The sequence below is a fragment of the Streptomyces venezuelae genome, from assembly GCF_008642275.1.
GTDB classification, from domain to species: Bacteria; Actinomycetota; Actinomycetes; order Streptomycetales; family Streptomycetaceae; genus Streptomyces; species Streptomyces venezuelae_E.
On sequence record NZ_CP029189.1, the window covers coordinates 3147390 to 3202991 of the forward strand.

The following is a 55602-nucleotide window of genomic DNA, read 5'->3' on the forward strand; positions in this document are numbered from 1 at the left end:
GGGCCACGGCCACGACGAGGCGGAGGTTCGAGCGGATGAAGACTTCCTTGGCCCGCTCGCCCTCGGCGGCCAGCGCCTCCAGCTCCTCGCGGGCCGGGGTGGCCCCGTCGCGTTCTATCGTGCCGTCGAGGAGCTGCTGGGCGTAGACGCCCGCCTCGATGATCTGGGAGAGCTCCACTTCTTTTGCGGCGTCGAGCAGCGGGGTGCGCGCGATCTCGTCCAGGTACATGCCGACCAGGTCACGGTCTGCGATCTCCCCGCCCACAGCGCGCGCGCTGCTCGTGGACTGACGACGGGCGACGGCGCGGGTTGCCATGCGTGCTCCCTTGCGAAGTGTTCGGTCGCGGTGCGGCTGGTGGACGCCACCGGGGCGGCTGCCAACCGGTCCGGTGCGTCACGGACACTCTCCCGAGTGCCCGCTTCCGAAGGAAACAACGACTGGAATCGGGACAGAATTCCCACGCTGCTCCCTATTTTTTGAGATCTTGCAGTATCCTGCCCCGCCACGAGCGGGAAGCGGAGGTCGCAAGATCGCACAGAGGTGCAGGTCAGGCCCGGAACAGCGGCCGATCCGGCGCCCCTCGCGGACTTCCGCAACCACTTCGCCCGTGAGACCGCCGTCACGCCCGACCCGGTCGCTTTCACTCCGGAACGGCGCCGCTGCCGGCTGCACTCCCACCCTGAAGACGGGCCGCGCCGGCTTCTGGTTGCCTGGACATACGATCGAATGCCCGGATAGGCCATGAGCCACGCATTCCACCCTGAAACGGCCGCCGCACGCCCGGGTGAAGGGTCGGCATGCGACTCCCCGCAACGGCTAGCCGAACTGGAGGGAGCGCTTCGAGAGGCCCATCCAGAAGCCGTCCACCGGGGTGCGGGCGGCGGTCAGGTCGGATTCGGCCGCGCCGAGCGTGACGAAGAGCGGCGCGAAGTGCTCCGTACGGGGATGGGCCAGGCGGCCCGCCGGGGACTTGTGCTCGAAGTCCAGCAGCGCGTCCACGTCGGACGCCGCCAGGGCCTCGCGGCCCCACGCGTCGAACTCCGCCGACCAGGCGGGGACGCCCGGGCCCGTGTGGCGCAGTGCCGCCAGGTTGTGCGTGAAGAAGCCGCTGCCCACGATCAGCACGCCCTCGTCGCGCAGCGGTGCCAGCTTGCGGCCGATGTCCATCAGCCGGGCCGGGTCCAGGGTGGGCAGGGAGATCTGGAGGACCGGGATGTCGGCCTCCGGGTACATCTCCACCAGGGGGACGTACGCCCCGTGGTCCAGGCCCCGGTCGTGGATGTCCTGGACCGGGGTGCCGGGGGCACGCAGCAGTTTGCGGACCGAGGCGGCCAGCTCCGGGGCGCCGGGGGCGTCGTAGCGGACCTGGTAGTAGCGCTCCGGGAAGCCCCAGAAGTCGTACACGAGCGGGACGCGCTCGGTGGCGCCGAGGGCGAGCGGGGCCTCCTCCCAGTGGGCGGAGACCATCAGGATCGCCCGGGGGCGGGGCAGGCCGGCCGACCAGGCGGCGAGTTCGCCGGGCCAGATCGGGTCGTCGGCCAGCGGGGGTGCGCCGTGGCTCAGATACAGGGCCGGTATACGGGACACGGGTGCGCTCCTCATTGGCTCGGTGGTTGAAACACGTACGGAAACAGACTAACCCCGTCTCGTTCAAATTTGAACGAGACGGGGTCGTCAGTCATTCCGCGGAGCCCCGGGCCGTGATCAGTGGGCGAGCACCGGCACCTTGAGCTCGGCGTCCTCGCCGGAACCGGAGGCCACCGGGCCGCCGGCGCCCGGACGGCCGGTGTTGATCAGCGTCAGCGCGATGACCGAGCTGGCGACCAGGATGCCGACCGCCCACCAGATGGCGGACGCGTAGCCCTCGACCATGGCCTGCGCCTGGATCAGCTGCCCGGCCGGGCCGCCCGCCGCGGCCTGGGCCGCGTGGTCGGTCAGGTAGGCGGTGGTCGCCGAGGCGGCGATGGTGTTCAGCAGCGCGGTGCCGATGGCGCCGCCGACCTGCTGCGAGGTGTTGACCATGGCGGAGGCGACACCGGCGTCGGCCGGGTTCACCCCGTGGGTGGCCAGGGACATCGCCGGCATGAAGGCCGTACCCATGCCGAGGCCGAGCAGCAGCTGCGCCGGCAGGATCAGCGCCGGGTACGAGGACCCGACCTCCAGCTGGGTCAGCAGCAGCATGCCGAGGCCGGCCACCAGGAAGCCCGGGCCCATCAGCAGGCGCGGCGGGACGCGGGTCATCAGGCGGGCGCCGATCTGGGTGGAGCCCGTGATCATGCCCGCGATCATCGGCAGGAAGGCGAAGCCGGTCTTGACGGGCGAGAAGCCCTTCACGACCTGCAGGTAGTAGGTGAGGAAGAGGAACAGGCCGAACATCGAGATGACGGCGAGACCGAGCGAGAGGTAGACACCTCCGCGGTTGCGCTCCAGCAGGACGCGCAGCGGCAGCAGCGGGGACTTCACCTTCGACTCGACGAGGACGAATGCGGCCAGCAGGACCGCCGAGGCGACGAACATGCCGACCGTCAGCGCGTCCGACCAGCCGGCGGACTCGGCGCGGGTGAAGCCGTACACGAGGGCGACGAGACCGGTGGTGGACAGGATCACGCCCGGGATGTCGAGCGGCGCGCGGTTGCGGGAGCCGGCGGGCTCACGGATGACCATCCAGGCACCCACGGCCGCGACGATCGCGAAGGGGATGTTGACGAAGAAGGTCCAGCGCCAGTTGAGGTACTCGGTCAGGAAGCCGCCGAGGATCAGGCCGACGGCGCCGCCGCCGCCCGCGATGGCTCCGTAGATGCCGAAGGCCTTGGCGCGCTCCTTGGCGTCGGTGAACATGACGGCGAGCAGCGACAGGGCCGCCGGCGCGAGCAGTGCGCCGAAGGCGCCCTGGAGGGCGCGGGCGCCGAGCATCATGGCCTCGCCGTTCGCGGCGCCGCCGAGCGCGGAGGCCAGGGCGAAGCCGACGAGGCCGACGACGAAGGCGTTCTTACGGCCCCACTTGTCGGCGATGCGGCCGCCGAAGAGGAGCAGCCCGCCGAAGGCCAGCGCGTACGCGGTGATGACCCACTGGCGGTTGCCGTCCGAGATGCCGAGATCGGTCTGGGCGGAGGGGAGGGCGATGTTCACGATGGTCGCGTCGAGGACGACCATCAGCTGGGCCAGGGCTATGAAGACGAGTGCCTTCCAGCGGCTGGGATCGGCAGCCGGCGCGAGGCTCGCGGCTGTTTTTGACATGGGGGTACCCACTTCACTGTGCGGAATGACTGAAAAAGGCTATTTCTTTGGCTTTGTACGTGTCACATGGTTTTCTGCCGCAGGTCGTCCAGGGTCGTCGCCGAACCCGGGAGTTCCGAGCGGGCCGGTGCCCTCAACCCGTCGAGGAAGAGCTGGAGATGGCGGTGGGCGAAGCGGTCGGTGTCGGGACACGCGGTGCCGGGGAGGGGGCGGCTGAGCTGGGACAGGGCGACCATCAGGTCGCCGACCCCGATGTCCGTGCGGACCAGCCCGGCTTCCTGGCCCGCGGCCAGCAAGGTCACGACGGCCTCCTCCAGCGCCACGCGTGCCGCGAGGAGTTCGGGGTGTTCGCCGTCGAAGCCGTCGGCGAGCATCGGGCACAGGGCGCCGATCCGCTCGTCCGCGGCCGCGTGCGTGAACCGGCACAGGGCGGCGAAGGCGTCGGGCTCCTCGGCGAGGGAGGCCTCGGCCGAGGCCGTCACCCGGCCCATCGTGAAGAGGACGACGTGGTGGACGAGGGTGGGGCGGTCGGGGAAATGCCGGTAGAGCGTGGCATTGCCGATGCCCGCCCGGCGGGCGACCTCGTCGAAGGGGATCGCGGAGCCGGATTCGACGAAGGCCTCGCGGGCCGCCGCCAGGATCCGCTCGCGGTTGCGGACGGCGTCGGCGCGCGGCCGCGGGACACCGGTCGCGGACGCCCGGGCCGGGTCAGGGGCCTGCACCTGCACCCGGTCCCGGTCCGGGTCCCGGTCCGGGGTGCGCCGGGCCGCCACCGGGGCGGTGCTGGTGGAGCTCTTCATTCCGGGGCCTCCCTGGCGCGGACTCGTGGCTCGTGGCTGGTGACCGGCAGCTCGTGGCTCGCGGATGCGCGCCCTTCGCCGTCGTCGCGATCGTGGTCGTGGTCGTGGTCGTGGTGCGGACTGTGCGACCGCCCCGCCCAAACGGGGAGCCGCTCCCCGCTTGGCGGGACTCACGTACAAACGGGGATCGGGTCCCCGGTTATTTCACTCCCCCGTGTGACCTGAGTCACGGGCGTGTCCACGTTCGGCCTCTCCCGGCGCGCGGGCGCGCCACGCCGGGCGGAGGGTGATCGAACAGAGCGCAGACCGGGCAGGGCCGGCTGCCGCGGACCCGAAGGCGATCTCCATGCCGCAGACCCGCCACCGGATACGCAGACCACGCCGCACCAGCGCGTACATCGGCCTGACCGCGCTGGCCCTCGGCGTCACGGCGACCGCCAGCACGGGCATATCCAGCCGCGGCAACCCGGCGGCCGGAGCGGTGGCCACGACCGTCGAATCGGCTCTCGCACCCTGCAGGATCGCGGGCACCATGGGTGTGCAGATGTCCGAGGGCATGCCGACCCCGCCCGGGTACGCACGCTCGACCGGCGAGATCCGGGCCCTGAACCTGATGATCGACTTCCCTGACGCCAAGGGCGAGGGCACGGCGGCGGACCGGATGGCCGAATTCTTCCCCCAGACGGCCGAATGGTTCCGCACCAGTTCCTACGGCCGGCTGGTCTACCGGGCCGAGGCTCCGATAAAGGGCTGGCTGCGGATGCCGATGCCCTTCGCGGCGTACGGGATCGAACGCGGGTCCGCGTACGAGCCCGGCTACCGGCAGCTCGTCGAGCACATAGCGAAGGCCGCGGACCCCGAGGTGGACTTCACCCGGTACGACCTGATCAACATCCTGGTCACGCCGAACGCCGGTCCGTCCGCCCTGGACACCGTCCTGTCGGTGACCTTCTCGGGCAACGGAGAGGCCCCGGTCGCCGACGGGGTGCCGCTGGCCAACACGTCCTTCGTCTACAGCCGGCAGGACGACGGCTCCGGCACCTACCAGGAGACCGGCTACCGGGTGCTCCCGCACGAGAACGGGCACGTCTTCGGGCTGCCCGACCTCTACACCTCGGACGGCGGCAACACGGTCGGGCACTGGGACATCATGAGCGAGGACTGGGGTGCCAACAACGACCTGATGGGCTGGCACAAGTGGAAGCTGGGCTGGCTGGACAGTACGCAGATCAGCTGTGCGGCCAAGTCGGGCACCAGCGACCACACCCTCTCCCCGCTGGGCATCCGGGGAGGCACCAAGCTGGCCTTCGTCCCGCTGTCGGAGAGCGCCGGGTACGCGGTGGAGGTGCGGACCCGGGCCGGGAACGACGAGGCCGTCTGCAAGCCGGGCGTCCTCATCTACAAAGTGGACTCCGACGTGGACACCGGTCAGGGCCCGATCACCGTGTCGGACAGCGCCACCACGAGCGGCGGCTGCACCCGGCGGCCCAACGTGCACGCGGAGCTCTCGGACGCGCCGTTCCGGCCGGGCGAGACCTTCACCGACGAGAAGGCGGGCATCAGCGTGTCCGTGGTGGGTGAACTGCGCAACGGCAGCTACCAGGTCCGCATCATCCGGCCGTGACGCCGGAGGGCCGGGCGGTCCGGGAAGGCCCGAGTCACGGGGCGCGTGGCGCGTGGCGCGTGGCGTGTGACTCCGGCCCTCCCGGCCGGGCCCCGGGCGGGCCCGTCAGCCTTCGGCGCCCTCGGTGAGCGCCCGGCGCAGCACGTCCACGACCGCGGGGCGGTGCTCGTCGGCCAGCAGGAAGAAGTGGTCGCCGTCGAACCGGAGCACCTCGCACGTCCCGGTCGTATGGGCGGCCCAGCCGTCCAGCGGCTCGTGCGGGACCAGGGGGTCCGCCGTGCCGCCCAGCACGTGCAGGGGCACGTCGAGCCGTACGTCCTCGAATCCCGCCGCGGCCTCCCGGCCCAGTTCGATGTCCGCCCGCAGTACGCGCGTCACGTGCGCCAGCATGTCCGGATCGTTCAGCACCCACTCGGGGGTGCCGCCGCCGTCCCGCAGCAGCCGGACCGCGTCCTCCTCGGTGTTGGTGGCGTGGGCCAGGCGGGGGGTCCGGCCGGGGACCTGCCCGCTGACGACGGCCGCCCGGCAGTGCGGGCCGAGCAGCCGCGCCGCACGGGTGGCCAGGAGAGCGCCGAGGCTGTGCCCGAAGACCACCGTGGGCAGCGGGTCCCGGCCGAGCACCTCGTCGGCGACGGAGTCCAGGACCTGGTCGAGCCGGCAGCCGGGCGGCTCGCCGAACCGGCGCTCCCGCCCGGGCAGCGAGAGCCCGAGCATCTCCACGTCGTCGGGGAGCGGCTCGAACACGGGGAACAGGGTGTTGGGGCCGGACCCGGAATGCGGGAAGACCAGCAGCCGGGCCCGGGGCGTGGTCACCGCCTCCCGCAGCCGCAGCACCGGCCACCACGGCACGCGCGGGGATGTCATCGCCGTCGGTCCTTCGGTGCCGGTCACGGGCAGTTGACGATCTGGCCGGCGTAGGACAGGCCCCCGCCGAACGCGAAGAGCAGCACGGGCGACCCCTTCTCGATCTCACCCCGCTCGATGAGCTTCGACAGGGCCAGCGGGATGCTGGCGGCCGAGGTGTTGCCCGACTCCACGACGTCCTTGGCGATGACGGCGTTGACCGCACCGATCTTGCGCGCCAGGGGCTCGATGATCCGCAGGTTGGCCTGGTGCAGGACGACCCCGCCCAGCTCCTCGGGCTTCACCCCCGCCCGCTCGCAGACCTGGAGGGCGACCTCCGGGAGCTTCGTGGTGGCCCAGCGGTAGACCGACTGCCCTTCCTGGGCGAAGGTGTGGGACGGCGCCTCGATGCGTACGGCCTGGCCCATCTCGGGTACGGAACCCCACACGACCGGGCCGATCTCCGGTTCCTCGGAGGCCACGACCACGGCCGCGCCCGCGCCGTCGCCGACGAGCACGCAGGTGGTGCGGTCGGTCCAGTCGACGAAGTCGGTGAGCTTCTCCACCCCTATGACCAGGGCTTTGGTGGCGGAGCCCGTCCGTATGCTCTGGTCGGCCAGTGCCATGGCGTGCGGGAATCCGGAGCAGGCCGTGTTCACGTCGATGGCGGCGGGAGTCCTGGCCCCGACCGCGGCGGCCACCCGGGCCGCCATGTTGGGGGAGCGGTCGAGCGCCGTGCAGGTGGCCACGATGACGAAGTCGATGTCCGCACCGGTGAGTCCGGCGTTGGCCAGTGCGTGCCGGGCGGCCTTCGTGGCCATGTCCGAAACGGACTCGTCCTCGGCCGCCACACGGCGGGTCCTGATCCCGACCCGGCTCTGGATCCACTCGTCGTCGGTGTCGACCATCTGTTCGAGATCGGCGTTGGTCAAGACTTTCGGCGGCTGATAGTGCCCGAAGGAAAGGACACGCGACCCGACCATCAGTGTTTCTCCTCGCTCCGTGGACCCGATGCGGGTCCTGTTCGACCGATGATCAGACTATGCAGCGGCTCTGCCGGGGCGCCCCCTTCGAACCGGCGGTTTTCCGCCACTGGGCCGTGCCCCGGAGCGGCGCGCCGCAGCCGTTTGTATCCGCCGTGTATCGGTGGGCGCTCGACCGTCGATCGGATCGCGCACCCGGCTCCGGCGGCGGCCGCCGCGCCCGGTGTCTCCCGTATCGTTCCCTCCGGTTCGCCGGCGGCCCGTGGGTGCACGCCGGAACCGTGCTTCGCCCGGCCCTCACGAACAGGAGTCCCGCCCGTGCCCTCACCCGCCCCGGCCCCGGAATCTGCTCCTCCGGTGCGCGTGCTGCTGGTCGAGGACGACGAGCTGATGCGCCGGTCCTTCTCCGTCGCCCTCGAACGCTACGGCTACCAGGTCACGGCCGCGGCCGACGGACTGGCCGGCCTGGAGTCCTTCCGCGACGACCACGGCTTCGACCTGCTGATCCTGGACGTGATGCTGCCCGGCCTCGACGGGATCGGGCTGTGCCGCCGGGTCCGCGAGACCAGCCTGGTGCCGGTGCTGATGATGTCCGCCCGCGGCGACGGCCTCGACGTCGTCGCCGGGCTGGAGGCCGGGGCCGACGACTACGTGGTCAAGCCCGTGGACACCTACGTCCTCGTGGCCCGCATCCGCTCGCTGCTGCGCAGGGCGGCCTACGCCCCCGGCCCGGGCGGCGAGCCCGCCGCCGACGGGCAGGACCTGCTGACCTTCGGGGACCTGACCGTCGACACCGGCGGGATGGAGGTGTGCCTCTCCGGCAGTCCCGTGGCACTCACCCCCACCGAGCTGAAGCTGCTGCTGGAGTTCGCCGCCCACCCGGGCATCGTGCTGGAACGGCACACCCTGCTGCGCAACGTCTGGGAGTACGGCTGGGACGGCGACAGCCGCGTCGTCGACCTGGCCGTGCAGCGGCTGCGCAGGAAACTGGGCCGGGAGCGCATCGAGACGGTCCGCGGCTTCGGCTACAAGCTCCGGCGCTGAGGCCGTGAACCCCCCGCACCGGCCGAAGTGGCCGGCCCGTGCGCCCCTGCGCTGGAAGATCGCCGCGCTGGCGGCGGCCACGGCGTGTCTGGTCGCCCTGGCCGTCGGGGTCCTCGTCCACGTGTGGACCGCGATGGACATCCGCAGCCGGGCCGAGATGGAAGCCACCAACACGGTGTACTCCGCCATGGACGTCTACCGGCGCACCGGAACGCTGGCGGATGGCGCCGAGCTCGATCCGGCCGAACTGCCCACCGCCCTGCGCCACCCGGCCGGCGGCGACCGGCACGTGGCCTACGACGGTCGGGTCGAGGGGAACCTCGGGCCGAGCGTCTGGGGCGCCCAGCGGGTCGCCGGCGCGGGCAGCCCGGTGCTGGCCGTGCGGATCAACATGGGCCCGCGACTCCACGACCTGCGCCGCCTCGACGCGAGCGTGGCGGTGGCCTCGCTCGTCTCGCTCGCCGCGGCCCTGCCCCTGGCGGTCTACGGGGCCGGGCTGGTCGCCCGCCGACTGCGCCGGGTCGCCGAGACCGCGGCCCGGATCTCCGCCGGGGACCTGGACGCGCGTACCGGCCCCGCCCTGGGCCGGGCCCGGGGCCGCGACGAGGTGACCGACATCGCCGCCACCGTCGACCTGATGGCCGACAGCCTGGGCCGACGGCTGCGCACCGAGCGGCAGTTCACCGCGGACGTGGCCCACGAACTGCGCACGCCCGTCGGCGGGCTGCTGGCCGCGGCCGACCTGCTGCCGCCCGGCGAGACGGAGGACCTGCTCCGGGCCCGCGTACGGGACCTGCGCGGTCTGGTCGAGGACCTGCTGGAGATCTCCCGGCTGGACGCGGGCGCGGAGGCGCCGGTACGCGCCCGGGTCCCGCTGGCCGCGGTGGTCGCCGAGGCGGTGGCCCGGACCGGTCTCGACACGGAGGTCGCCGTCACCGAGACACCACAGGGACCGCAGGAACCACAGGGACCACAGGGACCACAGGTGCAGCCCTTGCAGCCCTTGGAGTCGGTGGAGTCGGTGGACACCGTGGCGACCGTGGAGACCGATCCGCGGCGCCTGGAGCGGATCGTCGGCAACCTCGTCGTCAACGCGCACCGGCACGGGCGTACCCCGGTACGGGTCACCGTCGAGGGCCGGACCGTCGTCGTCCGCGACCACGGCCCCGGCTTCCCCGCCGACCTGCTGCTCGACGGCCCGCGCCGGTTCCGTACGGGCGCCACGGAGCGGGGCGCGGGGCACGGACTCGGCCTGACCATCGCCCTGGGCCAGGCCCGGGTGCTCGGCGCCGAGCTGCGTCTGGACAACGCCCCGGACGGCGGCGCGGTCGCCACCCTGCGGCTCCCGCGCTGACCGGCCGGCCCGGTCACCCGGGCCGCCCCCGCGCGATCGCTGCGCAACGGCGCAGGAGCCGATACACGGCGGCCGCGGCCCTGATACGTCCCCCCGACACCCTCGGCGTGCAGCCCTTTCGCACCGCACCCGAAGTGGAGTCCCGCCGTGACCGCCGACCCGTTCTCCCCCCGCCCGACGCCCGGCGTCGCGGCTTCCACCACCGACCTGTCGAAGGTCTACGGCGGTGGCGACACCCGCGTGGTGGCCCTGGACCGGGTCAGCGTCTCCTTCCGGGAGGCCGAGTTCACCGCGATCATGGGTCCTTCCGGCTGCGGCAAATCCACCCTCATGCACTGCGCCGCGGGGCTCGACTCCGTCAGCTCCGGTTCCGTCCGCATCGGCACCACCGAGCTGGGCACGCTGGGCGACCGGCAGCTCACCGAGCTGCGCCGGGACCGGATCGGCTTCATCTTCCAGGCGTTCAACCTGCTGCCCACCCTGACCGCGCTGGAGAACATCACCCTGCCCCTGTCCATCGCCGGACGCCGCCCCGACCCGCAGTGGCTGGACCGCGTGGTGTCCATGGTCGGTCTCGCCCAGCGGCTGGACCACCGGCCCGGACAGCTCTCCGGCGGGCAGCAGCAGCGCGTGGCGGTGGCGCGGGCCCTGGTCACGCGGCCCGCGATCGTCTTCGGCGACGAACCGACCGGCAACCTCGACTCCCGCGCCGGGGCCGAGGTCCTCGGCTTCCTGCGCGATTCCGTGCGCGAACTGGGCCAGACCGTGGTCATGGTGACCCACGATCCGGTCGCCGCCGGATTCGCCGACCGCGTCCTGTTCCTCTCCGACGGCCGGCTGGTCGACGAGATGGTGCAGCCCACCCCGGACCGGGTGCTGGACCGGATGAAGCAGTTCGACACCCGCGCGCGCACGAGCTGACCCGCCCGCTCCCCCGTGCCCGCCCCGCCCCGTTCCGCCCCCGCCCCGGAAGCCACTCACCCATGCTGAAAACAGCCCTGCGCAACGTCCTCGCGCACAAGGCCCGGCTGCTGATGACGGTGCTCGCCGTCACCCTCGGCGTCGCCTTCGTCTCCGGCACCCTCGTCTTCGCGGACTCCTCGACCGCGGCCCACCGGGCCGCCCTGTCGAAGGACTACGCCGACATTGCGGTCACGGTGACCCCGAAGGACCCGCCGCCCGGCGCGGCGGACACGGCCGGGTCACCCGGGTCCACCACGGACGCCGGGCCCAACAAATCCAACGGGTCCAACGGGTCCAACGGGTCCACCGAAGGCGCCGGATCAGGCGCGTCCGGCGGGGACCGGCACGCCACCGTGCTCGACGACGTGCTCGTCCGCAAGCTGGCCGGGCTGCCCGGCGTCGCGGCCGTACGGCCGTCCGCGGACGGCCTGGCCACCCTGAACGCCTCGGACGGCTCCCCACTGCGCACCGACAGGATCTGGGCGCACCGGGCAGCCGCCTACGTCCCCGGCGCCGACGGCAAGGACGGCCGCCACCCGCTGACCGAGGGCCGCGCCCCCCGCGACGGCGGGGAGATCGCCGTGGACAGCGGCACCGCCGCCGCCGGCCGGCTGCGCATCGGCGAGGAGATCACCCTGGCCACGGACGGCCCGGCCATGACGAAGCGGCTCGTCGGCATCGTCACGACCCGGGACACCCGGGTGACCGCCGGCGGCACGCTCGTCCTCTTCGACCAGGCCACCGCACAGCAGCTGTTCGCCTCCCCGGGCCGCTACACCTCGATCGACCTGTCCGCCGTACCCGGCACCGACGCGGCCGAACTCGCCCGCCGCGTCACCGCCCTGCTCCCCGCCGACCGGGCCGAGGCCACCACCGGCGCCGCCCAGGCCGCCCAGCAGGCCGTCCTCGTCGACACGCTCACCCGCGGCAACGAGAAGCTGTCGCTGGTCTTCGCCGGAGTCGCCCTCTTCATCGGGTCGTTCCTGATCGTCAACACGTTCACCATGCTCGTCGCCCGGCGCACCCGCGAGATCGCCCTGCTGCGTGCGATCGGTGCCACGCGCCGCCAGGTCGTACGCTCCCTGCTCTGGGAAGCCGTCCTCCTCGGCCTCACCGCCTCGGCCCTCGGCTTCCTGCTCGGCCTCGCCATCGCCTCCGTCCTGCCGGAGATCCTCAGCACCTCCGGGGAGTCGCTGCCCCGCGGCCCCCTGGTGATCGGCCCGCTCCCCGTGGCGGCCGCGCTCGCCGTCGGGGTGGGCGTCACCGTGCTCGCCGCGTGGCTGCCGTCCCGCAAGGCCGCGCGGATCGCACCGGTCGAGGCCATGCGCGCGGCCGAACAGCCGCCCACCGCCACCTCGTCCCGGGTCCGCGGCGCGGCCGGTACCCTCCTGCTCGCCCTCGGTGCCGGGCTGCTGCTGTCGCTGGCCGGAGCCAAGGACGCCTCCGAGGAGAACCTGCGCAGCGCGATGTCCGGCTGCGCCCTGCTCGTCATCGCCGTGATCGTGCTGGCTCCGCTGCTCGCCGTCCCCGTACTCCGGCTGAGCGGCCGGCTGACCCGCCGCCTGGGAATCGCCGGCCACCTCGCCCACCGCAACGCCCTGCGCGACCCCCGGCGTACGGCCGCCACCGCCTCCGCCCTGATGGTCAGCACGGCACTGGTCGCCGGGCTGTCCGTCATCGGCCACTCCACCGGGCAGGCCCTCGACCGCCAGGCGGCGGCCGGCCTCAGCGCCGACTACGTGATCAGCACCCACACCTCGTCGGCCGGCGTCGACCCGGCCGCCGTACAGCGGGTGACCACCACCCCCGGTGTGCGGACGGCGACCGCCGTCGCCGACTCCACCCTCTTCGTCGGCGGTGGCGTCCGCGAGATCTCCGGGGTCGACCCGGCCGCCGCACCGTCCGTCATGAAGCTCGACTTCGTCAGCGGCTCCCTCAAGGACCTCGGGCCCGGCCGCATCGCCCTCTCCCACACCCTCGCCCGCGCGAACGGCGTACGGACCGGCGACCGGATCGACGCCCGGATCGGCGGCCCCGGCCAGGACCTCGCCCCGTACACGGTCGTCGGCGTCTACGAGGACAACCCCACCGCCCACGACGCGCTGGGCGCCCGCACCGAGGTCCAGCAGAAGAGCCTCGACCCCGGCTCCGTCCAGCGCGTCCTCGTCCGCGCGGACGGCGGCGCCGACGGCCGCGCCACGAAGGACCGCCTGCGTACCGCCACGGGCAACAACCCGCTGCTCCGGGTCCAGGACCGGAGCGAACTCGTCCAGGAGGCCTCCGGTTCCCTGGGCACCCTGCTGACCCTGACGTACGGTCTGCTCGCCATCGGCGGCGTGATCGCCGCCCTCGGCATCATGAACACCCTGGCCATGTCGGTGTCGGACCGCACCCGGGAGATCGGCGTCCTGCGCGCCGTCGGGATGGACCGCGCCGGAATCCGCCGGATGGTCCGCCTCGAATCCCTGGCCGTGGCCGCGTTCGGCACCCTGCTGGGCCTGGCGGCCGGCCTGTTCGGGGCCTGGACCGTCGGCGCCCTGACCAACGGCGCGCTGAAGGGCTACTCCCTGGCCCTTCCCTGGGACACGCTCCTGCTCGTCTGCCTGGTCTCCCTCACCACGGGCGCGGTGGCGGCCGCCCTCCCGGCCCGCCACGCGTCGTCGCTGAGCCCGTTGGAGGCGGTCGCCGAGTCGTAGGCCGTCCCGGCGGCCGGTCTGTCGGCCTCAGCGCCAGTGTGCCGAGGGGGCGCGCAGCGCGAGCGCGGCGGCGTAGCCCTCGGGGGCCGGCAGGTCGGTGAGGGACCAGTGCGGGCGGATGGCATCGGCGGCCGGTCCCGTACCCAGGTAGTTCCGGTGGCCCTCGTGTCCCAGTCCCGCGCCGGTGCCCTTGAGATGGGCCTCCTTGCGCGCCCACAGACGGGCGAACGCCGCTGGGCGCCCGGCCTCGGGGAGCGCGGCCAGTTCGGCGCTCTCGTCGGGGTGGAAGAACTCCCCGCTCTGCGCCACCACCCGCGGCGCGGGCAGGGCCTCCACGTCCACCCCGACCGAGGTGGACGCGCAGGCCACGAAGACCGCGTCGCGGCTGTGCGACAGGGAGAAGTGGGCGCGGCCGCCCACGAGCACCGGCCGCCCGCCAGGCCCGCCGCACTCGGGGCAGGCGTCGCGGCCCATCACCAGATCACGCGGCTCGGTGTCGAGCAGGGCGCCCAGCAGCAGCCGCAGCGCCACGTGCGCGACCAGATAGGACCCCCGGTCCTGGGGGCGCACGAACCGGTCGGCGCGCTGCCGCTCGGCCGCGTCGAGCACGTCGGGGGCGAGGCGCTCCGCGTACGGGGCCTGCGCCGCCGCGTCCACGAACCGCACCAGCGCCTCGCCGAGGACAGGCATCGCCTGCACCCCGACCGGCCGGTCGAGCTGCAGTACGACGGAACCGAGGCCGGCGGGAGTGGTCATCCGGAAATCCTATCCAACGCCTGTTGCGGCCCACGGCGGTTCGAGGCGTGGGCGCCGAGCTGGTTCGGACGCGCACCCGACGCCGCCGGGCCAGGACGTGGGCGCCCGTGCCCAGGCGCCCGATCCGCAGGCCGCGCCGCCTGCCGATCACCCACCGCTCATCCTTGGGTTCGGTGAAGAACAATCTCCCGCACATCCGCCAACCATCGACGCAGCCGCACACCCTTAGGCGGGAGAACGCCAAGCCCCAGCGTCGCCGCCGACTCTTCGAGCATCTGATCCGATTCGTTGAGGATCAGGAATTCACGGATCTCGCCCGCCAACTGTCGGAGGTCAGTCTCCGAAGCATCTGAAAGGTAGTCGTCCAGAGCCTCGGTGTGCGAAGAATACTCCAGCGAGAAATCCTGATGGAAGTATGCCGCCAACAGGTGCCGGAGTCCGGGAAAACGCTCTCTCCATTCCCATGAGGTTTGAGGGGGCGACTGGGAGGGAATTTCCGGCTCTGCGAGGAACTGCCGGAGGTGCCCGCCGATGACGGCAAGACAGCTTTCCACGGTCTTCCCGCGGGGAGGGTGAATGTGAGGCAAGAGGTCGACGTCATCCGCGATCTCATCGTTGAACAGGCCGGTCTCGAGGAGATCGTCGATTTCGGCTGCCGCCTCGGCTGCGCGCGCGGGCTCAATCGCTGCTTGCCTGAGATAGGCACTGAGCGCAACTCCGCGACGGTCCTCCGTATCATCGAAGGCGTAGCCAGTCACTGTATAAGAGCGCAGGAGATCGCGCAGCTCACGGAAACGATCGTTCGACGGTGTCACCTGTTCGCGCCTTACTCTCGAGCTATGGAATGGGATATGAAGTGAGGATTCGGTAGCCGTTCGCAGCGGACGGGTCGCGCTTAAGAACCACTTGCACTCCGTTCACCCATTGCGCAGCGGTTCCGCGTTTAAAGTTCTCCCGAGTCAAACTCAGGCCGGTTGCCTCATCGAATTCCTCAGTAAAGTCCATCTTCTGCCCTTTGGGGCTAGCGAGCCATTCGCTGATTTTTTTCTGGTTTTTCAGCATCGCCTCATCAGTGAATCTCTGAGCCGAAGCCTCATCTATGTATCTGGATGCCGCAGGCATTTTGGGGTTGGCCCGCAGACGCGCACGCAGGTCGCGTGTCGTCATCGTCACGTGCCGCTCGATGGTATGCGAGCCGTTGATTCCTTCGTCCCCCGCGATATCCGCACGGTACTTGGGATTGACGGGTCCCTTGCGCTTGCTGCGAGGCCAGGCGTTCGGCTCTCCGTCGCGGAGGAGCATGCCAAGATCGCCCGCCTCGACGGCAAGTCCGCTGGGAAGCGCGAACTCCGGGGTGTAGCCCGGCAGACGGACACCTCCCAGGAGACTGGTCCATCCACCACCCTCCCGCGCGAGCTGGAACGCCTTCCCCGCTCCGCCGAAGGCTCCGCCGGCTAGGCCTCCGTAGACTCCGGCATCCTGTGCCTCGTCGAGGTTGAAGCCGGTCTGCAGCCCCGCGGCTATCTTGAGCGGTTGTGCGACGGCGAGGTCGACGGTGACGGATTCGATGCCTGCAATGGCAGCGGTCGCGAAGACGGTGCCGGCGATGGTGGCGACCTCGGTGGTGAGGGCCACGCCCACGGTCGCGGCGAGCTCGACGATGGTGGCGGTGGCCGCCGCTGCGGCGACCTCGGTGGCGCCGAGGGTGAAGAACGCCAGGGCTGTACCGGCGACGATGACGGCGCCCGCGATTTCCAGTTCGCGGTCGAGTTTCTTCTTTGCATCAGCCACGGCATCGGCGTACTGGTCGATCCCGGCCGCCAAGGAACGGGGCCCGTCGACGAGGTCCTGGAGCCACCCCTTCTTGTCGCGGTAGTAGCGGGCCCAGAAGGGGTCGGCGAACGCCGAGATGGCCTCACCGGTGTTGTTGTGAATCAGTGTCTGAGCGGCTTTGTTGGCGGCTGCCGCGACGTCTTCCATGTCGTCGGCGAACGTCCGCCAGGCGTTCGCGATGGCGCGAAGCTTGCCGACGTCAGCGGCGGGCCACTCGATTCCGGTGACGTCGGTGACGATCTCCCGGACCTTGTCGCCAGTACTCACCGCTGCTGCCCCGGGCCGTCTGATCCCCCGTGAGGTGCAGGGGCGACCTTGCGGAACATGGCCCCGACCAGGGCATCGTTTTCTATGTGGCCGTCAGCCATGTCGGTCATCGCCGTGTGGATGCTCGCCAGGCCCTCCTTGAGGATGTCGGCAGACTCCTCGATCCGAGCAACGATCGGCCCATACTTGGCGTGGAACTCCTTGCCCGGACCGTCGTCTCCCCAGGCAGCCCCCGCTTTCGCCAGCGACGCACGAAGCGTGCCCAGGGCGGTGCCGAGAGCCTCGCTCTGATCGTGGAACACCGGCGCTGTCGCCTTCAGATCCGCCGTCTTGATGTCAAGGATCTTTCCCTCGTCGCCCACCGCGTCCCCTCCCGTTGCGCTGGCAGCCATACGACCCTAGCTGCGGCCGGTCGTTCGCAACTGCGGACAGCTCAAAGAACAAGCAAAGATCACGTTGTTCTGGCGGCTCATATCCAAACTCGACACGGACTTACCCTCCTCGGAACGGTCGGCTCATCACCGCAACTCAGAGGCTCATCGACGACACCGCCCATGCCTGAGATGGCCCGGTCGGCCCCTCTCAGGCATCCGCCTTTCAGGGCACCAGGGGCAGTGGCCGTCGAGGCTCCGATCCGGGCCGCTGGCCGCCTGGCTCCTGGAGGATCCCCCACAGCACGCCCAGCCTCCGCGCCCGCCACCGCAGACCCTCAGAATCCCCAGGTCACGACCGCGTACTCGTCTCAGCCTGGTTCCTGCCGCAATCCATGCGACCACTCCCAGCACGATCCGCTAGGCTGTCAGCGGTCAGTCGGCTACCAGGCGTGTGCCCGGGGAAGTGTCCGCGAGGACGCTGCCCGATTCGCACTCGCAGCAAGCTGACCAGGACGTTTGTCCGGCCGAGTCGGGTGGCCCCAGCGGGGTTTCCGGCATGGTTCGCGGCAAGCCCCCGCCTTCGTAGCTCAGGGGATAGAGCACGGCTCTCCTAAAGCCGGTGTCGCAGGTTCGAATCCTGCCGAGGGCACGGACGGGCGAGGCCCCGCGGTCGACTTCGATCGCGGGGCCTCTTCGCGTTTGTGGTTAACATGGCGCCTGTGTCGCGTGACGCCGCCTACTGAGATGTGGGCCGGGCGGTGGTTGGGCAGGCACCTGTTGTTGAAGGACCGGGCCCATGGGCATGTACGCCACCGGCTACGGGTGATCTCCCTCGGTTGTTTCGCTGCCGTCGCACGCACACACACCGTGAGGAAACCAACACTCCGTGTCATCTTTCAATCAGACCGTCATCGAAGAGTTCAGGGCGAACGCCGGCCAGGTCGGCGGGCCCTTCGAAGGTTCCGAGCTGATCCTGCTCACCACCACCGGCGCCAGGTCCGGGAAGCCGCACACCGTCCCGCTCGGGTTCGCCCGCGCGGACGGCGCGCGGCAGGAACTGTTCGTCGTCGCGTCCGCCGCCGGGGCCGACCGGCATCCCGCCTGGTACCACAATCTGCTCGCGCGGCCCCTCGTGGAGGTCGAGACCGGGACGGAGACGTACGAGGCCGTCGCCGTCCCCGCCCAAGGGGCGCGGCGGGACGAGCTGTTCGCGTGGATCGTCCGCGCGGAGCCCGGGTACGGGGAGTACCAGGCGGGCACCCGGCGGGTGATCCCCGTCGTGGCGCTCCAGCGCACGCACGAGGTCCCGTCCCAGGAGGGCGGGATCGCCGGGAAGCTGCTCGACGTGCACGGCTGGCTGCGGGCGCAGCTGGCTCTCGTACGGGAACTCGCGCGCGAGGAGCCACAGGCGCCGCAGGGCGCCGCGGCGGCGTCGCTCGGGCTGCAACTGCGCCAGCACTGCCTCGCGTTCTGCCATTCGCTGGAGTTCCACCACCGGAGCGAGGACGCCGGCCTCTTCCCGTACCTGGAGCAACAGCATCCGCACATGCGGGAGTTCTTCCGCCGGATCGGCGCCGAGCACCGTGTCATCGCCCGGCTCCAGGAGGAGCTGGTGCGGGCCCTGGACGCGCCCGGCGCCGGGTTCAGCGAGCGGGTGGAACGGATGAGCCGGGAGCTGGAAGCCCATCTCGACGGCGAGGAGGCACAGTTGCTGCCGGTGCTGCGGGCCCTGGAAGCGTGACGCGGGCCTCGGCGCCGCCCTCCTCCCGGTTGCGGAAGGCAAGGGTGGCGCCGAGGGCCCTGGCCTGGCCGGCCGCGATGGTCAGACCCAGCCCGTGGCCCTTGTTCGTGCCCTCCGTACGGAACCGCTGCGGGCCGGTGGTCAGCAGGTACCCGGGATAGCCGGGACCCGAGTCCGTCACGGTCAGGCTCCGGCCCTCGACCGCGAGGGTGACCGGGGCGGCACCGTGGCGGTGCGCGTTGGCCAGGAGGTTGTCCAGGATCCGCTCCAGGCGCCGCCGGTCCGTCTCCACCCGCAGGGGTCCGCGGGAGCCGCGCACCTCCAGGGCCGTGTCGGTGCCGGAGGCGCGGATCGCGCGCGCCGCCAGGTCGGCCAGGTCGTGCGAGTCCAGCTCCAGGCGCTCGCTGCGCGTCTCCAGCCGCGAGATCTCCAGGAGGTCCTCGGTCAGCGAGCGCATGGCCCGCACCCGGTCCCGTACGAGCTCGGCGGGGCGGCCCGGCGGCAGGAGCTCGGCGGCCGCGTTCAGGCCGGTGAGCGGGGTGCGGAGCTCATGTGCGACGTCCGCCGTGAACCGCTGCTCCGCTTCGAGCTTGCCCTGCAGCGACGAGGCCATGGTGTCCAGGGCCCGGGAGACCGCCGCCACCTCGTCCTTGCCGCGCGTGCTGTCGTCGACGCGCGCGTCGAGGTCGCCGGCGCTGATCCGGCGGGCCACCTGTGCGGTCAGGTGCAGCCGCCGGGTGATCCGGGTGACGACGAACGCGCCGATGAGGAGGGTGCCCGCGATGGCGAGTGCCGAGGAGCCGAGGATGGCCCGGTCCAGTTCGGCGATGGTCCGCTCGCTCGCGCGGAAGTCCACGGAGACGGCGATCGCGGTGCCGTGGGCGGCGGGTCCGGCCGCCCACATCACGGGCCGGCCCCGGTACGTGCCGACGGCCGTGCCGCGCGTGCCGCCGACCGCCAGGGCGCGCAGCTCCGGGGGCAGGCCGGACGGGTCGATGCCTTCGCCGCGCGGTGGGCGTGCGCCGGTCTCGTAGGCCTCGGTGGTCCGGTCCAGGCGGGTCAGCGCCTTCTCGCGGGCCGTGCCGACGGTCTGGCGGGTCATGGCGCCGTGCACGAGGCAGCCCAGCAGTGCCGCGAGTCCGCAGCACATGAGGGTGATGAAGACCGTGGCCTTCCAGGTGAGGGTCGAGGTCCAGGCCGGCAGCCGCGCGTGCGGCCGCAGCCGCTCGTCGCGCTGCGTGTCGTTCATGGTCACGTCACGGTAATGCGCGGGCCCCGGCGGGTGAGCGGCGGGATCCGGCCGGATCGCACCGACTCCGGCCGGATCTCGACTGATACCGACCGATCCTGACGGGTCTCGATGGCTCTTGATGGCTATCGACGGATCTCGATGGATCCCTGGATGGCCTTGTCGGCCTCCGCCGGTCCCGGCCCGCCTCCGCTCGGTTCCCGCCCGAGCCCGCCCGAGACCGCACGAAGCCCTTCCGGCCCGGGGCCGGAAGGGCTGTGCCATCACGGTCAGCTCAGGCCACTGCTGCGTTCGCCGATACGGTCACCCTGCGGAGTGCCGGCCCGCTTCAGCGCGGCCTTCGTGTGCGATCCGCCCTTGACCTTGCTCCGTACCGGACCGCTGAAGCCGTGTCCCGGGGCGCGCGGCGGCTGTGCCGACTCCTGCGCCTTCGCGATGGCCGCCCGGACATCCCGCTTCTGCTCTTTGTTCATCCCGTCGTCAACTCCTTCGGGAAGCACCCAATCGGACTACTCGGATCGTATGCACATATACGGACCAACGCACCCGGACCGGTGGGTAAAGAATTCCGATCAAGAACCTGGGTCAGGGACGCGGCTGAGCCGGACGCTTCGGCTGGTCCAGCGTCTGGCGCACCAGGTCCTCCGGGCAGGGCGTCCCCCGCGGCAGCTGGTACTTCGCCGCCACCCGGTACTCCCCCGGCGCCGGCGCCAGCAGCTCCGTCCACACGTCCGCGCTCTCGTCCGGAGCGGCCTTGAACAGGCACCCCGCCGTGTTCGCGTACTGCTTCCGCGGCGCGCCGCCCTCCCCGCTCCCGCCCCGCGCCTTCGAGGCGGGGGTCTCCTGCGGCGGCGGTACGGGCTTGCCCGCCGCGTCCACCAGCCCCAGCCACGGCGAGTGCGGGATCCGCACCAGCACCCGTCCGGGCTCCTTCACGTCGACGACCAGCTGGTCGGCGCTCGCCCGCACCACGGTCGCCGGTCCGGCCACCAGGTCGGTGGGCTCGTGGACCTTGAAGAGCTGCCAGTTCGCGTCGCCCCACACCTGCTGGAGGTACGGGAGCCCCGCGCGCACCAGCTTCGCCTCGTCCTCCCCGCCCGAGTCGGGTTTGTCGGCGGGCAGCACCACGTAGTGCACGGCCCAGCGCTCCAGCCAGGCCCGGTAGCTGTCGTCGGTGAGGGTGTCGTCGTAGAAGAGCGGGTTGCGCTCCAGGTCGGCCTGCCGGTTCCAGCCGCGCGCGAGGTTCACGTACGAGGGGAAGGCGGAGGACTCGCGGTGGCTGCTGGCCGGGACCACCTCGACCCGGCCCCGGTCGGCACCCGCCTTCTGCAGCTGGTCGACGAGCGGGGCCAGCTCCCGGCTCCAGGCGGCCAGCGGGGTGGTGCGGACGATGTCGGTGACGCTGTTGGTGGTGATCCAGGCGTTGATCCCGAGGCAGGCCAGCAGTACGGCGTACCAGCGCCGCGAGCGCCGAAGCTCGTACGGGAGGGCCGCGAGCAGCACGGCCCCGCCGAACAGCATCACCAGGCGGGTGACGTTCGAGCCGATCTGCGAGTCGATCACCCAGGTCAGGAAGACACCGAGGGTGTAGACGGCCGAGGCGATCCGGACGGTCTTCCACCGCCTCGGTACGAGGAACACGATCAGCAGCCCGAACGCGAACGGCAGCCCGGCCGAGCCGATCTTCATCGGCTGGGTCCCGGAGAACGGGAACAGCCACGCCGACAGCCCCACCACGGCCACCGGGGCCAGCCCCAGCGCGTACGCGCCCGGGCGCCGCCCGCTGAGGAACAGCGCGGCCGCGATCACCCCGAGGAAGAGCCCGGCGACGGGGCTGGCGGCGGTCGCGAGGCCGGCCAGCGGGGCCGCCACGGCGGCCTTGGCCCAGCGCCGCTCGGCCCACTTGCGGGGCCAGCAGAAGACTGCGGCGACGGCGCCGAGCGCGAACATCACGCCGAGACCGAAGGTGACGCGTCCGGAGAGGGCGTTGCAGAGCAGGCCGTAGACCCCGGCCAGGGCGGGCCACAGGGGCTCGCGCACGGCTCCGCGGCAGCGGGTCAGGATCAGCGCGAGCAGCCCCGCCGAGACGGTGCCGGCGATCATCATCGTGGTCCGGACGCCGAGCATGTGCATGAGGTACGGCGAGACCACGCTGTACGAGACGGGGTGCATGCCGCCGTACCAGGCGAGGTTGTACGCCGAGTCGGGATGGCGGCCGACGAACTCGGCCCAGGCGTCCTGCGCGGCCAGGTCGCCGCCGCTGTTGGCGAAGCTGAAGAACCAGACGACGTGCAGCAGCGCGGCCAGGGCGGTGGCGACGGCCACCGGGTGGCGCCGGGCACCGTCGAGAACCGCACCGAGCGGGCCGCGGGGCGGCCGTATGCCACCGGGAGCGGAGGGAGCCGTCGCGGCCGGCCCGGCGAGCACGGCGGTCGCGGCCGGCCCGGCGGTCCTGGAGACTCCGGCTGCGGAGGCGGACCCGGCGGGCGCAGAGGCACCGGCGGCGGGCACAGAGGCCCCGGAGGCGGACCCGGCGGCCCCCGCTGCGGGCGCGGAGGTCCCGGAAGCACCGCCGCCGTCGGCCGACGGGATGGCCTCCTGCCGTCGGCCCTGCTGCTCAGCGGTGGTCACTGCCGCACTCCCCAACCCATGAGTCCACGAACTTCCCGGCAGCCAAGACGCGGCCCGGCGCCCCGGGGTTGCCCGGGGCGCCGGATCCACGCTCTCACCGGATGTCAGCCGACGCGCGTCAGCTTGCTGCCGATGCCCGGCGCTGCGAGGTCGGTCTTGAGCGCCACCGGCACCTTGACCTGGCTGGCGCCCTCGCCGACGGTCAGCAGGCCGACCTCGGTACCGGCCGTCGCGGTCTGCGGCAGCTTGCCGCCGCCGTCCGCGAGCTTGATGTCGACGGTCAGCGAGGCCCAGCCGACCGCCTGTACGTCGGCGGTGGCCACGACCGGCGTGCGGCCGCCGAGCCCGTCGTCGACGTAGCCCACGACATCACCCTTCTTCACGACGGTCGCGCCGTCGAGGGACTTCTGGGTGCCGATCATGAGCTGCTTGCTGGCGGCGATGACGGAGTCGATGATCGGCGGCTTGTGCTGGCCGAGGACCGCCCCGACGATCAGCTGGTTGGTGTTGCCGACCTTCTTCTGCGCGGCGAAGAGGAGGTTTCCGCCGGCCTTGGTCGTCGTACCGGTCTTGATGCCGAGCGAGTCGTTGTAGGGGACCAGCCGGTTCCAGTTGTCCCACTTCTTGCCGGACGGGTCGATCCAGCTGGGCTTCTTCGTGATGTCGAGCAGCGTCTCGATCTCGACGAGCTTCAGCCCCAGCTTCACCTGGTCCTCGGCGGTGCTCACCGTCGTCGCGTCCAGACCCGAGGGGTCCGTGTACGTGGTGTTCTTCATGCCCAGTTCCTTGGCGGTGTCGTTCATCTTCTTGACGAACGCCTCCTGGGAACCGGAGTCCCAGCGTGCGAGCAGCCGGGCGATGTTGTTGGCCGACGGGATCATGAGGGCGGCGATCGCGTCGTACTCCGAGATCTTGTCGCCCTCCTTGACCGTGTCGAGGGTGGACTCGTTGTCGGTCGAGTTGTTCTTCTTGCCCTCGGTCTCGGCCGTCTTGTCGACGTCGATCATCTCGCCCTGCTCACCCTTCTTGACGGGGTGGTCGCGCAGGATGATGTACGCCGTCATCGACTTGGTGACGCTCGCGATCGGCACGGGCTTCTGCTCGCCGGACTGGCCGAGCGTGCCGAGACCGGCGGCCGCCATGTACGCCTGTCCCTCGGTGGGCCACGGCAGCTGGGGCTTTGCGCCCTCGAAGGTGTACGAGGACTTCCCGGTCATGACGAGCTTCGGCTCGGGCAGCGGGCGCACCAGCTGTACGACGGCCAGGATGACGATCAGGAGCGCGACCAGCGGCGCGTAGATCTTGAACCGCCGGATGGCGGTGCGCATCGGGCTCGGCGGCGGGGGCGGGTTGTTCGTGAGGTCCGCCAGCATGTCGAGCGGCGGCTTGGGCGGCAGCGGCTGCTGCGTGGTCCGCTCGGAGTGGTCGAGCCGCGCGGCGGCGGGCGGAACCGGAACCCTCGGCCGCTGCCCGGCGGCGGGCGTCGGCTCGATCCCCTCCGGGCGCAGCGGCACGAAGGTGCTGCCCTTGGGCTGCGCGGCGTCGGGCTTGGCCCCGGCGGGCTTGGGGTCGGCCGGCTTGGGGTCGGCGGGCTTGGGGTCGGCCGGCTTGGGGTCGGCGGGCTTGGGGTCGGCCGGCTTGGGGTCGGCGGGGGCGGGCCGGGCCCCGGCGGGCTTGGCCAGGTTCAGCGGCTTGGCGGGGCCGGGCTCGGCGGGAGCCGGCTTCGGGCCCTCCGCCTTGGCCGCGTCCGCCTTCGGGACACGGAAGACGGCGGTGCGCTCGCTGTCCGCGGGCTCCTCCGCCTTCGGCTTCTCCGCCGCCGGCTTCGCCCCGGCGGCGGGAGCGGAAGCGGAAGCGGGCTTCACGGCGCGGAACACCGCGGTGCGCTCGCTGTCCGCGGGCTCCTCGGCCTTCGGCTTCTCGGCCGCCGGCTTCGGCCGCTCGGCTGCGGGAGCCGAAACGGAATCCGACTTGAAGGCGCGGAAGACGGCGGTGCGGTCGCTGTCCGCGGGCTCGCTGTCCGCGGGCTCTTCGGCCTTCGGCTTCTCGGCCGCGGGCTTCGCCTCGGCGGGCTTGAAGGCTCGGAAGACGGCGGTGCGCTCGCTGTCCGCGGGCTCTTCGGCCTTCGGCTTCTCGACCGCGGGCTTCTTCCCCGCCACGGGAGCGGGAGCAGCAGGGGCAGCAGGGGCTGCGGAGTCGCCGGAACCGGAATCGGAATCGGCACCGGAGACGGGCTCGGGGTCGGAAGCAGAAGCGGAGTCGGAAGCGGAAGCGGAGCCCGGTGCCTTGGTGCGGGCATCCTGCGTGCCGGACCCGACGGCGTCCGGCGTGGCCGGGCTCGCCTCGTCGTCCGTCGAAGCGGAAGCCGCGGAACCGGCTGCCGCGGACACGTCGTCGGCGTCGCCCGCCTCGTCAGCGTCATCGGCGGAGGCGACCCAGGCCGCCACCGCGTCCCGCAGCGGGTCCCGCCCGCCGGAGCCGGAGCCGGACCCGGACCCGGACTCGACCTCGGCCTCGGCCTCCGCTTCGGCCTCCGCTTCGGCCTCCGCCTCGACCGGGACCTCGACGTCGACGTCCACACCGGCACCGGCACCGGCAGTCGCCGCCGGACCGCCACCGGACCCGCCGCTCTCGGGATCCCGCGGCCGGAACACCGAGAGCCTCGGGTCACGTTCCGCGGACGACTCCGCCGCCCCCGGCGCTCCTTCATCTACCGACTTGTCGGGGGACTCGCCCGCCACCGTTCCTCCTCCATCGCCGCCACGTCCGGCTGTCCGAATGTCTAACAGTGTCCCGTCTCGGGAGCATCGCCCCCGTGCTAGACGAGAACGACATAGCTGCGGGTTCCCCCACAAAGCGGCCACGCGCTCTCGACAGATGAATGTGAGAGGCGTCACCCTGTCACTCATCCACGCGGGGAGGCATGGATGGGCAGGAGCCGCAGAACAATTCCGGAGGAGCTTCTGCTGCTCGCCTTGGACCCGGCCACGGGTACCACGGCGCAGCCGCAGTCGCTCGACCTCGGCCTGGCCGGGGCACAGCTAGTGGAGCTGGCTCTGGCAGGACGGATAGCCCCTGATGGGGATCGTATCGCCGTGGTGATGCCACGGCCGACAGGAGATCCGACTCTGGACTCCGCACTGGAACTGCTGCGCAGGCGCGGCAGCCCGGTACGGGCCGTCCACTGGATCGGCGGACCCCGGCTGGGGCTCCGCCAGATTTACCTCGCTCATCTGGAGCGCTGCGGCATGGTTCACGCCGTCGCGGGACAGATGTGCGGGGTGCTTCCGACGACTCGCTACCAGGCGACGGACACGGAGATCAGCCGGGAGATCCGAGCCCGGCTCGACAGTGCGATCCGCACCGGCGTACCGCCGGACCCGCGGACCGCGGCGCTCGCCGCACTGGCCCACGCGGTCGGACTCGGCAAGCACCTGTACCCCGGCAACGAGGGGCGGTCGTCCAGGTCCCGACTGAGGGACCTGATCAGGCACGACCCGATGGGCGGACTCGTGGCGCACGCCGTGATGGACGTCCAGAACGGTGTGGCCGCGCAGCCACGCCGTGACCGCGCACCCGCACCGCCGGCCCGGGCCACGGCGAGCAGCGTTCCGCTGCAGCCGCGCCGGACGGGCGCGATGGCCCGCGCGGCCGCGCACTGATCGACCCCGTTCCACCTGCTTGATCGCACCACATCGCACCACCATCGCAACGCCACCGCCCAGACCGACGTCCGCGAGGACCCGGTCGGTTCGGGAGCCGCCAGCGCGCGGGGTGGCGGGGCCGGTTCGCCGACCCCGCCACCCCGCGCGTCTGTGTTTTCCGGGCCGTTCCCCAGCGGCACCGCCCGCTTCGGTGGCAGTCTGCTCAACACCAGATACGCAGAGAGACAGCTGCAAACGACAGAAGAAGGCGGAGGTGCCGTTCACGTGGCGTCCAATGTCAATCCCACCGTCCGACGCCGCCGACTGGGCATGGAGTTGCGCAAACTCCGCGAAGACAAGGGCATGACGGCCGAACAGGTCGCCGAACGCCTCCTCGTCTCCCAGTCGAAGATCAGCCGCCTGGAGAACGGCCGCCGTTCCATCAGCCAGCGCGATGTCCGTGACCTGTGCGACGTCTACGAGGTCGAGGACCGCCGTCTCATCGACTCGCTGATGCAGATGGCCAAGGACTCCCGCCAGCAGGGCTGGTGGCACGCCTTCGGCGACATCCCGTACAGCGTCTACATCGGCCTGGAGACGGACGCCGCCAGCCTGCGCACGTACGAGCCCCTGGTGGTCCCAGGGCTGCTCCAGACGACCGAGTACGCACAGGCCCTGGTCCGCGGCGCGTGGCCGGAGACCGCCCCGGCCGACGTCGACAAGCGCGTCCAGGTCCGGATGCACCGCCAGAAGCGGCTTTCCGAGACGGAGAACAACAACCCGGACCTCGGCCCGCTGCGCCTGTGGGCGGTGATCGACGAGGCCGCACTGCGCCGGCGCGTGGGCGACGCCCAGCTGATGGTCCGGCAGCTCGAATACTTGATAGAGCAGTCGGAGCAGCCGCACATCACGGTGCAGGTGATGCCCTTCGAGCTGGGCGCACACCCCGGCGTCAACGGCCAGTACGCGATCCTGGAGTTCCCGGACGCCTCCGACTCGACCGTCGTCTACATCGAGGGCGTGACGAGCGACCTGTACCTGGAGAAGGCCAACGACGTCCAGAAGTACAGCGTGATGTACGAGCACCTGCGCGCTCAGGCGCTCAACGTCGACCAGACCCGGGAGTTCGTCCGACAGATCATCAATCGATATGCGGACAAGGGCGCATAGGGGCGGGATACGACCGGTATCACCCCTGCGCGTGGCGAGCGGGTCGGCACGGTACACCGTCACTACCCAGCCACATAAGGCTTGAATGGAATATGCCACTCGGTCGGGTGAACGATCCCTTCACCTGCCAGGAGCTGCCGGTAGCGTCGATCAGGTCAGCCGGAAGATTGGCCGACAGGACACCGGAACCACCGGAACTACTCGCTCACCGGAGAGAAACATGGCTATTCGCCAGGGCGCCACGGCCAACTGGATCAAGTCCTCCTACTCCGCCAACGGCGCCTGCGTCGAGGTCAAGTCCCCCGTCACGGAGGCCATCGCCGTCCGCGACTCGAAGGTGCAGGACGGACCGTCCCTCACCTTCGCCCCCGACTCCTGGACCTCGTTCGTCACCGACGTCACCGAAGGCCGGCTGGGACGCCTCGTCTGAACATCGCGGCGCGCCCCAACCGCCTCCGCCGTTCCTCTCGTCCGGTCCCCGCATCCGTCACCATCAGCAGGACCAGCGGGCCCGGCTTCCGCAACACCCGCACCACATGTGTCACCTGCACCACATGCATCACCCGCACCACCTGCGTCACTGACTGGAGCCCTCTCGACCGACCCGCCGTCTTGGCCGAGGGGGCTCGGCCATGCCCGGCGGGCCGACGGCCCGTTCAGCGCAGCTGATCGACGTAGCGGTCGGTCCCCGGCACCGTCGGGACGAACGGCGCCACCAGCTCCACCCGCCCCAGCCCGGCCTCCGCGACCTCCGCGTCCAGCCCCTGGAAGCGGTCCCAGCAGGTACGGGGGTCCTGCTGGAGGAACCACAGCAGCGTGAGGCGGGTGTCGACCCCCTCCACCTGCTTGACGTACGTCATCCGGTCACCCGGCAGCGGAGTGGGACGGAAGACCGTCACCATCGCGGCCGGACCGCCGTGCAGCCGCTTCGGCAGCGCGCGCGAGCGCAGCCACTCCAGCAACTCGGCGCGCTGCTCCGGCCCGTCGGCGTCGACGACCTGGACGACCAGGCCCTCGTACGGGTGGTCCAGGGCGTGGAAGTCCCGCGGGCCCGCGGCGCCGTCGCGATAGACGGTGGCCACGTGGTCCTGGAAGGACGTGAAGACGTGGGTGCGGTCCTGGTAGACCCGGCCGTCGCGGTTCAGGCGCTTGTTGATGCCGACGGTCCACTTCATGTGCTCGTCGTAGCGGCCCCGGGTCACCCAGTACGTCGAGATGTAGCAGCCCGCGGTGACCGGCTGGGCGACGGCCGACTTCTCGGGGTAGCGCAGCTCCTGCAGCTCGCGGGTGGCCACCCAGCGGCGGCCCGCGTACATCCAGGGCATGGCCATGGCCCCGGCGTAGTAGTGGTCGTCCTCGTACCAGCGGTTGTACGCGTACTCGTGGCCCGGGTGCGGTTCCACCATGGTGATCAGCGCGTGGCCGGGGCGGACGCCGTAGGGGCCGACGGCCGCGAGCGCGGCGTAGTCCTCGACGCGGGTGTCCTGCTGCGGGTGCTGTTCTCCTGTCGTCATGGGACCGGTCTATCTGATGCGGCATCAGATGGGGAGGGGTCGGGCGGGAGTCGGGCGGAGGCCGGGCGGGAGTCGGGCGGGGGTCGGGCAGGAGTCGGGCGGGGGTCGGGCGGGGGTCGGGCGGGAGCGCCGGAACCGGTCCGGCACCCGATACATAGATGCCGCCTACAACTTTCCGTCGCTACGATGCGCGCACCCGCCTCCCGAAGGAGCTGCCCGTGTCCGCCCCCGTGCCTGCCCCCGCGACCCCCGCCGCCCCCTCCGGCGGCGCGCCGCCGCCCGCGTTCGCCGCCCGCGCCGCCTCCGTGGAGGGATCCCCCGTACGCGAGATCCTCGCGCTCACCGAACGCCCCGGGATCATCTCGCTCGCCGGCGGCCTCCCCGCGCCCGAACTCTTCGACACCGAAGGTCTGCGGGCCGCGTACGACTCCGCCTTCGCGGTGTCCGCCCGGCGCGCGCTCCAGTACTCGACCACCGAGGGCGCACCGGAACTCCGCGAGGCCGTCGCCGCACGGGCGACCGCGCGCGGGCTGCCGACGGCTCCGGACGACGTCCTCGTCACCTCGGGCTCGCAGCAGGCCCTGACCCTCATCACCGCCACCCTGGTCGAACCGGGTGACGTCGTACTGGTCGAGAACCCCACCTACCTCGCGGCCCTCCAGTGCTTCGGCCTGGCGGGGGCGCGGGTGGTCGCCGTTCCCTGCGACGCGGAGGGCATCCTCCCGGACGCGCTGGCGGACGTGGTGGCGCGCGAGCGGCCGAAGCTGCTCTACACCGTCCCCACCTTCCAGAACCCGACGGGACGCACCCTCCCGGGCGCCCGCAGGGCGGCGGTCGCGGAGACCGCGGCCCGGCTCGGGCTGTGGCTGGTGGAGGACGACCCGTACGGGGAACTCCGCTACGAGGGCTCCGACGTCCCGTGGCTGGCCGCGCACCCGGGCGCGGAGGACCGTACGGCCCTGCTCGGCAGCTTCTCGAAGGTCATGGCCCCCGGGCTGCGGCTGGGCTGGCTCCGGGCCCCGGCGGCACTGCGGCGGGCCGCGGTGGTCGCGAAGCAGGCGGCCGACCTCCACACCTCCACGGTGGACCAGCTGGCCGCGGCGCACTACCTCGCGGCCGTCGACCTCGACGCGCACATAGCCACGGTCCGGACGGCCTACCGCGAGCGCCGCGACGCCCTGCAGAGTGCCCTGAGCCGGACCCTGGAGGCGGACTGCGACTGGAACCTGCCCGCGGGCGGCATGTTCGTCTGGGCCCGCCTGCCGGAGGACCACGACGCGGCGGACCTCCTCAGGACGGCCGTCGCCCACGGCGTCGCCTTCGTCCCGGGCGCTCCCTTCTACGCCGCCGCCCCGGACCCGCGCACCCTGCGCCTCTCCTTCACGACGCACACGCCGTCCGAGATCACCGAAGGCGTCGGCCGGCTCGGCGCGGCACTGGAGGAGTACGGGCGCAAGCAGCTCCGGTGACGTGAGCGACGCCGCTGACGTCAGTGCTGGAGGGCGACCTTGAGCAGCACGATGAGGACCCCGAGGAAGAGGTTGATCGCGCCGGCCAGCATCATCATCCGGCGCGACGCCCCGGCGCGGGCGGCGGCCACGGTGGCCCAGCCGACCTGGCCGACGAGGGCGACGATGAGCGCCAGCCACACGATGCCCTGGTGCCCCAGGCCGAAGAACGGGGCGATGAGCGCGGCGACGGCCGGTGGGACCGCCGCCTTGATGATCGGGCGCTCCTCCCGGGCCGTACTGCGCACCACGCCCCAGCTCAGGTGGTGCACCATGCGCTCCCCGAAGAGGCGGGCGAAGACGTGCGCGGCCCAGAACACCACCCCCGTGCCCAGCAGCAGCGCGACGAGTTCCAGCCGCGGGTACTCGCCGAGCGTCCCGGCTCCGACCACCACGGAGGCGGCGAGCAGGGAGCCGTAGACGGCGCCGGTGTAGTCGCCGCGCCCGGCCACCCGCCGCGGGGCGCCCTCCGGGCCCTCCGGGGCCGGCTCCGGGCCGCCTTCCGGGGGCGCCGTCACGCGGCCCCGGCCTGCCTGGTGGGCCACTTGAGCTCGATCTCCATCTCGATCTCCCCGTCGCCGACCTCGACCTCGATCTCGGTGCGGAGTTCGTCGGGGACGCGCAGGCTCATCTTCCCGGGGCCGAGTTCCAGTTCGGCGTTGCCGCCGTGGCGCAGTGCCTCGGCGAGCGCGGCGAGCTGATCGGCGGCTTCGAGACGGGAAAGGGAACTCTTCTGCTCGAACTTGAGGTCCTTCACGGATGTCTCCATTCCGCTACGAGCACCGGGTCAGGCCCATTGTGACGCCGTACCGGAGGTCGGGCATCCCGGGCTTCAGCCGGCCGGGCCCGCCGCGGGACGGCTGAAGGCGAGGGCGAGGACCTCGCCCCACTGCATGGGCGGGGCGGACGGCGGGGCCCCCGGGCGGAGCCGGGGAACCAGTACGCGCAGGGCCCCCGGGCGGATGGTGCAGGTCACGGGCGTGGGCATGGTGAGCGCCTCGCCGTCCACGGCGACGGCGATGCGTTCCGCCGCCGATCGGACGACGACCTGGCGGGAGGTGAGCAGGTGCAGGCCCGCCGCCTTCGCCCCGCGCAGTGCCACGTCGGCCGCCTGGGCGGCGTTGTTCACCCGGATCCCGACGACCCCGAGCTCGCCGAGGTCGAGCCGCGACCGGCGGGCCCCCATCGGTTCGGGGGACGAGTACGGATTGTTGCTGACCAGCAGCGCCTGCTGGGCCTCCAGCCGCGTCTCGTCGGTCACCGCGTCGAGGGTGGTGCCGGCGTATCCGAGGAGGAGGTCGGGCAGGGCGGCGAGCGCCGAGTCCGCCTTGGCGTCCCGGTACTCCGGTCGCTGCACGATCTCCGCGTAGACGCCGAAGGAGGCCGTGTTGACGAAGGTCTGGCCGCCCACGACCCCCAGGTCGATCCTGAGTTCCTCGCCGTCGGTCAGCGCGTCCAGGCACCGGGCCGGGTCCTCGCGGTCCAGTCCGAGGTCCATGGCGAAGTGGTTGCGGGTGCCCGCGGAGATCACGAGGAACGGCAGGTCGTACTCGGCGGCCACCTCGGCCACCCGGGCCTGGGTCCCGTCGCCGCCGGCCACCCCGAGCAGGTCCGCGCCCTCGGCCACCGCCTGCCGGGCGAGGGCGGCGACGTCCGTCACGACCTCCGGGTCCAGGAGCACCACCCGGGCGCCGAGTGCCTCCCCCTTCTCGACGAGGCCGAAGCGGCCGACCTTCCCGCCGCCGGACTTCGGGTTCATGATCAGAACCGGGCTCCGCGGGGCGTCGGCCCGTGTGGCGGCCCGCATGCCGTCGGGCCGCCGGGCGGCCCGCAGCGCGGTCCGCGCGCAGGCGACGGCGGCCGCCCAGAGCGCGATGGCGAGCAGCGCCGTGGGCCACAGGTCCGCCCGGGCGTAGATGAGCAGGATGGCCACGGGCGCACCCACCACGAGCAGCGTGCCGACCAGCCGTACGGCCCCGCGGTGGGACACCACCCACCAGGTCCCCATGGCCGTGAGCGCGGCCCCGGCCACCCCGACGACGAGGACGAGCAGCCCCCCGATGACCCCCTCGGCCACCAGGGTCAGCGCCGCGAGCACCGCACAGGCCACCGCCAGCAGGGCCCACAGCCGAGCCCGCCGGGGCGGGCCGGAAGTATGCGGGAGTGCCATGCCCTCACGTCCTCGCCTCGTGCCGGGTCATCTCCGATCATCTCCCGAACCGGATCGACCGTCGACGCGAACCCGCCCCCACCACCACGGGCAGCACCCGCACAGAACACCCGGTCGACGGGTGGGTCCACCAGAATCTGGACACCCCGCCCTGCGGGATCTCGGTAGGCTTCGACCGGTCACAGCGAGGGTTCCGCTCCGCCTGGGGGCCGGCACGGTTCCGGTCGGCGACGGCCTTCCCGGCTGGGCGGTCGCGATCGGCAGCCGAGAGTGTGGGTGCGGCCACCTGGTCCGCCCTGGGGGAGTTCCGAATGTCGCTGGTGGATCACCAGGAGGTCGATGTCGTCGTCACGGCCGTCGCCCCGTACGGGTCGCAGGTCGATGCCGACGGTGTCACGGGGTTCGTCGACCAGGCCAAGCATCCGTCCTGGTGGTCGTCGGACGTACCCCCTCCGCGGGTCGGCGACCGTCTCCACGCCGTCGTGCTGGACGACTCACGGACCCCGCCCCGGCTGAGCGCGCTCACGACGGACGTCGACATCGCCCGCGTACTGCGCGCCCGCGCGTCGTGAACGTGGAGTCGGACTCCTCGCCGACTCGCTCGTCGTCGTGGGCGAGGACCTGACCGTGGGGCTCGTCCTGGAGATCCTGCGGGCCTCCCCGTCGGGTCACGCCGTGGCCCGGGCCGTGGTCGCGGTGCACCGGGCCGAGGGGCCGGCCGGGGAGGTGCCGGCCGGTCATCCGTGACGCGGCGGCACCGCACACGTACGGGCCCTGCTCGCCGGGCGCGGCTGACCGGCACGGCGCCCGGCGGGGCCGGCGGCCCGGGTGTCAGTGGGCGGTGGTGTCGCGCAGGGCCGTGCCCGCGAACTCCTTGGTCCGGTCCACCGCCTGCTTCATGGAGAGGTAGTCCGTGCCGCCGGGCGGGAAGTAGTCGATCGCGCCGACCGCGCCGTAGCTCGCCCAGAAGCAGCTGGCCATGGGGAAGCCGTCGGCGAGGTTGTGCCGGCAGGCGACCGCCAGGGTTCCGGCGGTTGCGACGGTCGGCTCGCCGACCGTCTTCCGCTCGCCGCCGGGCGGCAGGGCGGCGGCCATCGCCTGCTGTGCGGCAGCCATCGGATCCGGCACGGTGTGGAAGAGCTCCGTTCGGGCGATGAGGTCCGGCGCCGACACCGTCTTGCCGGACTTGGTCAGCCTGATGACCGGGAAGCCCCAGCAGGTGGTCACGGTCTCGTTCCGGCCGCTCGAACGCGGGGACAGGCCGTCCACGCCGGAGACGCGCAGGTCCTTGCCGTCGCCGAAGCGGACGGTGGAGCTCCCCTCGTCGCACTCCAGCTGTTCCATCACCGGAAGTCCGACCGTCGTGGGCCGGGTGCCGGGGTCGGGTTCGAGCTTGCCGGCGGCCGGTCCGGGCGCCGTGCTCCCCTGCGCGCCGGGCCCGCCCGCCGTGCCCGCCGCACCCGCCGTGCCCGCCGCGCCCGCCGTGGAACTGGTGGCGGGTGAGGCCGGTCCGCCGCCCCCCGGTCCGCCGCCCCCCGGTCCGCAGCCCGCGCCGAGCCCGCCGAGCAGCACCAGCGCGATCGCCACCGCCGTCCGCATCGCGGCGTGCCTGCTCATGTCCCGTACCCCCGATGCCAAAACGATCAAGGGCACCCTACGGGACGCCCCGCGCCCCGCCGGGTCCCCGCCTCCCCGCCCCTTCACACCACCGCCCGCACACCGTAGCCTGACGCACCGTCAGATCAACCGTGCCCGGAGGTCCGTCATGCTGCTGCAAGGGAAGACCGTCGTCGTCTCCGGGGTCGGGGCCGGGCTCGGGCATCAGGTGGCCGCCACCGTCGTGCGCGACGGCGGGAACGCCGTGCTCGGGGCGCGGACCGAGGCGAATCTCGCCAAATCCGCCGCCGAGATCGACCCCGACGGAGCGCACACCGCCTACCGGGCCACCGACATCACCGACGAGGCCCAGTGCGGGGCCCTCGCCGAGCTCGCGCTCGCGCGCTTCGGCCGGATCGACGCCGTCGTGCACGTCGCCGCGTGGGACTCGTACTTCGGGGGCCTCCAGGACGCCGACTTCGGGACCTGGCAGCAGATCATCGACGTCAACCTGCTGGGGACGCTGAAGATGACCCGCGCCTGCCTGCCCGCACTCAAGGAGCGCGGCGGGTCCGTGGTGATCGTCGGGACGCAGTCGGCCGTCGCCGCACCCAACGAGGTGCAGCAGGCCGCCTACGCCGCCTCCAAGGGGGCGCTGACTTCGGCCATGTACTCCATGGCCCGCGAGCTCGGCCCGCACCGGATCCGCGTCAACACCGTGCTGCCCGGCTGGATGTGGGGCCCGCCCGTGCAGGCCTTCGTCACCTTCACCGCCCACACCGAAGGGGTGCCCGAGGCCGAGGTGCACGCCCGCCTCACCCAGCGGATGGCGCTGCCCGATCTGGCCACCGACGGGGACGTCGCCGACTCCGTCGCCTTCCTCGCCTCCGACCGGGCCAGGGCGGTAACCGGCCAGTCTCTGCTGGTCAACGCCGGTGAGCTGATGAGGTGACCCTCTCCACCGCCGGATCACCGGATCGTATGCTCGGCCCATGACCACTCCGAGTGACGCTCCGACCGACAACGCGATGCGCCGCGCGCTCCGGCGGGCCCGCGACGGCGTCGCGCTCGACGCGACCGAGGCGGCCGTACTCCTCCAGGCGCGCGGCGAGGACCTGGGGGACCTCGCCGCCTCCGCGGCACGGGTGCGGGACGCCGGGCTCGCCGCCGCCGGGCGGCCCGGTGTCATCACCTACTCCCGTAAGGTCTTCATCCCCCTCACCCGCCTCTGCCGGGACAGGTGCCACTACTGCACCTTCGTCACCGTCCCCGGAAAGCTCCGCAAGAGCGGCCACGGGATGTACCTCTCCCCCGACGAGGTGCTCGACATCGCCCGCCAGGGGGCGGCGATGGGCTGCAAGGAAGCGCTGTTCACCCTCGGCGACCGTCCGGAGGACCGCTGGCCCGAGGCCCGCGAGTGGCTCGACGCGCACGGCTACGACGACACCCTCGCCTACGTGCGCGCCATGGCGATCCGGGTCCTGGAGGAGACCGGCCTGCTGCCGCACCTCAATCCCGGCGTCCTGTCCTGGTCCGACCTCCAGCGCCTCAAGCCGGTCGCGCCCAGCATGGGCATGATGCTGGAGACCACCGCGACCCGCCTGTGGTCCGAGCCGGGCGGCCCCCACCACGGCTCCCCCGACAAGGACCCGGCGGTGCGGCTGCGGGTGCTGGAGGACGCGGGGCGGTCCAACGTGCCCTTCACCACCGGCGTGCTGATCGGCATCGGCGAGTCCTACGAGGAGCGCGCCGACGCCTTCTTCGAACTCCGCCGGATCCAGCGTGCCTACCACGGCGTCCAGGAGGTCATCGTCCAGAACTTCCGCGCCAAGCCGGACACCGCCATGCGCGGCATGCCGGACGCGGAGCTGGAGGAGCTGGCCGCCGCCATCGCCGTCGCGCGGCACATCCTGGGACCGAGCGCCCGGATCCAGGCCCCGCCGAACCTGGTGGACGCCGAGTACGCGCTCCTCATCGGAGCGGGCATCGACGACTGGGGCGGGGTGTCCCCGCTGACCCCCGACCACGTCAACCCCGAGCGGCCGTGGCCGCACATCGAGGAGCTGGCCGCGCGGACCGCCGCCGCCGGTTTCGAGCTGCGCGAACGCCTCACGATCTACCCGGAGTTCCTGCGGCGCGGCGAGCCCTGGCTGGACCCGCGGCTGCTGCCGCACGTACGGGCACTGGCCGACCCGGAGACCGGGCTGGCCGACGAGAGCGCCGCCGTCGAGGGCCGGCCGTGGCAGGAGCCGGACGAGGGCTTCACCGCGTACGGGCGCACCGACCTGCACGCCACCATCGACACCGAGGGCCGTACCGGCGACCGCCGCGACGACTTCGACGAGGTGTACGGGGACTGGGAGGCGCTGCGGGAGGCTGCCGCGCCCGGGATGGTGGCCGAGCGCATCGACACCGACGTACGGGGCGCCCTCGCGCAGGCCGCCGACGATCCGACGAAGCTGACGGACGCGCAGGCGCTGGCGCTGCTGCACGCGGACGGCGCGGCCCTCGACGCCCTGTGCCGCATCGCAGACGACCTGCGCAGGTCGGTCGTGGGCGACGAGGTCACGTACATCGTCACGCGGAACATCAACTTCACCAACGTCTGCTACACCGGCTGCCGTTTCTGCGCCTTCGCGCAGCGCCGCACGGACGCCGACGCCTACACCCTCTCCCTCGACCAGGTCGCCGACCGGGCCGCCCAGGCCTGGGAGGTGGGCGCGGTCGAGGTGTGCATGCAGGGCGGCATCCACCCGGACCTGCCCGGGACGGCCTACTTCGACATCGCGCGGGCGGTGAAGCAGCGGGTGCCGGGCATGCACGTGCACGCCTTCTCTCCGATGGAGGTCGTCAACGGCGCGACCCGCACGGGCATGTCGGTACGGGACTGGCTGACGGCGGCCAAGGAGGCCGGCCTGGACTCGATCCCGGGTACGGCGGCGGAGATCCTGGACGACGAGGTCCGCTGGGTGCTGACCAAGGGCAAGCTGCCGACGGCGGACTGGATCGACGTCGTCACCACCGCGCACGAGCTCGGGATCCGCTCCTCGTCCACGATGATGTACGGGCACGTGGACCAGCCGCGGCACTGGCTCGGCCACTTCCGCACGCTGTCCCGGATCCAGCAGCAGACCGGTGGTTTCACGGAGTTCGTCACGCTGCCGTTCATCCACACCAACGCGCCCGTGTACCTGGCGGGCATCGCGCGGCCGGGCCCGACGGTCCGCGACAACCGGGCGGTGACGGCGATGGCCCGGATCCTGCTGCACCCGCACATCCCCAACATCCAGACGAGCTGGGTGAAGCTGGGGGCCGAGGGCGCGGCCGAGATGCTCCGGTCCGGGGCCAACGACCTGGGCGGGACGCTGATGGAGGAGACCATCTCGCGGATGGCCGGGTCGAGTTACGGCTCGTACAAGTCGGTGCAGGACCTGATCGCCGTGGCGGAGGCGGCCGGGCGGCCCGCGAAGGCCCGTACGACGCTGTACGGGGAGGTGCCGCGGGAGCGGCAGGACGCCGCCCGCGCCTCGGACGGGCACCTGCCCGAGCTGCTGCCCGTACTGGACTGAGCGCGGACGCACGCGCGGAGGGGATCCTGGGCACCGGCTCCCCTCCGCGCTGACGGGGATCAGCCGACCAGGAGGTCCTTCTTGAGCTCCTTCAGCTCGCGGGAGTCGATGCCGAGCCCGTTCCTGAGGTAGCGGTCGAAGGAGCCGTACGTCGCCGTGACCTCGTCGAAGCCGGCGTTCAGGTACTCGGGGCGCACGTCGAGCAGCGGCTTGTAGACGGCGGCCTGCTGGGCGGGCAGGTGGGAGAGGATCGCGTCGTTGGCGGCCTTGCGGTAGTCGTTGCTGGCCAGGTAGTCGGCCTCGACGGTCTCGCGGGGCACGCCGAGGGCGGTCAGCAGCGCGGCGTTCGCCCAGCCGGTGCGGTCCTTGCCGGCGGTGCAGTGGAAGAGGACGGAGCGGCTGCGGTCGCGCTCGATGCCTTCGAAGACCTGGGTGTAGGCCTTCTTGCCGCCGGCGCCGGAGACCATCGCCCGCTCCGCGTCCACCATGGCCTTGACGGCCTCGTCGGGGGTGCGGGGCATGGTCTGGAAGGAGCCGGAGCCCGCGAAGACGTCGGCGACGACGTAGGTGGTGCCCGTGGGCACCTTGTCGGCGTCCTTGCTGCGCTCGTCCTCCATGCGGAGGTCGAAGACCGTCCTGACGCGCAGGCGCTGCAGCTTGGCCAGGTCGTTCTCGGTCAGCTTGTTCAGGGCGTCGGAGCGGTAGATCTCGCCCATCTTGACCCACTGGCCGGTGCTGGTGCGGTAGCCGCCGGCGTCGCGGAAGTTGGCGGTGCCGTCCAGCTTGATCAGGCGGTCGGCGAGGCGCAGGCCCTGGCCGCGGCCGGGCTTGAAGTCGAACCACTGGCGGTCGGCGGCGGGCAGGCCCTTGACCACGGCCTGGCCGCGGGATCCGCCCTTCGCGACGACCTTTCCGTTCGCGCGGATCTCGACCCGGTCGGTGCCGCGGGCCTTCCACCGGAGGGTGAAGGAGCCGTCGGCTCCGGCGGTGACGGTGGCTTCGGTGAACGGGACGGCGGACCGGTCGGGCCGGTCCCAGCCGGTGGCGGAGGCGAGCGGGGCCGCGGCCAGGGAGGCGGCGAATGCGGAGGCGACGGCGGTCGCGGCGAGGAGTGCCTTCTTCATGGCTCCGAGGCTGGGCGGCCGCGGCGAACGTCCGATGAACGAGGCGTGACCGAAAACGACCGGCTCGAAGGCGACTGGCAAAACGTGCCACCACGCGGATTGCGGCTGGAAGTCTTCGCATTCTGGCTGATCTGCGTTCGTTTCCCGGCCCCTTGGCCGACCACTTCCGGATTCGACCGATCCTGTCCACTACAGTGCGGGTTCGCGTGCGCGGCGGGTACGGGTAGGGACGCCGGCATCGATCGGACTGGTCAGCGGGGGGGCTCGGTGCCGGGGATGGACGCAGTGAACGGTACGAACGGCGGTTCCGGCGGCCCGCGGACCGCACCGCCCGCTCCCGGCCCGGTGGTCGGCCACGCGGCCACCGCCCCGGGCCACGCCCCGCTCGGCGGCCACGCCCCGCTCGGCGGCCACGGACCGCAGCCCCCGGCCGGGAGCCCGCAGGACACCGGGCCCGGCGGCCCCCTGCACGTCCACGCCGACCCGGCGGAAACGGGCCCGGCGGAAGCCGCCCCCTCGTCCGCCCCCGCTGCCGCCCCGGCCCCCCAGGCCCCGGGCGCGAGTCCCGGCAGCGACGCCCCCGCCGCACCCCTGCACGTCCACGCCGCCTCAGGCCTCCCCGGCCCCGGGGGCAGCGTCCACGGGTCAGGCGCCCGCCCCGACGGCCCGGCCCCGGGCGCGAGTCACGGCAGCGACGCCCCCGCCGCACCCCTGCACGTCCACGCCGCCCCGGCCGGCACCGGCGCCGGACCGGCGGGCGGCAGCGGTCCCGTACGCGGCGGCGCGGAACGGGCCGGGGCGAACCGTACGCTCGGCCACGGCATCGTCACCGGCCTCTGGGGCCGCGCCGAGCAGCAGGACTTCCGCGGCCGGGTCCGCGGCACCCTCCTCGGCTCCGCACTCGGCGACGCCCTCGGCGCACCCGCCGCCGGCCTCTCCCTCGCCGCCCTCCGCGAGGCCCACGGCCCCGACGGCCTGACCGGTCCGGCCCCCGCCCTCGGGCGCCGCGGCCGGGTCACCGCCGCCACCCAGCTGACCCTCTTCACCGTGGACGGGCTGATCCGGGCCCACGTGCGCCGCGACACCGGCGCCTGGCACCCGCCCACCGACATCCACCGCGCGTACCTGCGCTGGGCCGCCACCCAGCACGACTGGGGCCCCGACGAGCGCCGCAAGGACAACGGCTGGCTCGCGCAGCAGGAGTGGCTCTACGCCCGCCGCGCCCCGCACCGCGCCTGCCTGACCGGCTTCGCCGACGACGTCCTCGGCACCCTCGACCAGCCGAAGAACCCCACCGCCCGCGACGCGGCCGCGGCCTCCCGTTCCGCGCCCTTCGGACTGCTGGTCGGCTGGGAGCCCGCCCTCGTCCTCCAGCTGTCCGTCGAGTGCGCCGCGCAGAGCCACGGCCACCCCGTCGCCCACCTGTCGGCCGGAGCCGTCGCCGTCATCGTCCACGGCCTGATCCGCGGCGACTCCCTCGACTCCGCCGTCCAGCGCGCCCTGGGCCTGCTCGGCGCCCGCCCCGGGCACCAGCCCGTCACCGACGCCCTCCAGCGCGCCCTGGCCGCCGTCACCCAGGGCTCGCCCGGCCCCGAGGCCGTCGCGGCCCTGGCCCCCGGCGAGGCGGGAGACGGATCCGACGCCACCGAAGCGCTCGCCGCCGCCGTCTACTGCGCCCTGGTCGCCGAGGACGTCCCGCAGGGCCTGCGCCTCGCCGTCAACCACGGCGGCGACTCCATCGCCGCCGGCGCGCTGTGCGGGGCCCTGCTCGGCGCCCTGCACGGGGAGACGGCCCTGCCGGCCGCCTGGCTCGCCGAGCTCGAAGGCCGCGCCGCGCTGCTGGAGATCGCCGACGACTTCGCCCTGGAGATGACCCAGGGCCCGAGCCTGCACAGCCCCACCGCCGCCGCGCCGGGCTGGCTGGCCCGCTACCCGCGCGGCTGAACCCCGCCCCCGGCACCTGACGCCCCCTCAACATTCGCGGGTCCAGCCCGTACCGTGGCGGGTCCCACGTCTCGGAGGTGCCAGAACCCATGCGGATCGCCACGACCATCTTCCTCACCGACCGCACCATCTCCCCCGTCCGGCTGGCCCACAGCCTCGAAGAGCGCGGCTTCTCCGGCCTCTACCTCCCGGAGCACACCCACATCCCGGTCAGCCGGGAGACCGCCGCCCCCATGGGCGGTGAACTCCCCGAGATGTACGGGCGCACCCTGGACCCCTTCGTCGCCCTCGGCCAGGCCGCCGCCGTCACCGACCGGCTCCACCTCGGCACCGGCATCACCCTGGTCGCCCAGCACGACCCGATCGACCTCGCCAAGCAGGTGGCGACCCTGGACCACCTCTCCCACGGCCGCCTCACCCTCGGCATCGGCTACGGCTGGAACGTCGAGGAGGCCGCCGACCACGGCGTCGAGTGGCGCACCCGCCGCGACCTCGTCCGCGACCGGATGGCGCTGATGCGCGCCCTGTGGTCCCCCGAGCCCACGGCGTACGTCGGCCAGTACTGCTCCGTCCAGGCCAGCACCGCCTACCCCAAGCCCGTCCAGGCCCCGCGCGAACTGGGCCCCGGCGCGCCCCTGTACGGCCCGCGCACCCTGATCGGCGGCGCGGCCGGCCCCAAGCTCTTCGCCGCCATCGCCGACCACGCCGACGGCTGGCTCCCCATCGGCGGCGGCGGCCTCACCGAGTCCCTGCCGGTGCTGCGCCGGGTCTGGGAGACCGCCGGGCGCGACCCGAAGACCCTCCAGGTGGTCCCGTACGCCGTCCAGCCCTCCCCCGGCAAGATGAGCCACTACGCGGACCTCGGCATCGAGGAGGTCGTCCTCCAGCTCCCCTCCGCCCCGAAGCCGGAAGTCCTGCGCACCCTGGACCAGTTCGCCCAGTACCTCTGACCGGGCCGTCGGGCTGCCGGGCCGCCGGGCCGCCGAAATCCCCTCGACGCCGCGCCACCGCCCTGCCGATCATGACGCCATGACGAACCGGGGGGCGGACGGCGTGGACCGGGAGACCGAGAACCAGTGGGCGGCACTCCCGGAGGGCATCCGCGCGCAGACCGACGGATACGTCCTCCAGGACGCCCTCCTGCCGGCGGTCAAGCTGGTGTGGGACGCCGGCCGCGCCTGGGGCGTCGGCCTGCACCAGGCCCAGCGGATCGTGAACGCGCGCTACGAGCACCTCGGCGACCGGGTGGCGCGTACGCCCGACTCCCCGGTCGACTTCGACTCGCTCGCCGCCCTCGCCCACGGCGTCCCGGGCCGGGTGGTGGCGATCGAGGCGGTCTGGGACGGGGACACCGTGCACGACTGGTTCGTGAACCTGCTGGCCATCGCGGAGGAGCCGGACGGGGAGAAGTGCCTCGCCACGATCTACTGGGGCACGGCGCAACGCGCCCTGGGCGACGCCGACACCGGCGGCCGCCACCCCTCGGCGGTGGCCGCCACCCGTGCGGGTACCGAGCTGGCCGAATACCTGGGCGTCCCCTTCCACTTCGCGAGCCCCGACACCCCCGACGACGAGGTCCCCCGCTGGCGCCCCTGACCGGGGCCGGCGGTCAGGGCGCCGCCGGCGCGGGCATCCCGTCCACCAGCACCACCACCCCGACCACGTGCCCGTCGGCGGATCTGCCCACCCAGACGGGATGGCTCCCGTCCGAGGTCACCGCGAACGCGGCCAGCTCGGCGCCGGAGGCGGGCTCGCGGGTCCGGAGGAAGAACGCGGAGCCGGGTTCCCGCGCCCAGCCCCCGTCTTCGCGGTCCTCGACGGCCGTCCCGAAGCGCCGCTGGAGCGACCCCCACGCCCGGGCGTCGGCGAAGGCCCCCGTCGCGCCGTCCGTACCGAAGCCGTAGGCCTCGCCCTCGCCCAGCCGCCGGGGGTCCTGGCCCGGCCCGAGGGCCATCTCCCAGGACCGCGTCCCGTGCCCGCGCGGCATCGGCGGGCAGGGGCCGCAACGGCGTACGGGCCGGCCACGAGCGGCTACGTCCGCACCCCCGCGCGGTGCGTCAGCTCGGCCCAGACCGTCTTGCCGACCAGCCGGTCCCCGACCCCCCAGTCGGCGGCGACGGCGTCGACGATGCGGAGCCCGTAGCCGGATTCGGCCTGGTAGGCGTGCGGGCGCAGGGCGGGCCGGCGGTCGCGTCGGGCGTCTGACACCTCGATGCGCAGGACCCCCTCCAGCAGGGTCATCCGGAGTTCGAAGTCCCGCCCGGGCACATGCCCGTGCAGGACGGCGTTGGCGGCGAGTTCGGCGACGAGGAGCCCGGCGTCGGCGGAGAGCGCGGTGGTCTCCGGAATGCCCCAGTCATGGAGCTCCACGAGGGCCAGCTGGCGGGCGAGGCGCGCCCCGCGCCGGGTGCAGCTGAAACGCTGAGTGAACACGCGTACGAGGGTCCGGGCCGGGCCGGAAGGTGCGGTCATGGCGCCAACATCCCGTGCGGCCAGGGTCGTTCGACACCAAGCGAACTCGTACAAACCATCTGTACGAGTTCACTCCCTGGACAGTGCGAGTCACGGTGCGTGAACATTTTTCGCGGAGGTGACCGCCATGGTGAGTGCCGACGACAGCGGCGACGACGAGGTCGAACCGGATGACAGCCTGCGCAGCTTCGGCGAGACGGTCAAGGCCTCGCGAAAGCGGGCCGGCCTGACCCAGGAACAACTGGCCGTCCTGGTCGGCTACTCGGTGCAGTACGTCGGCTCGGTGGAACAGGGACGCCGCCACCCGTCGCAGAAGTTCGTCAACAAGTGCGATGCGGCGCTGAACGCGCACGGCGTGATCATCATCGCGGCCCGGCAGTTGTCGCGGCGGCGCGGGCTGGCGTCCTGGTTCCGGCGGTGGGCGGAGCACGAGGCGGGCGCCGTCATCCTCAACACGTACGAGTGCCGCTCGGTCCCAGGGCTCCTCCAGCCGGAGTCCTACGCCCGCGCCCTCATCGACAACGTCCCGCCCCTGGCGACCCCTGAGGAGGCCGACGCCCGGGTGGCGGTGCGGATGGCGCGCCAGAAACTGCTGTACCGGATCCCGTACATCCTGTTCAGCTTCGTCATCGAGCAGTCGCTGATCGAACGGCGGACGGGCGGCCCGGAGGTCACGCGGGAGCTGATCGACCGGCTGCTGGAATGCGGGCAACTCCCCAACGTCGACATCCAGATCATGCCGACGGTCAGCCCGCAACACGCGGGCACCGACGGCCCCTTCCAGCTCCTGGAAACCGATGAGCACGAGTGGCTCGGGTACACCGAGGGACAGCAGACGGGACAGGTGATTTCGGACCCGAAAGACATCAGCCTGCTCCACCAGCGGTATGCCAAACTTCGCATCCAGGCCCTCAATCCTGCGGACAACAGGGCCCTGTTGATGCGAATGCGAGGATCCCTGTGAACAGCTCCGAGTTGCGCTGGTTCAAGAGCACCTACAGCGGCAGCCAGGGTGACAGCTGCGTCGAAGTCGCCCTCTCCTGGAACAAGTCCACGTACAGCGGCAGCCAGGGCGACGACTGCGTCGAGGTCGCCGCGTGCGCGGACTCCGTCCACGTCCGGGACTCCAAGGTGACGGCCGGCCCCGAGCTGGCCGTCGCGGCCACGAGCTGGGGGGCCTTCCTGGCCGGGGTGGTCGGGGTCGTCGCGCGCCCCTGACGCGCCCTTGAGCGCCCCTCATGCGCTACACAGGGTGACCGCCATTGGGGTGAAACACCGTTTCCCGTGAACTCTCCGTGATGTTGATCCGGTCGCGTGCCGTCTGTCCGGCGCGTCGATCGAACTTCTTAGGAGAGTGTCATGCGTATTCGCTCTGCCCTGACGGCGTCCGTCCTGGCTGCCGGCATCCTGCTGGGCGGCGCCGGCGCGGCCCTGGCCAACGACGGCGTCGACATCGAGGGCTTCTCCGCCGGGCACAAGGCCTTCGCGAAGAACTGCTCCTCCTTCGCCGGCATTCCGGCGAAGATCGGCCCCCTGTACGCCGACAACTGCGAGGCCGAGGGCGAGAAGGAGTGGGCGAAGGCCTACCACCTGGGCGCCTGACGACCGGCGTCCGGCGGCCGGGGCCCGTCCCACGGGGCTCCGGCCGCCGGACCGGCCGCGCAGCGGCCTCCCCAACCAGCCCTGCCACGGCGGGGTTTCGTAGTCTGACGGGCATGATCGATTCACATGCTCATGTCCGCGTGGCCCGGCCCTCCCTCGACTTGGGGGCCGCCGAGCGGTTCTACGTCGACGGGCTCGGGCTGCAGGTGCAGTGGCGCAGCGCCGAGAGCAAGCCCGGGGAACACGACCTGCTGATGGTCGGACCGGCCGGCGGCGGCTGGCACTTCGAGCTCACGCGGGACGCCTCGAACCCGATCCTGCCCGCGCCCACCGTCGACGACCTGTTCGTCGTCTACCTCGGCGAGGCTCCCGACGAGGCCCTGGTCCAGCGCCTCGTCGAGCACGGCGGGACCCGCGTCGCCGCCCACAACCCGTACTGGGACGAGTGGGGAGTCACCGTCGCCGACCCCGACGGCTACCGGCTGGTCCTCTGCTCGCGCACCTGGGGCCAGGCCGCGGCGTCCTCGTAGGCCGGCCCGCGGCCGCCCGGGGCAGCGGTGTCGGCACGCACCACTAGGGTGACTGGCCACTGACCTCAAGGGGCTTCACATGGGCGTTCATCCTGACGTGGCCGTACTCGTCGACCTCGTACCGGCGGACTTCGCCGGCGGCGAGCGGATCGACTGGGCCGCGGCCGAGGCCGCGCTGGGCACCGGGCTGCCGAGTGACTACAAGGCGCTGCTGGACACGTACGGCGTGGGCGATCTCGGAGACCTCGTCATCCTGCCCCCGCTCCCGAGCGACGTGCGCGGGTGGGAAGGGTGCCATATCGCAGGCATGACGGACGGCCTGCGCGGGCTCTGGGAGCAGGACTCGGGAGTCCCGGGCGTGACGCTGGGTGCGGATGCCGTCCTGCCCTGGGGTTCCGGAATGAACGCCAACGAGATGGCCTGGCTCATGGACGGCCCGGACCCGGACCGGTGGCCCGTCATAGCCTGGCGCCGGCACCACGTGTGGGGCGAGTCGGCCTGGGCCCTGTTCGACTGCACCATGGTCCAGTTCATCACCCGCATGATGCTGGGCCAGTTCGACGCCTGCCCGCTGGGCGACGCGTCGCTCTGGAAGCGGACGGACACCTTCGTCAGCTGGCGGGAGCAGCATCGACGGCTCAGGGCCGGACTGGACCCTGCTACCGGTGAGCCCTGCCCCTTCGCCGACATGTACCCCGTCACGGACGACTGGCCCTGATCGCGCACGGACCGGCGGCGTGAGGGCCCGGTCAGGTCCTAGGCTCCGAGGGCCGGGTAGTCGGTGTAGCCCTCCGCGCCCTGTACGTGCATCAGGAACTCGGGGCGGAGCTCGTTGAGCGGCGCGTCCGTGCGCAGCCGCTCGACGAAGTCGGGGTTGGCGAGGAAGCCCCGGCCCAGTGCCACGAGATCGGCGCCCTCGGCGAGCAGGCGTTCGCCCTGCCGCTTGCCGCCGTCGGCCGCGACCTCCTCGCGGGAGAGCGCCGGGTTGGCGATCAGGGTGCCGGGCCAGTCCCGGCGGATCTGTGCGAAGGCGGGCCGGCCGGGGTCGGCGTGGACCTGGTGCAGGTAGGCCGGTGCCAGGTCGGCCAGGGCTTTGACCAGGGCCGGGTAGATCTCCTCGGTGTCGCCCTCCTCGATCCCGTTGACGTTCACTCCGGGCGAGATGCGTACGCCGACCCGCTCCGGGCCGATGGCCTCGGCGACGGCCCGGACGACCTCGACGGTGAACCGGATGCGGTTCTCCACGGAGCCGCCCCACTCGTCGGTACGGCGGTTGGTGTTGCGCGCGAGGAACTGGTGCAGCAGGTGCCCGTTGGCGGAGTGCACCTCCACTCCGGCGAAGCCCGCTTCGACGGCGTTCCGGGCCGCGCTCGCGAAGTCGGCCACGGTGGCCCGGATGTCCTCGGCGGTCATGGCGCGCGGTACGACGCCGTCACGGAGGCCGCCCGGGGTGTGCAGCTGCTCGGGGAAGGGCACCGCGGACGGGGCGAGCGGCACGTGTCCGCTGGTCTCGGGGTGGCCGACCCGGCCGCCGTGCTGGAGCTGGAGGAACATCTGCCGGCCGCCGGCGGCCCGCACGGCCTCGGTGACCCGCCGCCAGCCGGCGATCTGCGCCGGGGTGTGGATGCCGGGGATGTGCGGGTAGGTCTGCCCGGCGGCGTTCGGGGTGCTGGCCTCGGCGATGATCAGGCCGGCCGAGGCGCGTTGTGCGTAGTAGGTGCGCGTTGTGCGTAGTAGGTGGCCATGAGCTCGCCGGGGACGCCGTCGGCTCCGGCGCGGTTGCGGGTCAGCGGAGCCATCACCAGGCGGCTGGGCAGTTCCTGGCCGCCGAGGCGGGCGGATGCGAAGAGGCGGGAGGCGGCGGGAGTGGCGGCGGGGGCGGCGGGGGCGTGCTGTGTCTGCGTCATGCCGGTACCGTAAAAGCTGACACTGGTGTCAGGTTCAAGGGCTGGGGTGGGGCATGCGGATCGGCGAACTGGCGGCACGCACCGGGGTCGGTGAGCGTTCGCTGCGCTACTACGAGCAGCAGGGCCTGCTCGCTTCGGACCGGACGCCCGGTGGCCACCGGGACTTCCCCGAGCGTGCGGTCGACCGGGTCATCCGGATCCAGGAGCTCTACGCGGCCGGCCTGCACAGCGCGAAGATCGCGCAGATCCTGCCCTGCATGCGGGACGAGGACGGCGGCCCGTCGGTGCGCGCCACTCCGGCGCTGGTGGCCGAACTGGCCACGGAGCGGGAGCGGATCGACCGGATGATCGGCGATCTGATCCGCTCCCGCGAGGTGCTGGACGAGGTGATCGCGGCGGCGGCAGGCCGCGCGGCCGCCCCCTAGGGGGTGTCGCCGGGGGGTGTTTCCGGCTTCGCGTGGAGGACCGCGCGGGCCTGTTCGGCAGCGCGGGTGATGCCCTCGGAGACGAAGTCCATGAAGCGGGCGATGTTCTCCAGGCGGTTGGCGGCCGGGGATTCGCGGCCGAGGACGCCAACGCCCTGGCGTGCGGTTTCTATGATCAGGGCGTTCGCTCGGACACTGGCGATGATCGCCTGGTACCAGACGTCCTCGTCGACGAAGTAGCGCTCGCGGCGGCGTTCGTCGCGTTCCCTGCGGACGAGGCCCTGGCCCTCCAGGAAGGCGATCGCCTTGGAGATGGACGCCGGGCTGACCTGGAGGCGCTGGACGAGCTCGGACGCGGTGAGGCTGCCCGAGTCCGTGATGTAGAGGCAGGACAGCACCCGGGCCATCATCTTCGGCGTGCCGGCCTGGACGAGGACGTCGGTGAACACGTCCTCGAACTCGCGCACCGCCTCGGGGTCACGTCCGTGGGCCTGCGGGGACGCCTCCGGCCCGCGGGGGGCGGCCTGGGTGCGCCGGTGGGCGCGGCGTTCGGTGGCGCGGTGGGCGAGGTCGGCCCGGTAGGCGTTGGGTCCGCCGTTGCGCATCACCTCGCGCGAGATCGTCGAGGTCGGACGGTCGAGGCGCCGGGCGATCTCCGCGTAGGCGAGGCCGTCGGCCAGTCCCATGGCGATCTGCTGGCGTTCCTGCTGGTTGAGCCTGCCTCCCGGCATCGCGGCCTCCTTCATGGTCCCTGGTGGCCCCCACTATAGCGTTCACCTCCATTTCATTGCAACGAACTGGCATCTCGTCGTTGCGTTAAGCCGGAGACCATTGCAATGAATTACTCGCTCTGACCTGCAATATCAAGGATTCGACGCAACGAGAGTGTTGCCAGTTTCTGAAACGCAACGTAGCTTTTCGTCTATCAGAAACCGCGGGGCGCACGGAGCGCAGCCGCTGACGAGGGAGAGACACCATGCAGAAGTTCGCCACCGCCGCCCCGATCACCGCCGTCCTGGACGTCCCCGCCGGACTCGTCCGCGTCATCGCCGCCGACCGCGCCGACACCACCGTCGAGATCCTTCCCGCCGACGCCTCCAAGGGCCGCGACGTGAAGGCCGCCGAGCAGACCACGGCCGTCTACGAGGACGGGGTGCTGCGGATCGCCGCCGCACCGGCGAAGAACAGGATCCTCGGCAACCACCCGGGGTCCGTCGAGATCACCGTCCAGCTGCCCGCCGGCTCCCACGTCGAGGCGAAGACCGCGGCCGTCGAGTTCCGCGGCGTCGGACGCCTCGGCGACGTCACCCTCGACAGCGCCCAGGGCGCCGTCAAGCTCGACGAGACCGCGAACGCCCACCTCACCCTGATGGCCGGCGACATCGCCATCGGCCGCCTCGGCGGCTCCGCGCAGATCACCACCCAGAAGGGCGACCTCCGGATCGCCGAGGCCCTGCGCGGAACCGTCGAACTGAACACCCAGGCGGGCGACATCACCATCGGAGCTGCCCGCGGCGTCTCCGCCACCCTCGACGCCGGCACCGCCTACGGCCGCGTCCGCAACGCCCTCACGAACACCGACGGCGCCGCCGCCGGCCTGGACATCCGCGCCACCACCTCCTACGGCGACATCACCGCCCGCAGCAACTGACCCGCAGTCACCGCTTCCGAAGGAGCACTCCTCATGACCAACCTGGCCATCTCGGCGAACGGGCTGCGCAAGTCCTACGGCGACAAGGTCGTGCTCGACGGCATCGACCTGGCGGTCCCCGCCGGCACGGTCTTCTCGCTGCTCGGCCCGAACGGCGCCGGCAAGACCACCGCCGTCAAGATCCTCTCCACCCTCATCGGCGCGGACCCGGGCACCGGGGCCATCCACATCAACGGCCACGACCTGGCCGCCGCCCCGCAGGCCGTCCGTGCCTCGATCGGCGTCACCGGCCAGTTCTCCGCCGTCGACGGCCTGATCACCGGCGAGGAGAACATGCTCCTCATGGCCGACCTGCACCACCTCTCCCGCAGCGAGGGACGGCGGGTGACCGGCGAACTGCTGGAGCGCTTCGACCTGGTGGAAGCCGCGAAGAAGCCCGCCGCCAGCTACTCCGGCGGCATGAAGCGCCGCCTCGACATCGCGATGACGCTGGTCGGCGACCCGCGGATCATCTTCCTCGACGAGCCCACCACCGGCCTCGACCCGCGCAGCCGCCACACCATGTGGCAGATCATCCGCGAACTCGTCACGGGTGGCGTCACCGTCTTCCTCACCACCCAGTACCTGGAGGAGGCCGACCAGCTCGCCGACCGCATCGCCGTGCTCAACGACGGCAGGATCGCCGCCCAGGGCACCGCCGACGAGCTGAAGCGGCTGATCCCCGGCGGACACGTCCGGCTCCGCTTCACCGACCCGGCCGCCTACCGGTCCGCGGCCCTCGCCCTGCACGAGGTCACCCGGGACGACGAGGCGCTGGCACTGCAGATCCCCAGCGACGGCAGCCAGCGCGAACTGCGCACGATCCTCGACCGGCTGGAGTCCGCCGGCATCGAGGCGGACGAGCTGACCGTGCACACCCCCGACCTCGACGACGTGTTCTTCGCCCTCACCGGCCCGGCCGCCATCCCCAACCAGTCCAAGGAGAACGTCCGATGAGCTCCCTCTCCCTCGCCGTGCGCGACTGCTCCACGATGCTGCGCCGCAACCTCCTGCACGCCCGGCGCTATCCGTCGCTGACCCTGAACCTGCTGCTCACCCCGGTCATGCTGCTGCTGCTGTTCGTCTACATCTTCGGCGACGTGATGAGCGCCGGGATGGGCGGCGGTGGCGACCGCTCCGACTACATCGCGTACGTCGTACCCGGGATCCTGCTGATGACCATCGGCAGCACCGTCATCGGGGCCGCGGTGTCCGTCTCCACCGACATGTCCGAGGGCATCATCGCCCGCTTCCGCACCATGGCGATCCACCGCGGCTCCGTGCTCGTCGGACACGTCGTCGGCAGCGTCCTGCAGTCACTCGCCAGCGTGGTCCTCGTCGGCGCCGTCGCGGTCGCCATCGGCTTCCGGTCCACCGATGCCACCGCCCTGGAGTGGCTGGCCGCGTTCGGGCTGATCGCCCTCTTCGCCCTGGCGCTCACCTGGATCGCCGTCGGGATGGGCATGAACAGCCCGAACGCCGAGGCCGCCAGCAACAGCGCGATGCCACTGATCCTGCTGCCGCTCATCTCCAGCGCGTTCACCCCGATCGAGGCGATGCCGGGCTGGTTCCAGCCGATCGCCCAGTACCAGCCGTTCACGCCGGCCATCGAGACCCTGCGCGGCCTGCTCCTCGGCACCGAGATCGGCTACAACGGATGGCTCGCGGTCGCCTGGTCGGTCGGCCTGGCGGTGCTCGGCTACCGCTGGTCGGCGGGCTCCTTCAACCGCGACCCGAAGTAACCGGTATGAGCGAGCGGGCCTCCCCCGCAGCATCGTCCCGCCCCTGGGCGGCGTACGCCGACACGGCGGTCGGCGTACGCCGCCCGTCGGCGTTCCGGCCCCCGCCGGTACGGGCGTCGTCCGGCGGCGGGACGATGCTGCGGGGAGGCCCGCTCAGCCGGCGGCCCAGAACTGCGCCAGTGCGGCCTCCCTGTAGGGCTCCGGGGTGACGCTGAGGTCCCCCGCGAACGGCCGGTCCAGAGCCACCACCAGGAGCAGGCTGAAGCCGATCAGCCCGGCCACCGCCGACACGAAGAGCAGCTGCGTCTTCAGGCTGCGCAGCCCGAACAGGAAGGTGAGCGGGACGATGACGAGCGCGCCGCCGTACACCAGCACCTGGAGCAGGCCGGGCAGCGAGGTCTCGGCCATGGTGACGCGGGCCCGGCGCTGCGCGTTGACGTCGTTCAGGCGGGTGACGGCCTCGGCGTAGAAGGTCTCGGCGCGCGGGCCCTGCGGCTCGTACGCCAGGAGGGCCTGGTAGAGGCCGTGGGTCTGCGCGCCGGTCGCCTCGAAGCTCGGCCGGCCCTCGCGCATCAGCGGCCACTGCACCTCGACGACGGCGTGCGTGTACGCGCCCACCGCCTGCTGCACACGTGCCCGGTCGGCCGCGGGGAAGGCGTCGGCGCTGCGCACGACCGCGGCGAGCCCGCTGGCCTCGGAGGCGACGATGGTCTCGGTGTTCTCCCGCTGCGTCCACAGGGTGACGACGACGAACGCGAGGATGATGCCGTAGATCGCGCCGAACATGCCGAGCGCGACCCCGACCATCTCGTTGTGCTCGCCCTCGGCCAGGTGCGGGAACCGGCGGCGGGCGGCCACGCTCCCGGCCACGGCGAGGCCGGTGAGGCCGCCGACCACGAGGAGGGCGATGACAGAGGTGCTGAGGTGGTTGAGCAGCCAGAGGATCATGCCGTGCTCAACGAGCGCCGCCGTCGCAGAGCTCGGCCTCCGCGGCGCTCCTGCGGGAGGGGAGCCGTGGCGGAGGCGGGGGGCGCAGGGGTCACTCGACCTTGGGGGCCTCCGGGAGCCCGCCGGCCAGGGCCGAGCCGGTGCCCCTGAGCGAGGAGTCGGTGGCGCGGGTGGCGGACCCGGCGGCCTGGGCGGTCACGCCCACGGCGGTCTTGGTGTCCTGGACGGCCTGGGTCGGGTGGTCGACGATGTCGACGACGCGGCCGACGACCGGGGGCGCCTGCCCGGGCGCCTCGTCGGCGTGCGCGGTGACGGGGAGCAGTGCGAGGGCGGCGCCACCGGAGACGACCAGGGCGGAGAGGGTGCGCTTCATGGCGTTCATGCCCGGCCCAACGACCCCGCCGCACCCCGGGTCACCACCTACGACCACGTAGGAGTGATCCCCAGGGATGCCACCCCGACCCAAGACGCTTGCGTAATGTGCCGCAGCAGTCATGTTCCCGGATCGAGAACGGCGAGCTGGAGCGCAGCGAGGTCGAGACGCTCGCCGCCTACGTCCGGGCCCTCGGCGGCAGGCTGAAGATCGTGGCCGAGTTCGGGGACGAGCAGTACGTGCTGGGCTGACCGGCCCGCATGGACGCCCGCGGCCCCGGATCGGGGGAATCGATCCGGGGCCGTGGGCATGACTCGGCGGGCGGGGCGCAGGGGCGCGGGGAGGGTCAGTCCTCGACCACCAGGGACGGGGTCGACTTCGTCAGGACCTCGCCGCGGAAGAAGGCCGGGCTGCGGCGCTCGGTGACGAACATGATCACCAGGCCGAGGGCCAGCAGGCCGACGCCGATGACGAAGACGTTGCCGACGTCGAGGCCGGGGAGCGTGGAGCCGGAGCCGTAGGACGGGTCCCAGGCGTCGTAGAGGGTCTTGAAGAAGACCGCGGCCAGCAGCAGGCCGCCCAGGATCGGGAAGACGCCCTTGAAGAACAGGTCGCGGGCGGAGCGGCGCAGTTCGCCGCGGAAGTACCAGACGCAGGCGAAGGCCGTCAGCGAGTAGTAGAAGCAGATCATCAGGCCGAGCGCGAAGATCGTGTCGGTGAGGACGTTCTCGCTGACCAGGGTCATGACCGTGTAGAAGGCGCCGGTCGCGACGCCCGCCATGACGGTGGCGCGGCCCGGGGTCTTGAAGCGCGGGTGGACCTTGGCGTAGGAGGCCGGCAGGGCCTCGTACGTGGACATGGCCAGGACCGTGCGGGCGACCGGGATGAAGGTGGTCTGCAGGGAGGCCGCGGCGGAGGCCAGGACGGCGACGAAGAGCAGGATGCCGAGGACCGGGCCCATGACGGGGCCGGCGAGGGCGGCGAAGACGTTGCCCGAGGTCTCCTCGTTGGCGAGGCCGAGGCCCTCGCCGCCGGAGCCGACGGCCATCTGGGCGGCGACGCCGGTGGCCAGGTACGAGCCGACCAGGACGACCATCGCGATGAGCGAGGCGCGGCCGGGGGTCTTCGTCGAGCCGGTGGTCTCCTCGTTGGTGGCCAGGCACGCGTCCCAGCCCCAGTACATGAAGATCGAGAGCGAGAGTCCGGCGGTGAAGGCCGCCATGGACTCGACCGCGAAGGGGTTCATCCAGGACCAGGAGAAGTCCAGGCCGGTGTCGAAGGTCCCGGCGGAGGCCTTCTGGAAGGCCATGGCGACGAAGACCGCGAGCACGACGAGCTGGAGGCCGACGAGGGCGTACTGGACGCCCTTGGTGGCGGTCATGCCGCGGTAGCTGATGGCGGTCGCGACGGCGATCAGGGTGAGGCAGGTGACGATGTGGACGAGCTTGTTGTCGTCCAGGGCCGCGACCGAGGCGTTGTTCGTGATCTCGCCGGCCAGCAGCCAGAAGTACGAGGTGGCGACGCCCGCGAGGTTGGAGAGCACGATGATCGTCGCGATCACCAGGCCCCAGCCGCACATCCAGCCGATCCGCGGGCCGAAGGCCTTGACGGTCCAGGTGAAGGAGGTGCCGCAGTCCGGCATGGCCTTGTTGAGCTCGCGGTAGGCGAAGGCGACCAGGAGCATCGGGAGGAAGCCGGCGAGGAAGATCGCGGGCATCTGCAGGCCGACCTCACCGGCGGTGGAGCCGAGGGTCGAGGTCAGGCAGTAGACCGGGGCGACGGTGGAGATGCCGATGACGGCGCTTCCGACCAGTCCGACGGACCCCTTGCCGAGGCCCTTGCCGCGGACGTCGCCCTCGGCGACGCCGCTTACCGTGTCTCCGGCCCGAGGCCGAACGTCCAGCTGAGTCATGGGTCAGGACGTTAGAGGGTGCGTTTTCCACATCTGGACGATCGAAGTCCGGAACTCAGAGCCCTTGAATGCCTTCGATTCCAGAGACCGGGAGACTTCACGAGCACTTAATACAAGGTTCACTCGGATATGCGCCCGCGCTTCGACAGGATCGACAGAGACTCTTTCGGCATGCGGAAACCGCAGCCATGTCCGTTTTGCGTATTTTCAAAGTTTCCGTCGTGACTTTGCGGTGACCGGTGGTAACCGGGCCCCGGGCGGGTTTGCCGCGAGCATGATCATCGACCTAGAGTCGCCGCCGTCCAAGGTCATTCACACGGGGGACGGACACAGACATGCGCACCACCACCTCGCTCATGGCATCGGCCACGGCCGTCGCCGCGCTGCTCACGCTCACCGCCTGCGGCGGCGGCGACAGCGGCGCGGCACCGGTCGTCGGTGCCGGCTCCGGCGCGGACGGCGGCACCGGCGCCGACACCGACGGAGGCCCTCACGAGGGCACCCTGGAGAACCCCACCAAGAACGGCGGGGTCAACGGGAACGCACCCAAGGACGGGACCGCCTTCCAGAAGCTGCCCAAGGCGGGCACCATGGCCGCCGCCGCCCGCTTCGTCAACAGCCACACCGACTGCGCCCGGCTCAGCTCCACCCCCGGCGAGAGCGGACCGACCGGCATGGGCGCCGAGTTCGACAAGGCCGCCACCGTGACCGAGACCGGATTCTGCGGCTCGGGGCGCCGCACCACCCTCGTCCTCTACAAGGACGCGAAGGCCTTCCAGACCGCCTTCAAGGCCGAGATGGCGAAGAAAGGCAGCAAGGGGAACCCCAACCAGGGCATCGTCGTAGGCCAGGACTTCGCCATGGGATCCGTGGACTCGGACGCCATGAGCGCCCTGCTCGAACCGCAGGCCGGACTGCTCATGCTCAACTGCCACCCCGACTTCAAGCCGCCGAGCGGCTTCCGCAAGGAACCGGCCCTGGTGAAGGGCTGTGTCCTCACGGACTACTACAAGGACGAGTAGGAGCGGCGTCCGTGCCACCCCGGGGCCGCCCCGGGGCCGCCCCGGGGCCGCCACCGGACCGGGTTGATGCTCCTATTGACTGTCAAGCAGCGGTGAGCCAGTCCCGGTAGGCGTGGGCGAGGTCGTCGTCTCGACGGATTCCGCGTTCGAGGGTGGAGATGGTGGCCGGCCAGAGGCCGAAGTGGCGTGCGGCGGCGGTGAGTGTGATGTTCTTGGACTGCCGCAGAGGTCTCAGATCGGCGATGGCGGGGACGGTGACCGTGGTGGTCAGGCAGCGGAATATCTCCCGGGCGATGGCTCGCTTCAGGAGTCGGATGATCTCCCTCTTCGTGCGGCCGGCGGCG

The 55602-nt window shown here is 72.1% G+C and carries 54 protein-coding genes, 1 tRNA gene and 2 pseudogenes (2 of these 57 running past the window's edge); 29 read left to right on the forward strand and 28 right to left on the reverse strand.

The genetic code is table 11. The features are described from left to right. The 4 genes from DEJ51_RS13570 to DEJ51_RS13585 form a co-directional block, all read right to left on the reverse strand. A protein-coding gene (locus DEJ51_RS13570; RefSeq protein ID WP_150257820.1) for an RNA polymerase sigma factor RpoD/SigA crosses the window boundary here: on the reverse strand, positions 1 to 316 show its 5' end (the start). Its footprint begins 662 nt before the window's first position; the window shows 316 of its 978 coding nt (coding positions 1-316); the start codon lies at positions 314 to 316; its stop codon lies off the left edge, out of view. A gap of 501 nt (positions 317 to 817) precedes the next feature. After that, positions 818 to 1603 (reverse strand): dioxygenase, encoded by a 786-nt coding sequence (locus DEJ51_RS13575; protein WP_150257821.1) that lies wholly within the window; start codon positions 1601 to 1603, stop codon positions 818 to 820. Between the two features lie 102 nt (positions 1604 to 1705). Continuing rightward, a complete protein-coding gene (locus DEJ51_RS13580; protein ID WP_150257822.1) occupies positions 1706 to 3238 on the reverse strand; it encodes an MFS transporter in 1533 nt (510 codons plus the stop codon). A gap of 62 nt (positions 3239 to 3300) precedes the next feature. Continuing rightward, a complete protein-coding gene (locus DEJ51_RS13585; RefSeq protein ID WP_150257823.1) occupies positions 3301 to 4038 on the reverse strand; it encodes a TetR/AcrR family transcriptional regulator in 738 nt (245 codons plus the stop codon). Between the two features lie 346 nt (positions 4039 to 4384). Between DEJ51_RS13585 and DEJ51_RS13590 the strand changes: the two genes are divergently transcribed. Then, on the forward strand, positions 4385 to 5662 hold the full coding sequence (locus DEJ51_RS13590) for a M6 family metalloprotease domain-containing protein (RefSeq protein WP_150257824.1): 1278 nt from the start codon (positions 4385 to 4387) through the stop codon (positions 5660 to 5662). A gap of 105 nt (positions 5663 to 5767) precedes the next feature. Here the strand turns inward: DEJ51_RS13590 and DEJ51_RS13595 are convergent, their stop codons facing one another. Then, the gene (locus DEJ51_RS13595; RefSeq protein ID WP_150257825.1) at positions 5768 to 6526 is read right to left on the reverse strand and encodes a thioesterase II family protein; all 759 of its coding nucleotides are present in this window, start codon (positions 6524 to 6526) and stop codon (positions 5768 to 5770) included. A 23-nt stretch (positions 6527 to 6549) separates the two neighbouring features. Then, positions 6550 to 7488 (reverse strand): beta-ketoacyl-ACP synthase III, encoded by a 939-nt coding sequence (locus tag DEJ51_RS13600; RefSeq protein ID WP_150257826.1) that lies wholly within the window; start codon positions 7486 to 7488, stop codon positions 6550 to 6552. 363 nt (positions 7489 to 7851) lie between these two features. Between DEJ51_RS13600 and cseB the strand changes: the two genes are divergently transcribed. The 4 genes from cseB (at position 7852) to DEJ51_RS13620 (ending at position 13545) form a co-directional block, all read left to right on the forward strand. Beyond that, complete coding sequence (gene cseB / locus DEJ51_RS13605; RefSeq protein ID WP_150261897.1) at positions 7852 to 8532, forward strand: two-component system response regulator CseB; 681 nt, start codon at positions 7852 to 7854, stop codon at positions 8530 to 8532. A gap of 4 nt (positions 8533 to 8536) precedes the next feature. After that, positions 8537 to 9886, forward strand: a complete 1350-nt coding sequence (locus DEJ51_RS13610) for a sensor histidine kinase (protein ID WP_150257827.1) — start codon at positions 8537 to 8539, stop codon at positions 9884 to 9886. A 147-nt stretch (positions 9887 to 10033) separates the two neighbouring features. Next, positions 10034 to 10807: an ABC transporter ATP-binding protein gene (locus DEJ51_RS13615; RefSeq protein ID WP_150257828.1), complete on the forward strand. Its 774-nt coding sequence runs from the start codon at positions 10034 to 10036 to the stop codon at positions 10805 to 10807. Between the two features lie 62 nt (positions 10808 to 10869). Next, positions 10870 to 13545 (forward strand): ABC transporter permease, encoded by a 2676-nt coding sequence (locus DEJ51_RS13620; RefSeq protein WP_150257829.1) that lies wholly within the window; start codon positions 10870 to 10872, stop codon positions 13543 to 13545. Between the two features lie 27 nt (positions 13546 to 13572). Here the strand turns inward: DEJ51_RS13620 and DEJ51_RS13625 are convergent, their stop codons facing one another. The 4 genes from DEJ51_RS13625 to DEJ51_RS13640 form a co-directional block, all read right to left on the reverse strand. Continuing rightward, positions 13573 to 14301: a 4'-phosphopantetheinyl transferase family protein gene (locus DEJ51_RS13625; protein ID WP_223835793.1), complete on the reverse strand. Its 729-nt coding sequence runs from the start codon at positions 14299 to 14301 to the stop codon at positions 13573 to 13575. 158 nt (positions 14302 to 14459) lie between these two features. Beyond that, positions 14460 to 15116 (reverse strand): contact-dependent growth inhibition system immunity protein, encoded by a 657-nt coding sequence (locus DEJ51_RS13630; RefSeq protein WP_150257830.1) that lies wholly within the window; start codon positions 15114 to 15116, stop codon positions 14460 to 14462. Between the two features lie 22 nt (positions 15117 to 15138). Next, complete coding sequence (locus DEJ51_RS35020; RefSeq protein ID WP_150257831.1) at positions 15139 to 16401, reverse strand: RNase A-like domain-containing protein; 1263 nt, start codon at positions 16399 to 16401, stop codon at positions 15139 to 15141. Continuing rightward, a complete protein-coding gene (locus DEJ51_RS13640; protein WP_223835794.1) occupies positions 16398 to 16763 on the reverse strand; it encodes a WXG100 family type VII secretion target in 366 nt (121 codons plus the stop codon). Before DEJ51_RS13640 ends, DEJ51_RS35020 begins: the two co-directional genes overlap by 4 nt. 588 nt (positions 16764 to 17351) lie before the next feature. On the opposite strand from DEJ51_RS13640, the gene DEJ51_RS13645 reads away from it, so the two are divergent. Then, positions 17352 to 17424: transfer RNA gene (locus DEJ51_RS13645), tRNA-Arg, on the forward strand. Positions 17425 to 17661: 237 nt separating this feature from the next. Further along, complete coding sequence (locus DEJ51_RS13650; RefSeq protein ID WP_150257833.1) at positions 17662 to 18516, forward strand: nitroreductase/quinone reductase family protein; 855 nt, start codon at positions 17662 to 17664, stop codon at positions 18514 to 18516. Here DEJ51_RS13650 and DEJ51_RS13655 read toward each other — a convergent pair. From DEJ51_RS13655 to DEJ51_RS13670, 4 genes are all read right to left on the reverse strand, one after another. After that, positions 18419 to 19765, reverse strand: coding sequence for an ATP-binding protein (locus DEJ51_RS13655; RefSeq protein ID WP_150257834.1), 1347 nt, complete (start codon positions 19763 to 19765; stop codon positions 18419 to 18421). The two genes, DEJ51_RS13650 and DEJ51_RS13655, sit on opposite strands and share 98 nt — an antisense overlap. Positions 19766 to 20034: 269 nt before the next feature. Beyond that, entirely contained in the window at positions 20035 to 20238 is a 204-nt protein-coding gene (locus tag DEJ51_RS13660) for a hypothetical protein (protein ID WP_223835795.1), read from the reverse strand. A 112-nt stretch (positions 20239 to 20350) separates the two neighbouring features. Next, complete coding sequence (locus DEJ51_RS13665; RefSeq protein WP_411757314.1) at positions 20351 to 22396, reverse strand: MFS transporter; 2046 nt, start codon at positions 22394 to 22396, stop codon at positions 20351 to 20353. A gap of 104 nt (positions 22397 to 22500) precedes the next feature. Next, complete coding sequence (locus DEJ51_RS13670; protein ID WP_223835796.1) at positions 22501 to 24975, reverse strand: D-alanyl-D-alanine carboxypeptidase family protein; 2475 nt, start codon at positions 24973 to 24975, stop codon at positions 22501 to 22503. A 348-nt stretch (positions 24976 to 25323) separates the two neighbouring features. Here DEJ51_RS13670 and DEJ51_RS13675 point away from each other — a divergent pair, with 348 nt between their 5' ends. From DEJ51_RS13675 to DEJ51_RS13685, 3 genes are all read left to right on the forward strand, one after another. Next, positions 25324 to 26058 carry a GOLPH3/VPS74 family protein gene (locus tag DEJ51_RS13675; RefSeq protein WP_030390041.1) on the forward strand — a complete coding sequence of 245 codons (735 nt, stop codon included), beginning with the start codon at positions 25324 to 25326 and terminating at the stop codon, positions 26056 to 26058. A 267-nt stretch (positions 26059 to 26325) separates the two neighbouring features. Beyond that, positions 26326 to 27210: a helix-turn-helix domain-containing protein gene (locus DEJ51_RS13680; RefSeq protein ID WP_150257837.1), complete on the forward strand. Its 885-nt coding sequence runs from the start codon at positions 26326 to 26328 to the stop codon at positions 27208 to 27210. A 220-nt stretch (positions 27211 to 27430) separates the two neighbouring features. Continuing rightward, positions 27431 to 27640: a DUF397 domain-containing protein gene (locus DEJ51_RS13685; RefSeq protein WP_150257838.1), complete on the forward strand. Its 210-nt coding sequence runs from the start codon at positions 27431 to 27433 to the stop codon at positions 27638 to 27640. A gap of 226 nt (positions 27641 to 27866) precedes the next feature. Here the strand turns inward: DEJ51_RS13685 and DEJ51_RS13690 are convergent, their stop codons facing one another. Beyond that, positions 27867 to 28724: a hypothetical protein gene (locus DEJ51_RS13690; protein WP_150257839.1), complete on the reverse strand. Its 858-nt coding sequence runs from the start codon at positions 28722 to 28724 to the stop codon at positions 27867 to 27869. 212 nt (positions 28725 to 28936) lie between these two features. On the opposite strand from DEJ51_RS13690, the gene DEJ51_RS13695 reads away from it, so the two are divergent. Further along, a complete protein-coding gene (locus DEJ51_RS13695; protein ID WP_411757392.1) occupies positions 28937 to 30193 on the forward strand; it encodes a PLP-dependent aminotransferase family protein in 1257 nt (418 codons plus the stop codon). A gap of 20 nt (positions 30194 to 30213) precedes the next feature. Here the strand turns inward: DEJ51_RS13695 and DEJ51_RS13700 are convergent, their stop codons facing one another. The 3 genes from DEJ51_RS13700 to DEJ51_RS13710 all read right to left on the reverse strand — a co-directional run bounded on the left by DEJ51_RS13700 (position 30214) and on the right by DEJ51_RS13710 (position 32402). Next, on the reverse strand, positions 30214 to 30684 hold the full coding sequence (locus DEJ51_RS13700; protein ID WP_150261900.1) for a hypothetical protein: 471 nt from the start codon (positions 30682 to 30684) through the stop codon (positions 30214 to 30216). A 62-nt stretch (positions 30685 to 30746) separates the two neighbouring features. Beyond that, positions 30747 to 30989 (reverse strand): amphi-Trp domain-containing protein, encoded by a 243-nt coding sequence (locus tag DEJ51_RS13705; RefSeq protein WP_109780202.1) that lies wholly within the window; start codon positions 30987 to 30989, stop codon positions 30747 to 30749. Between the two features lie 75 nt (positions 30990 to 31064). Further along, the gene (locus tag DEJ51_RS13710) at positions 31065 to 32402 is read right to left on the reverse strand and encodes a diacylglycerol/lipid kinase family protein (protein WP_150257841.1); all 1338 of its coding nucleotides are present in this window, start codon (positions 32400 to 32402) and stop codon (positions 31065 to 31067) included. 311 nt (positions 32403 to 32713) lie between these two features. Here DEJ51_RS13710 and DEJ51_RS13715 point away from each other — a divergent pair, with 311 nt between their 5' ends. Then, on the forward strand, positions 32714 to 32974 hold the full coding sequence (locus DEJ51_RS13715; protein ID WP_150257842.1) for a hypothetical protein: 261 nt from the start codon (positions 32714 to 32716) through the stop codon (positions 32972 to 32974). Positions 32975 to 33011: 37 nt separating this feature from the next. Next, positions 33012 to 33149, forward strand: coding sequence for a hypothetical protein (locus DEJ51_RS34500; protein WP_190620364.1), 138 nt, complete (start codon positions 33012 to 33014; stop codon positions 33147 to 33149). An 84-nt stretch (positions 33150 to 33233) separates the two neighbouring features. On the opposite strand, the gene DEJ51_RS13720 is transcribed toward DEJ51_RS34500, so the two are convergent. Continuing rightward, positions 33234 to 34019 (reverse strand): hypothetical protein, encoded by a 786-nt coding sequence (locus DEJ51_RS13720; protein WP_150257843.1) that lies wholly within the window; start codon positions 34017 to 34019, stop codon positions 33234 to 33236. Between the two features lie 148 nt (positions 34020 to 34167). On the opposite strand from DEJ51_RS13720, the gene DEJ51_RS13725 reads away from it, so the two are divergent. Both DEJ51_RS13725 and DEJ51_RS13730 read left to right on the forward strand, forming a co-directional pair. Then, entirely contained in the window at positions 34168 to 34950 is a 783-nt protein-coding gene (locus DEJ51_RS13725) for an SDR family oxidoreductase (RefSeq protein WP_150257844.1), read from the forward strand. Between the two features lie 40 nt (positions 34951 to 34990). Next, positions 34991 to 37567, forward strand: a complete 2577-nt coding sequence (locus DEJ51_RS13730; RefSeq protein WP_150257845.1) for a bifunctional FO biosynthesis protein CofGH — start codon at positions 34991 to 34993, stop codon at positions 37565 to 37567. A 59-nt stretch (positions 37568 to 37626) separates the two neighbouring features. Here DEJ51_RS13730 and DEJ51_RS13735 read toward each other — a convergent pair whose 3' ends face one another. Next, the gene (locus DEJ51_RS13735; RefSeq protein ID WP_150257846.1) at positions 37627 to 38691 is read right to left on the reverse strand and encodes a tyrosine-protein phosphatase; all 1065 of its coding nucleotides are present in this window, start codon (positions 38689 to 38691) and stop codon (positions 37627 to 37629) included. Positions 38692 to 39513: 822 nt separating this feature from the next. Here DEJ51_RS13735 and DEJ51_RS13740 point away from each other — a divergent pair. The 3 genes from DEJ51_RS13740 (at position 39514) to DEJ51_RS13750 (ending at position 42231) form a co-directional block, all read left to right on the forward strand. Next, on the forward strand, positions 39514 to 40635 hold the full coding sequence (locus DEJ51_RS13740; protein ID WP_150261901.1) for an ADP-ribosylglycohydrolase family protein: 1122 nt from the start codon (positions 39514 to 39516) through the stop codon (positions 40633 to 40635). An 89-nt stretch (positions 40636 to 40724) separates the two neighbouring features. Continuing rightward, positions 40725 to 41585 (forward strand): TIGR03619 family F420-dependent LLM class oxidoreductase, encoded by an 861-nt coding sequence (locus tag DEJ51_RS13745; protein WP_150257847.1) that lies wholly within the window; start codon positions 40725 to 40727, stop codon positions 41583 to 41585. A gap of 79 nt (positions 41586 to 41664) precedes the next feature. Next, positions 41665 to 42231: a hypothetical protein gene (locus DEJ51_RS13750; RefSeq protein ID WP_190620366.1), complete on the forward strand. Its 567-nt coding sequence runs from the start codon at positions 41665 to 41667 to the stop codon at positions 42229 to 42231. A 13-nt stretch (positions 42232 to 42244) separates the two neighbouring features. Here the strand turns inward: DEJ51_RS13750 and DEJ51_RS13755 are convergent, their stop codons facing one another. Together DEJ51_RS13755 and DEJ51_RS13760 are read right to left on the reverse strand one after the other, a co-directional pair. Further along, a complete protein-coding gene (locus tag DEJ51_RS13755) occupies positions 42245 to 42622 on the reverse strand; it encodes a DUF4241 domain-containing protein (protein WP_150257848.1) in 378 nt (125 codons plus the stop codon). A gap of 44 nt (positions 42623 to 42666) precedes the next feature. Beyond that, positions 42667 to 43107, reverse strand: coding sequence for an ATP-binding protein (locus tag DEJ51_RS13760; protein WP_150257849.1), 441 nt, complete (start codon positions 43105 to 43107; stop codon positions 42667 to 42669). A 127-nt stretch (positions 43108 to 43234) separates the two neighbouring features. On the opposite strand from DEJ51_RS13760, the gene DEJ51_RS13765 reads away from it, so the two are divergent. The 5 genes from DEJ51_RS13765 to DEJ51_RS13785 all read left to right on the forward strand — a co-directional run bounded on the left by DEJ51_RS13765 (position 43235) and on the right by DEJ51_RS13785 (position 45957). Further along, complete coding sequence (locus DEJ51_RS13765) at positions 43235 to 44071, forward strand: helix-turn-helix domain-containing protein (protein ID WP_150257850.1); 837 nt, start codon at positions 43235 to 43237, stop codon at positions 44069 to 44071. Further along, positions 44068 to 44325, forward strand: a complete 258-nt coding sequence (locus DEJ51_RS13770) for a DUF397 domain-containing protein (protein ID WP_150257851.1) — start codon at positions 44068 to 44070, stop codon at positions 44323 to 44325. The genes DEJ51_RS13765 and DEJ51_RS13770 overlap by 4 nt, the downstream gene beginning before the upstream one ends. 141 nt (positions 44326 to 44466) lie before the next feature. Further along, positions 44467 to 44709, forward strand: a complete 243-nt coding sequence (locus DEJ51_RS13775; RefSeq protein WP_190620367.1) for a hypothetical protein — start codon at positions 44467 to 44469, stop codon at positions 44707 to 44709. 113 nt (positions 44710 to 44822) lie between these two features. Then, on the forward strand, positions 44823 to 45239 hold the full coding sequence (locus DEJ51_RS13780; RefSeq protein ID WP_150257852.1) for a VOC family protein: 417 nt from the start codon (positions 44823 to 44825) through the stop codon (positions 45237 to 45239). 79 nt (positions 45240 to 45318) lie between these two features. Further along, on the forward strand, positions 45319 to 45957 hold the full coding sequence (locus tag DEJ51_RS13785) for an SMI1/KNR4 family protein (RefSeq protein WP_150257853.1): 639 nt from the start codon (positions 45319 to 45321) through the stop codon (positions 45955 to 45957). Positions 45958 to 45995: 38 nt separating this feature from the next. Here DEJ51_RS13785 and DEJ51_RS13790 read toward each other — a convergent pair. Further along, positions 45996 to 47038 (reverse strand): annotated as a pseudogene (locus DEJ51_RS13790) (alkene reductase). A 161-nt stretch (positions 47039 to 47199) separates the two neighbouring features. Between DEJ51_RS13790 and DEJ51_RS13795 the strand changes: the two are divergent. Continuing rightward, positions 47200 to 47571, forward strand: coding sequence for a MerR family transcriptional regulator (locus DEJ51_RS13795; protein ID WP_150257854.1), 372 nt, complete (start codon positions 47200 to 47202; stop codon positions 47569 to 47571). Here the strand turns inward: DEJ51_RS13795 and DEJ51_RS13800 are convergent. After that, the gene (locus DEJ51_RS13800; RefSeq protein ID WP_150257855.1) at positions 47568 to 48302 is read right to left on the reverse strand and encodes a GbsR/MarR family transcriptional regulator; all 735 of its coding nucleotides are present in this window, start codon (positions 48300 to 48302) and stop codon (positions 47568 to 47570) included. The genes DEJ51_RS13795 and DEJ51_RS13800 overlap by 4 nt on opposite strands. 245 nt (positions 48303 to 48547) lie before the next feature. Here DEJ51_RS13800 and DEJ51_RS13805 point away from each other — a divergent pair, with 245 nt between their 5' ends. From DEJ51_RS13805 to DEJ51_RS13815, 3 genes are read left to right on the forward strand one after another with little or no spacing between them, the layout of a single operon-like run. Beyond that, positions 48548 to 49222, forward strand: a complete 675-nt coding sequence (locus DEJ51_RS13805) for a DUF4097 family beta strand repeat-containing protein (protein ID WP_150257856.1) — start codon at positions 48548 to 48550, stop codon at positions 49220 to 49222. 33 nt (positions 49223 to 49255) lie between these two features. After that, the gene (locus DEJ51_RS13810) at positions 49256 to 50218 is read left to right on the forward strand and encodes an ATP-binding cassette domain-containing protein (protein WP_150257857.1); all 963 of its coding nucleotides are present in this window, start codon (positions 49256 to 49258) and stop codon (positions 50216 to 50218) included. Then, positions 50215 to 51003, forward strand: coding sequence for an ABC transporter permease (locus tag DEJ51_RS13815; RefSeq protein ID WP_150257858.1), 789 nt, complete (start codon positions 50215 to 50217; stop codon positions 51001 to 51003). The genes DEJ51_RS13810 and DEJ51_RS13815 overlap by 4 nt, the downstream gene beginning before the upstream one ends. A gap of 153 nt (positions 51004 to 51156) precedes the next feature. Here DEJ51_RS13815 and DEJ51_RS13820 read toward each other — a convergent pair whose 3' ends face one another. Together DEJ51_RS13820 and DEJ51_RS13825 are read right to left on the reverse strand one after the other, a co-directional pair. Further along, positions 51157 to 51951: a DUF4239 domain-containing protein gene (locus tag DEJ51_RS13820; RefSeq protein ID WP_150257859.1), complete on the reverse strand. Its 795-nt coding sequence runs from the start codon at positions 51949 to 51951 to the stop codon at positions 51157 to 51159. Between the two features lie 91 nt (positions 51952 to 52042). Continuing rightward, positions 52043 to 52333 (reverse strand): hypothetical protein, encoded by a 291-nt coding sequence (locus DEJ51_RS13825; RefSeq protein ID WP_150257860.1) that lies wholly within the window; start codon positions 52331 to 52333, stop codon positions 52043 to 52045. 113 nt (positions 52334 to 52446) lie between these two features. Between DEJ51_RS13825 and DEJ51_RS13830 the strand changes: the two are divergent. Further along, positions 52447 to 52575: pseudogene (locus tag DEJ51_RS13830) on the forward strand (transcriptional regulator); the annotation flags it as partial. Between the two features lie 95 nt (positions 52576 to 52670). Here the strand turns inward: DEJ51_RS13830 and DEJ51_RS13835 are convergent. Then, on the reverse strand, positions 52671 to 54236 hold the full coding sequence (locus tag DEJ51_RS13835) for an APC family permease (RefSeq protein WP_150257861.1): 1566 nt from the start codon (positions 54234 to 54236) through the stop codon (positions 52671 to 52673). Positions 54237 to 54571: 335 nt separating this feature from the next. On the opposite strand from DEJ51_RS13835, the gene DEJ51_RS13840 reads away from it, so the two are divergent. Beyond that, positions 54572 to 55258: a hypothetical protein gene (locus DEJ51_RS13840; RefSeq protein WP_150257862.1), complete on the forward strand. Its 687-nt coding sequence runs from the start codon at positions 54572 to 54574 to the stop codon at positions 55256 to 55258. Positions 55259 to 55340: 82 nt separating this feature from the next. Here the strand turns inward: DEJ51_RS13840 and DEJ51_RS13845 are convergent, their stop codons facing one another. Continuing rightward, a protein-coding gene (locus tag DEJ51_RS13845; RefSeq protein ID WP_150257863.1) for an IS110 family transposase crosses the window boundary here: on the reverse strand, positions 55341 to 55602 show its 3' end. The gene runs 953 nt beyond the window's last position; 262 of the gene's 1215 nt are visible here — the last part of the coding sequence; its start codon lies beyond the right edge, outside the window; it ends in the stop codon at positions 55341 to 55343.

Coding starts and splice junctions, on each gene's coding strand:
- DEJ51_RS13720 (WP_150257843.1), bottom strand. CDS start 34,019: ATGAGCAGGCACGCCGCGATGCGGACGGCGGTGGCGATCGCGCTGGTG.
- DEJ51_RS13580 (WP_150257822.1), bottom strand. CDS start 3,238: ATGTCAAAAACAGCCGCGAGCCTCGCGCCGGCTGCCGATCCCAGCCGC.
- DEJ51_RS13660 (WP_223835795.1), bottom strand. CDS start 20,238: ATGAACAAAGAGCAGAAGCGGGATGTCCGGGCGGCCATCGCGAAGGCG.
- DEJ51_RS13745 (WP_150257847.1), top strand. CDS start 40,725: ATGCGGATCGCCACGACCATCTTCCTCACCGACCGCACCATCTCCCCC.
- DEJ51_RS13595 (WP_150257825.1), bottom strand. CDS start 6,526: ATGACATCCCCGCGCGTGCCGTGGTGGCCGGTGCTGCGGCTGCGGGAG.
- DEJ51_RS13625 (WP_223835793.1), bottom strand. CDS start 14,301: ATGACCACTCCCGCCGGCCTCGGTTCCGTCGTACTGCAGCTCGACCGG.
- DEJ51_RS13795 (WP_150257854.1), top strand. CDS start 47,200: ATGCGGATCGGCGAACTGGCGGCACGCACCGGGGTCGGTGAGCGTTCG.
- DEJ51_RS13820 (WP_150257859.1), bottom strand. CDS start 51,951: ATGATCCTCTGGCTGCTCAACCACCTCAGCACCTCTGTCATCGCCCTC.
- DEJ51_RS13675 (WP_030390041.1), top strand. CDS start 25,324: ATGGGCAGGAGCCGCAGAACAATTCCGGAGGAGCTTCTGCTGCTCGCC.
- DEJ51_RS13805 (WP_150257856.1), top strand. CDS start 48,548: ATGCAGAAGTTCGCCACCGCCGCCCCGATCACCGCCGTCCTGGACGTC.
- DEJ51_RS13825 (WP_150257860.1), bottom strand. CDS start 52,333: ATGAACGCCATGAAGCGCACCCTCTCCGCCCTGGTCGTCTCCGGTGGC.
- DEJ51_RS13810 (WP_150257857.1), top strand. CDS start 49,256: ATGACCAACCTGGCCATCTCGGCGAACGGGCTGCGCAAGTCCTACGGC.
- DEJ51_RS13735 (WP_150257846.1), bottom strand. CDS start 38,691: ATGAAGAAGGCACTCCTCGCCGCGACCGCCGTCGCCTCCGCATTCGCC.
- DEJ51_RS13575 (WP_150257821.1), bottom strand. CDS start 1,603: ATGAGGAGCGCACCCGTGTCCCGTATACCGGCCCTGTATCTGAGCCAC.
- DEJ51_RS13725 (WP_150257844.1), top strand. CDS start 34,168: ATGCTGCTGCAAGGGAAGACCGTCGTCGTCTCCGGGGTCGGGGCCGGG.
- DEJ51_RS13585 (WP_150257823.1), bottom strand. CDS start 4,038: ATGAAGAGCTCCACCAGCACCGCCCCGGTGGCGGCCCGGCGCACCCCG.
- DEJ51_RS13590 (WP_150257824.1), top strand. CDS start 4,385: ATGCCGCAGACCCGCCACCGGATACGCAGACCACGCCGCACCAGCGCG.
- DEJ51_RS13710 (WP_150257841.1), bottom strand. CDS start 32,402: ATGGCACTCCCGCATACTTCCGGCCCGCCCCGGCGGGCTCGGCTGTGG.
- DEJ51_RS13620 (WP_150257829.1), top strand. CDS start 10,870: ATGCTGAAAACAGCCCTGCGCAACGTCCTCGCGCACAAGGCCCGGCTG.
- DEJ51_RS13755 (WP_150257848.1), bottom strand. CDS start 42,622: ATGCCGCGCGGGCACGGGACGCGGTCCTGGGAGATGGCCCTCGGGCCG.
- DEJ51_RS13750 (WP_190620366.1), top strand. CDS start 41,665: ATGACGAACCGGGGGGCGGACGGCGTGGACCGGGAGACCGAGAACCAG.
- DEJ51_RS13840 (WP_150257862.1), top strand. CDS start 54,572: ATGCGCACCACCACCTCGCTCATGGCATCGGCCACGGCCGTCGCCGCG.
- DEJ51_RS13800 (WP_150257855.1), bottom strand. CDS start 48,302: ATGCCGGGAGGCAGGCTCAACCAGCAGGAACGCCAGCAGATCGCCATG.
- DEJ51_RS13785 (WP_150257853.1), top strand. CDS start 45,319: ATGGGCGTTCATCCTGACGTGGCCGTACTCGTCGACCTCGTACCGGCG.
- DEJ51_RS13730 (WP_150257845.1), top strand. CDS start 34,991: ATGACCACTCCGAGTGACGCTCCGACCGACAACGCGATGCGCCGCGCG.
- DEJ51_RS13655 (WP_150257834.1), bottom strand. CDS start 19,765: ATGAACGACACGCAGCGCGACGAGCGGCTGCGGCCGCACGCGCGGCTG.
- DEJ51_RS13775 (WP_190620367.1), top strand. CDS start 44,467: ATGCGTATTCGCTCTGCCCTGACGGCGTCCGTCCTGGCTGCCGGCATC.
- DEJ51_RS13685 (WP_150257838.1), top strand. CDS start 27,431: ATGGCTATTCGCCAGGGCGCCACGGCCAACTGGATCAAGTCCTCCTAC.
- DEJ51_RS13715 (WP_150257842.1), top strand. CDS start 32,714: ATGTCGCTGGTGGATCACCAGGAGGTCGATGTCGTCGTCACGGCCGTC.
- DEJ51_RS13780 (WP_150257852.1), top strand. CDS start 44,823: ATGATCGATTCACATGCTCATGTCCGCGTGGCCCGGCCCTCCCTCGAC.
- DEJ51_RS13815 (WP_150257858.1), top strand. CDS start 50,215: ATGAGCTCCCTCTCCCTCGCCGTGCGCGACTGCTCCACGATGCTGCGC.
- DEJ51_RS13760 (WP_150257849.1), bottom strand. CDS start 43,107: ATGACCGCACCTTCCGGCCCGGCCCGGACCCTCGTACGCGTGTTCACT.
- DEJ51_RS13835 (WP_150257861.1), bottom strand. CDS start 54,236: ATGACTCAGCTGGACGTTCGGCCTCGGGCCGGAGACACGGTAAGCGGC.
- DEJ51_RS13600 (WP_150257826.1), bottom strand. CDS start 7,488: ATGGTCGGGTCGCGTGTCCTTTCCTTCGGGCACTATCAGCCGCCGAAA.
- DEJ51_RS13690 (WP_150257839.1), bottom strand. CDS start 28,724: ATGACGACAGGAGAACAGCACCCGCAGCAGGACACCCGCGTCGAGGAC.
- DEJ51_RS13765 (WP_150257850.1), top strand. CDS start 43,235: ATGGTGAGTGCCGACGACAGCGGCGACGACGAGGTCGAACCGGATGAC.